The 57,671-nt window shown below is 44.1% G+C and carries 47 protein-coding genes, 4 tRNA genes and 1 pseudogene (2 of these 52 only partly in view); 25 read left to right on the forward strand and 27 right to left on the reverse strand.

Going from position 1 to position 57,671, the window contains the following annotated elements; genetic code table 11:
- Together PN836_RS01055 and PN836_RS01060 are read left to right on the forward strand one after the other, a co-directional pair.
- A protein-coding gene (locus PN836_RS01055; RefSeq protein ID WP_395342531.1) for a CIA30 family protein crosses the window boundary here: on the forward strand, window positions 1-644 show its 3' portion. It extends 22 nt beyond the left edge of the window; only the last 644 of its 666 coding nucleotides appear in the window; its start codon lies beyond the left edge, outside the window; the stop codon is at window positions 642-644.
- 1 nt (window position 645) lies between these two features.
- On the forward strand, window positions 646-1,857 hold the full coding sequence (locus PN836_RS01060; protein ID WP_395342532.1) for an acyltransferase family protein: 1,212 nt from the start codon (window positions 646-648) through the stop codon (window positions 1,855-1,857).
- A gap of 50 nt (window positions 1,858-1,907) precedes the next feature.
- On the opposite strand, the gene PN836_RS01065 is transcribed toward PN836_RS01060, so the two are convergent.
- A complete protein-coding gene (locus PN836_RS01065; RefSeq protein ID WP_395342534.1) occupies window positions 1,908-2,486 on the reverse strand; it encodes a DUF3224 domain-containing protein in 579 nt (192 codons plus the stop codon).
- 114 nt (window positions 2,487-2,600) lie between these two features.
- Here PN836_RS01065 and PN836_RS01070 point away from each other — a divergent pair, with 114 nt between their 5' ends.
- The 7 genes from PN836_RS01070 to PN836_RS01100 all read left to right on the forward strand — a co-directional run bounded on the left by PN836_RS01070 (window position 2,601) and on the right by PN836_RS01100 (window position 11,172).
- Entirely contained in the window at window positions 2,601-2,834 is a 234-nt protein-coding gene (locus PN836_RS01070) for a hypothetical protein (protein WP_395345400.1), read from the forward strand.
- 213 nt (window positions 2,835-3,047) lie between these two features.
- Complete coding sequence (locus PN836_RS01075; RefSeq protein ID WP_395342537.1) at window positions 3,048-4,316, forward strand: serine hydrolase domain-containing protein; 1,269 nt, start codon at window positions 3,048-3,050, stop codon at window positions 4,314-4,316.
- 176 nt (window positions 4,317-4,492) lie between these two features.
- Complete coding sequence (locus tag PN836_RS01080; RefSeq protein WP_395342539.1) at window positions 4,493-5,899, forward strand: DUF1800 domain-containing protein; 1,407 nt, start codon at window positions 4,493-4,495, stop codon at window positions 5,897-5,899.
- Between the two features lie 4 nt (window positions 5,900-5,903).
- Window positions 5,904-7,103 (forward strand): DUF1501 domain-containing protein, encoded by a 1,200-nt coding sequence (locus PN836_RS01085; RefSeq protein WP_395342541.1) that lies wholly within the window; start codon window positions 5,904-5,906, stop codon window positions 7,101-7,103.
- A gap of 130 nt (window positions 7,104-7,233) precedes the next feature.
- The gene (locus PN836_RS01090; RefSeq protein ID WP_395342544.1) at window positions 7,234-8,112 is read left to right on the forward strand and encodes a helix-turn-helix transcriptional regulator; all 879 of its coding nucleotides are present in this window, start codon (window positions 7,234-7,236) and stop codon (window positions 8,110-8,112) included.
- Between the two features lie 139 nt (window positions 8,113-8,251).
- Entirely contained in the window at window positions 8,252-9,232 is a 981-nt protein-coding gene (locus PN836_RS01095; RefSeq protein WP_395342547.1) for an alpha/beta hydrolase, read from the forward strand.
- 503 nt (window positions 9,233-9,735) lie between these two features.
- Window positions 9,736-11,172: a DUF4397 domain-containing protein gene (locus PN836_RS01100; protein WP_395342550.1), complete on the forward strand. Its 1,437-nt coding sequence runs from the start codon at window positions 9,736-9,738 to the stop codon at window positions 11,170-11,172.
- Window positions 11,173-11,201: 29 nt separating this feature from the next.
- Here PN836_RS01100 and PN836_RS01105 read toward each other — a convergent pair whose 3' ends face one another.
- Window positions 11,202-11,663 carry a hypothetical protein gene (locus PN836_RS01105; protein ID WP_395342552.1) on the reverse strand — a complete coding sequence of 154 codons (462 nt, stop codon included), beginning with the start codon at window positions 11,661-11,663 and terminating at the stop codon, window positions 11,202-11,204.
- 164 nt (window positions 11,664-11,827) lie between these two features.
- Here PN836_RS01105 and ltrA point away from each other — a divergent pair, with 164 nt between their 5' ends.
- From ltrA to ahr, 4 genes are all read left to right on the forward strand, one after another.
- The gene (ltrA, locus tag PN836_RS01110) at window positions 11,828-13,096 is read left to right on the forward strand and encodes a group II intron reverse transcriptase/maturase (protein WP_395342555.1); all 1,269 of its coding nucleotides are present in this window, start codon (window positions 11,828-11,830) and stop codon (window positions 13,094-13,096) included.
- A 161-nt stretch (window positions 13,097-13,257) separates the two neighbouring features.
- Window positions 13,258-14,022 (forward strand): MipA/OmpV family protein, encoded by a 765-nt coding sequence (locus PN836_RS01115; protein ID WP_395342558.1) that lies wholly within the window; start codon window positions 13,258-13,260, stop codon window positions 14,020-14,022.
- A gap of 132 nt (window positions 14,023-14,154) precedes the next feature.
- Window positions 14,155-14,637, forward strand: a complete 483-nt coding sequence (locus tag PN836_RS01120) for a c-type cytochrome (protein WP_395342559.1) — start codon at window positions 14,155-14,157, stop codon at window positions 14,635-14,637.
- 16 nt (window positions 14,638-14,653) lie between these two features.
- Window positions 14,654-15,673 (forward strand): NADPH-dependent aldehyde reductase Ahr, encoded by a 1,020-nt coding sequence (gene ahr, locus PN836_RS01125; protein ID WP_395342561.1) that lies wholly within the window; start codon window positions 14,654-14,656, stop codon window positions 15,671-15,673.
- 35 nt (window positions 15,674-15,708) lie between these two features.
- Here the strand turns inward: ahr and PN836_RS01130 are convergent, their stop codons facing one another.
- Window positions 15,709-16,452, reverse strand: a complete 744-nt coding sequence (locus PN836_RS01130) for a cytochrome b/b6 domain-containing protein (protein WP_395342562.1) — start codon at window positions 16,450-16,452, stop codon at window positions 15,709-15,711.
- A gap of 134 nt (window positions 16,453-16,586) precedes the next feature.
- Here PN836_RS01130 and dapB point away from each other — a divergent pair, with 134 nt between their 5' ends.
- From dapB to greA, 4 genes are all read left to right on the forward strand, one after another.
- Complete coding sequence (gene dapB, locus PN836_RS01135) at window positions 16,587-17,390, forward strand: 4-hydroxy-tetrahydrodipicolinate reductase (protein WP_395345403.1); 804 nt, start codon at window positions 16,587-16,589, stop codon at window positions 17,388-17,390.
- Window positions 17,391-17,801: 411 nt separating this feature from the next.
- Entirely contained in the window at window positions 17,802-18,989 is a 1,188-nt protein-coding gene (gene carA, locus PN836_RS01140) for a glutamine-hydrolyzing carbamoyl-phosphate synthase small subunit (protein WP_395342564.1), read from the forward strand.
- A 9-nt stretch (window positions 18,990-18,998) separates the two neighbouring features.
- Complete coding sequence (gene carB / locus PN836_RS01145) at window positions 18,999-22,229, forward strand: carbamoyl-phosphate synthase large subunit (protein ID WP_395342567.1); 3,231 nt, start codon at window positions 18,999-19,001, stop codon at window positions 22,227-22,229.
- A gap of 140 nt (window positions 22,230-22,369) precedes the next feature.
- Window positions 22,370-22,846, forward strand: coding sequence for a transcription elongation factor GreA (gene greA, locus PN836_RS01150; protein WP_395342569.1), 477 nt, complete (start codon window positions 22,370-22,372; stop codon window positions 22,844-22,846).
- Between the two features lie 36 nt (window positions 22,847-22,882).
- On the opposite strand, the gene PN836_RS01155 is transcribed toward greA, so the two are convergent.
- From PN836_RS01155 to miaB, 7 genes are all read right to left on the reverse strand, one after another.
- Window positions 22,883-23,428, reverse strand: coding sequence for a prepilin-type N-terminal cleavage/methylation domain-containing protein (locus tag PN836_RS01155; RefSeq protein ID WP_395342572.1), 546 nt, complete (start codon window positions 23,426-23,428; stop codon window positions 22,883-22,885).
- A 119-nt stretch (window positions 23,429-23,547) separates the two neighbouring features.
- Window positions 23,548-25,218: a SulP family inorganic anion transporter gene (locus tag PN836_RS01160; protein WP_395342575.1), complete on the reverse strand. Its 1,671-nt coding sequence runs from the start codon at window positions 25,216-25,218 to the stop codon at window positions 23,548-23,550.
- A 7-nt stretch (window positions 25,219-25,225) separates the two neighbouring features.
- Window positions 25,226-26,707, reverse strand: a complete 1,482-nt coding sequence (gene lnt, locus PN836_RS01165; RefSeq protein ID WP_395342577.1) for an apolipoprotein N-acyltransferase — start codon at window positions 26,705-26,707, stop codon at window positions 25,226-25,228.
- Window positions 26,708-26,757: 50 nt separating this feature from the next.
- Complete coding sequence (corC, locus tag PN836_RS01170) at window positions 26,758-27,618, reverse strand: CNNM family magnesium/cobalt transport protein CorC (protein WP_395342579.1); 861 nt, start codon at window positions 27,616-27,618, stop codon at window positions 26,758-26,760.
- Between the two features lie 178 nt (window positions 27,619-27,796).
- Window positions 27,797-28,330: an rRNA maturation RNase YbeY gene (ybeY, locus tag PN836_RS01175; protein ID WP_395342582.1), complete on the reverse strand. Its 534-nt coding sequence runs from the start codon at window positions 28,328-28,330 to the stop codon at window positions 27,797-27,799.
- Window positions 28,331-28,339: 9 nt separating this feature from the next.
- Window positions 28,340-29,386 (reverse strand): PhoH family protein, encoded by a 1,047-nt coding sequence (locus tag PN836_RS01180; protein WP_395342583.1) that lies wholly within the window; start codon window positions 29,384-29,386, stop codon window positions 28,340-28,342.
- A 33-nt stretch (window positions 29,387-29,419) separates the two neighbouring features.
- The gene (gene miaB, locus PN836_RS01185; RefSeq protein ID WP_395342585.1) at window positions 29,420-30,847 is read right to left on the reverse strand and encodes a tRNA (N6-isopentenyl adenosine(37)-C2)-methylthiotransferase MiaB; all 1,428 of its coding nucleotides are present in this window, start codon (window positions 30,845-30,847) and stop codon (window positions 29,420-29,422) included.
- A 331-nt stretch (window positions 30,848-31,178) separates the two neighbouring features.
- On the opposite strand from miaB, the gene PN836_RS01190 reads away from it, so the two are divergent.
- The 3 genes from PN836_RS01190 (at window position 31,179) to PN836_RS01200 (ending at window position 34,647) form a co-directional block, all read left to right on the forward strand.
- Complete coding sequence (locus tag PN836_RS01190) at window positions 31,179-33,107, forward strand: diguanylate cyclase (RefSeq protein ID WP_395342587.1); 1,929 nt, start codon at window positions 31,179-31,181, stop codon at window positions 33,105-33,107.
- 75 nt (window positions 33,108-33,182) lie between these two features.
- Complete coding sequence (locus PN836_RS01195; RefSeq protein WP_395342588.1) at window positions 33,183-34,400, forward strand: FAD-dependent oxidoreductase; 1,218 nt, start codon at window positions 33,183-33,185, stop codon at window positions 34,398-34,400.
- 73 nt (window positions 34,401-34,473) lie between these two features.
- Window positions 34,474-34,647 (forward strand): hypothetical protein, encoded by a 174-nt coding sequence (locus tag PN836_RS01200; RefSeq protein ID WP_395342591.1) that lies wholly within the window; start codon window positions 34,474-34,476, stop codon window positions 34,645-34,647.
- A 105-nt stretch (window positions 34,648-34,752) separates the two neighbouring features.
- Here PN836_RS01200 and PN836_RS01205 read toward each other — a convergent pair whose 3' ends face one another.
- Entirely contained in the window at window positions 34,753-36,213 is a 1,461-nt protein-coding gene (locus tag PN836_RS01205) for an alanine/glycine:cation symporter family protein (RefSeq protein ID WP_395342593.1), read from the reverse strand.
- Window positions 36,214-36,387: 174 nt separating this feature from the next.
- Here PN836_RS01205 and PN836_RS01210 point away from each other — a divergent pair, with 174 nt between their 5' ends.
- The gene (locus PN836_RS01210; RefSeq protein ID WP_395342595.1) at window positions 36,388-37,779 is read left to right on the forward strand and encodes a Gfo/Idh/MocA family protein; all 1,392 of its coding nucleotides are present in this window, start codon (window positions 36,388-36,390) and stop codon (window positions 37,777-37,779) included.
- A gap of 71 nt (window positions 37,780-37,850) precedes the next feature.
- Here the strand turns inward: PN836_RS01210 and PN836_RS01215 are convergent, their stop codons facing one another.
- The 8 genes from PN836_RS01215 to PN836_RS01250 form a co-directional block, all read right to left on the reverse strand.
- Entirely contained in the window at window positions 37,851-38,681 is an 831-nt protein-coding gene (locus PN836_RS01215) for a mechanosensitive ion channel family protein (protein WP_395342598.1), read from the reverse strand.
- A 193-nt stretch (window positions 38,682-38,874) separates the two neighbouring features.
- Window positions 38,875-38,950, reverse strand: a tRNA-Gln gene (locus tag PN836_RS01220).
- 38 nt (window positions 38,951-38,988) lie between these two features.
- A tRNA-Gln gene (locus PN836_RS01225) sits at window positions 38,989-39,064 on the reverse strand.
- A gap of 18 nt (window positions 39,065-39,082) precedes the next feature.
- Window positions 39,083-39,167: transfer RNA gene (locus PN836_RS01230), tRNA-Leu, on the reverse strand.
- A 34-nt stretch (window positions 39,168-39,201) separates the two neighbouring features.
- Window positions 39,202-39,278 (reverse strand) — tRNA-Met (locus tag PN836_RS01235).
- A 152-nt stretch (window positions 39,279-39,430) separates the two neighbouring features.
- On the reverse strand, window positions 39,431-40,432 hold the full coding sequence (locus PN836_RS01240; protein WP_395342599.1) for a hypothetical protein: 1,002 nt from the start codon (window positions 40,430-40,432) through the stop codon (window positions 39,431-39,433).
- A 266-nt stretch (window positions 40,433-40,698) separates the two neighbouring features.
- A complete protein-coding gene (locus PN836_RS01245; RefSeq protein ID WP_395342602.1) occupies window positions 40,699-42,933 on the reverse strand; it encodes a tetratricopeptide repeat protein in 2,235 nt (744 codons plus the stop codon).
- A gap of 355 nt (window positions 42,934-43,288) precedes the next feature.
- Window positions 43,289-44,140: a hypothetical protein gene (locus tag PN836_RS01250; RefSeq protein ID WP_395342603.1), complete on the reverse strand. Its 852-nt coding sequence runs from the start codon at window positions 44,138-44,140 to the stop codon at window positions 43,289-43,291.
- 254 nt (window positions 44,141-44,394) lie between these two features.
- Here PN836_RS01250 and PN836_RS01255 point away from each other — a divergent pair, with 254 nt between their 5' ends.
- Entirely contained in the window at window positions 44,395-44,604 is a 210-nt protein-coding gene (locus tag PN836_RS01255; RefSeq protein WP_395342605.1) for a hypothetical protein, read from the forward strand.
- 62 nt (window positions 44,605-44,666) lie between these two features.
- On the opposite strand, the pseudogene ychF (PN836_RS01260) reads toward PN836_RS01255, so the two are convergent.
- A pseudogene (gene ychF / locus PN836_RS01260) lies at window positions 44,667-45,623 on the reverse strand (redox-regulated ATPase YchF); the annotation flags it as partial.
- 120 nt (window positions 45,624-45,743) lie between these two features.
- Between ychF (PN836_RS01260) and PN836_RS01265 the strand changes: the two are divergent.
- Complete coding sequence (locus PN836_RS01265) at window positions 45,744-49,304, forward strand: PKD domain-containing protein (protein WP_395342607.1); 3,561 nt, start codon at window positions 45,744-45,746, stop codon at window positions 49,302-49,304.
- A 62-nt stretch (window positions 49,305-49,366) separates the two neighbouring features.
- Here PN836_RS01265 and ychF (PN836_RS01270) read toward each other — a convergent pair whose 3' ends face one another.
- The 3 genes from ychF (PN836_RS01270) to PN836_RS01280 form a co-directional block, all read right to left on the reverse strand.
- The gene (gene ychF, locus PN836_RS01270) at window positions 49,367-50,458 is read right to left on the reverse strand and encodes a redox-regulated ATPase YchF (protein WP_395342609.1); all 1,092 of its coding nucleotides are present in this window, start codon (window positions 50,456-50,458) and stop codon (window positions 49,367-49,369) included.
- A gap of 79 nt (window positions 50,459-50,537) precedes the next feature.
- Window positions 50,538-51,131, reverse strand: a complete 594-nt coding sequence (pth, locus tag PN836_RS01275; RefSeq protein ID WP_395342611.1) for an aminoacyl-tRNA hydrolase — start codon at window positions 51,129-51,131, stop codon at window positions 50,538-50,540.
- 3 nt (window positions 51,132-51,134) lie between these two features.
- Window positions 51,135-51,785, reverse strand: coding sequence for a 50S ribosomal protein L25/general stress protein Ctc (locus tag PN836_RS01280; protein ID WP_395342613.1), 651 nt, complete (start codon window positions 51,783-51,785; stop codon window positions 51,135-51,137).
- A gap of 259 nt (window positions 51,786-52,044) precedes the next feature.
- On the opposite strand from PN836_RS01280, the gene PN836_RS01285 reads away from it, so the two are divergent.
- Window positions 52,045-53,487: a helicase HerA-like domain-containing protein gene (locus PN836_RS01285; RefSeq protein WP_395342615.1), complete on the forward strand. Its 1,443-nt coding sequence runs from the start codon at window positions 52,045-52,047 to the stop codon at window positions 53,485-53,487.
- Window positions 53,488-53,740: 253 nt separating this feature from the next.
- Here PN836_RS01285 and PN836_RS01290 read toward each other — a convergent pair whose 3' ends face one another.
- From PN836_RS01290 to lolB, 4 genes are all read right to left on the reverse strand, one after another.
- Window positions 53,741-54,160, reverse strand: a complete 420-nt coding sequence (locus PN836_RS01290; protein ID WP_395342617.1) for a ribose-phosphate pyrophosphokinase — start codon at window positions 54,158-54,160, stop codon at window positions 53,741-53,743.
- Window positions 54,161-54,261: 101 nt separating this feature from the next.
- A complete protein-coding gene (locus PN836_RS01295) occupies window positions 54,262-55,209 on the reverse strand; it encodes a ribose-phosphate pyrophosphokinase (RefSeq protein ID WP_395342619.1) in 948 nt (315 codons plus the stop codon).
- A gap of 71 nt (window positions 55,210-55,280) precedes the next feature.
- Window positions 55,281-56,177: a 4-(cytidine 5'-diphospho)-2-C-methyl-D-erythritol kinase gene (gene ispE, locus PN836_RS01300; RefSeq protein WP_395342624.1), complete on the reverse strand. Its 897-nt coding sequence runs from the start codon at window positions 56,175-56,177 to the stop codon at window positions 55,281-55,283.
- On the reverse strand, window positions 56,174-56,860 hold the full coding sequence (gene lolB / locus PN836_RS01305) for a lipoprotein insertase outer membrane protein LolB (protein ID WP_395342627.1): 687 nt from the start codon (window positions 56,858-56,860) through the stop codon (window positions 56,174-56,176). The genes ispE and lolB overlap by 4 nt, the downstream gene beginning before the upstream one ends.
- Before the next feature lie 81 nt (window positions 56,861-56,941).
- Between lolB and hemA the strand changes: the two genes are divergently transcribed.
- Window positions 56,942-57,671: the 5' portion of a glutamyl-tRNA reductase gene (gene hemA, locus PN836_RS01310; RefSeq protein WP_395342630.1), read on the forward strand. It continues 584 nt past the right edge of the window; the window shows 730 of its 1,314 coding nt (coding positions 1-730); its start codon is at window positions 56,942-56,944; the stop codon falls past the right edge of the window.

The raw sequence follows: 57,671 nt of genomic DNA on the forward strand, positions 1-57,671 counted from the left end.
ACCCGGCACTTATCCAAAACACAATGCGTTTTGGAGAGAAAACAATGGTCGTATCAAAATCAGCAAAACCTGTCATTAAACGAGTAATGTTAGTCTTAGTCGTTTTTGCCTTTTCGGCAGAATGTGTCGCTGCATCGATGGATACTGTAGTGGATGACTTCAGTCATGCAGATAATAGCAGCCTATCGATTCCAAGACACTTTTATACTGATGCTGCAACTGGCGGAAAAACGAGCGTCGAGTACCTAGCTTCAGACGGCATTATGACTATAAATGGTCAGATTAGTCCACCAAGAGGCCAGCCCGGATGGGCAAGCATGGTGCTTTTATTAGATGAAAATGGGAAAGCCAAAGACCTAAGTGCTTTTGAGGGAATACACTTGCGTCTTAAAGTGGTCGAAGGAATGATTTCTATTACTGCCAATAGCGTAGAGATTACAAACTTCGACTATCACGCTGCAATCGTTGTGGCGCGCGCAGACGGTGAATTCCATGATGTGACGATTCCTTTCTCATCGATGAAGCGCATGTGGTCAGAACAAATTCCTTTAAACACCTCAACGGTCAATAGCCTTAGCATTGTCGCAGCCGGTGGACAGGCAATGCCTTTTGAGTATGTCTTGGATGAAATAAGGTTTTATTGACATGCCATCGAACGCAGTGAGCGCTCATGAAAACATTGAGAGATTGCACTATTTAGATGCTGTGCGCGCCTTTGCTTTGTTGCTCGGCATTGTTTTTCATGCCAGTATTTCATTTTTGCCCGTGTTTATTGGCTGGGCAGTAATGGATATTTCAACCAGCGACATAGTTGGCGTATTTATGCTGATGAGTCACTCGTTTAGGATGCCACTATTTTTCCTTATTTCAGGTTTTTTTAGCCATCTGGTATTTCATCGCATCGGCGCCACGCGCTACATACAATCCCGCCTGATTAGACTTGCAGTTCCCTTTGTTGTGGGATGGTTTTTTCTCAAGCCACTGTTGATATCTGCATGGATAATGGGTCATGACAGCATGCGCGGGGATGTTAGTTTAAGCCATGCTCTGTTTGGCTCGCTAGCAAGCTTTACGGCAATGCCAGAGGGACTGTTTACCGGCACACATCTTTGGTTTTTGTACTATTTGCTCATGATATCCGGCATTGTTGTTTTAGTAAGCCTAATGCTGGGGCAAAGCTCAACGTTCTCCAAACGCATAAAAAGGGCGATGGATAGGGCCGTTCAATTGACCGTCCAATCTAGGTGTATTGTTTTGTTTTTAGCCATTCCTACGGCAGTATGTTTGTGGTTTATGAATCACTGGGGACTAGATACGCCTGATAAATCCTTAATCCCTCATCTTCCCACTTTGTCGATTTACGGCATGTGTTTCGCGCTTGGCTGGCTTTTGCGCCGCCAAAAAAAGGTGTTTGAACAATTTGTGTGTTTCACCAAGCGTAATTTTATTGTATGTATAATCGCCGCAGTATCATTGGTGTATTTATCGAACTTTGAACCTCAGTATTCCCATCCTCAGTATGACGTTTTAAAGCTAGGCTTCATTTTCAGCTACGCGCTTATGATGTGGTCATTGATTATTGCGTCTATCGCAGCATTCAAGCATGTTTTCGCAAAACCCAATAAAATTATTCGATATCTTGCGGATGCGTCTTATTGGATATATTTAATTCACTTGCCAATTGTCATATGGCTACAGATAGCGTTTGCCGAGCTACCACTTCACTGGTTGGTTAAGCTGACTTCAATCGTCATCATCAGTATTGGATTGTCGCTCATTCTCTACGCCGTATTTGTTCGTTTTACTTGGCTTGGTGCAACCTTAAATGGCAGTCGAAAGCCGCGCCTTGCGTCGTAAGTGAATTGAGTATTTATGGACATGCCTTGTTGGCGTATTTTAAGCTCGACCTAATCTTCAAAAGTGTAATCGGCCATGCCGCCTTCTTTTGATTTGAAATGTCCCGTTGCGCCTTTTTTGATGCCTTGATGGTTGCTATGTTCAACACGAAACGCACTGCTTGCGACTCCATTTTCAAATTTACCACTATGATTTAAAACAAGCGTCGTGACTGAGTCTCCCTCGGTGCAGCTTAGCACTTCAAAACCAGTAAATGCGGCATTACCGTTGGCTGTATAAAACATTTGATAGCACACTTCACTGCTTCCCATAAGGCTCCCTGTGTAGTTTTGCTTTACCTCAGCTATCGTTATCTTGGTATCATCTGCCAGCTTAAGTTTTTCGGATTCATCCCATGCTATGATTTGAAAAGTTCCGTTCATTTTTGAATCTCCCACTAGAGCGCCATTTTGATTTGAATAGAGAGTATCACTTGCAAAGCAGTCAGTATTGTAAAAACACGACAAAAAGCGACAATGCAAACGCGAACCTAGGTGCTTCAGGGCTTTTAGAAAATCACGAACCCCTAGCGGGTGTGCTTCATCCAAATCAAAGTGCACAGCAATATAGTCTTCGTCGTTACTTCCCAAATGCTTACTCGTCCTTAAAGGACGTGGTAGAGCAATATTGGTTTATGAGCTGGCATTTGGGGTGCAAATGAAAAGCACCAGCAGACTAATTTACCCGATGCAAATTTTCATCTGCTGTTTGACACCAATGGTAGCGATACTGCAAAACTGATCGGCCCTGTAAGCAAATGCTATATATATTCAATGCAAGGCAGAGGAGAGTTGCTTGGTATAAAACTTAAGCTAGGGGCACTCGCTTGGGTGCTTGATGATCCGCTAAAGAATTATGCTGATACAGAACACGAAATGACTCACTTGAATGGTGTTGACCTAGCGAAGCAATCAGGCTGTTGGAACAGCGAGAAATAAGTTTATCTGAACTGGCAGCCCAATTGGGGTATAGCGATCAGTCTCACCTAACTCAGGATTTTCAAACCATTCTCTGATTGTCGCCGGGTGAATATGGTAGAAAGAGTATGCCAATAGTGAACACGTAAAAAATGAAAAAGCACAAAATGAATAAGCGCAATTGGACCGCATTTATGGCTATACTTTAAATATCTCCATCAAATAGGAATAATTTTGAGAATCCATCTTCTAGCAGTATTAGTTTTTGTCGCCACCGCCTGCAGCGCTGCGCCGCCCAATAGTGTCTCACATCCCGAGTCAAGTGCAGTGAAACAAGGCTTTTCAAAAGAACGTTTGAGCCGAATTAATAGCGTTATGCAAGCATACGTGGACCAAAAAAAGCTCGCTGGCACAGTTACTTTAGTCGCGCGAAATAATGAAATAGTGCATCAATCGGCTATTGGTTTGCGCGACATTGATAGCAAATTGGCCATGACCACCGACAGCATATTTAGAATTTACTCTATGACTAAACCGGTGACTGCCGTGGCCGCTCTCACATTATGGGAGCAGGGTAAGTTTCATATGAATGATCCGATTGAAAAGTACTTGCCAGAGCTTTCAGGCTTAAAGGTATATGTGAGTGGCTCGGGCGATGACATGGTGTTAGAGGATGCCAACAGACCCATTAGAATTATCGATTTATTCATGCATACCGCCGGGTTTTCTTATGGTTTTACAGATAGCGAAGTTGACAAGCTGTATCGTGCGTCTCAAGCAGGACTTCTGGGCAGTGACGCGGAGCGCAGCACTGTTTTAAAAGAAATCGCAAAGCTTCCTCTCAACCACCAACCGGGCACAAAATGGCACTATGGCGTTAACACCGACATTATTGGTTTTTTAGTTGAAGCGCTGACAGATAAAAAGTTGGGTGAATACATGCAGGAAGTCATTTTTGACCCGCTTGAGATGAGCGATACTGGTTTTTACGTAAAAGCAGAAAGTGCAGCGCGATTTGCAAAGCTTTACACGGCTGATGAATCGGGGATCACAGTTGAAATGGCCAACGAGCCACTGGGCGATTTCTTAAACGACCCCGCAGTTCACAATGGCGGAGGCGGTTTGACCTCTACCATAGGGGATTTTTATAAGTTCACGCAAATGCTGTTAAACGGCGGCCAATACAAAGGAAAGCGCGTGCTCGGTAGAAAGACCGTCGAGTATTTCCGTACTAATCACATGCCAGATAGGCTATTGCCCTTTGCAGATAACTCTCCTGGCGAAGGCTATGGACTCGCAGTGTCAGTGACAATTGATCAGAACGATCTATTATTTATGGGGTCTACTGGAGACTACGGGTGGGGTGGCGCCGCTTCGACTTATTTTAGAATTGACCCAAAAGAAAATCTTATTTTGATTTCGATGACGCAGTTTATGCCCTATGGTTATCATGGCTATATGGATGATTACAGAAATTTGGTTTATCAGGCGCTGGTGGATTAATTTACCTGTGTTATGGCAGCCGTTGATTGACTGCTATAATTGGAAGTACTCGCATAGTTAATGTAAAGGCTACGTAAAGCTTATTGTGCTTTTATGCTAGCCTTTATAATGTTTAGATTCAAAATTGTCTTGCGAGCTAAATATCTTGCAAGGTATTTAGCGAGCGAGGCTTTTATATGTCGAGTGAAATGATGTCTAGTGGAATGCCCAATGAATTTGCATTCATCGCGACCAACAGGTTTGGGTATGGCGCTGATAAACGAGCGCAAGACTTCCTGCAAGCATCAAGCAGCCGCTCAGATGCGCAAACTTGGCTTACCAAGCAGTTGGGCGCATATAAATTACCCACTATTAAATGGGACAGCGCGAAGGCGCTGCGCGCGCATTACGAGCTAAAAAATGAGCGCAAAAAAAGGGGAAGTGATGCGGATAACCAAACAGACTTTGTTCAAAGTCGGCGTGCTTACGTAAAGCAAGCCAGACGTATGGCGGAAGTAACCGCCTTGCATAACATCAATCATAAGCAGGTGATTCAATCTCGCTTACTGGACTTTTTTTCTAACCACTTTAGCGTATCGCGAGTTAACTTTCCGATGCGCGTACTTTCGCCAACACTAGAAATTGAAGCCATTGCGCCTAATTTGCATCGTACTTTTTCTGACATGCTCTTAGCGACCATTCAACATCCAGCAATGCTGATTTACCTGAACAATGAATTCTCAATTGGGCCTAACAGCAAACTGGGCGTGCGGCGAAAAGGTAAAAAGGCGCGCAATGGTCTCAATGAGAATTTAGCTCGTGAGATTCTGGAGCTGCACACAGTGGGTGTAGATGCTGGATACTCACAAGATGATGTGACCGAATTGGCCAAAGCGATTACAGGGTGGAGTATTGGGGCGCTAAGATACTCAGAAGAGCCTGAGTTTTTATTTCGATCAAATGCGCATGAGCCGGGTTCTCGGGCCATTATGGGAGCGGTGTACAATAATAAACGCGGTGAAGCAACTGGGCGAACCATACTCAAGCATCTGGCTAACCATGAATCGACTGCTCGTCATGTAAGTGCCAAATTGGTCAGGCATTTTATTGCTGATGATGCACCCAGTGATATTGTTGATGCAATGGTGCAAGCATGGTTAGATACAAACGGGCATATCCCAAGTGTGGTGTCGCAAATGATTTTGCATAAAAAAAGCTGGAGTAACACGCCACAAAAATTTAAGACGCCTAGAGAGTTCATTATTTCCAGCATGCGAGCGTTCAATACTAAACGCATTAGCCCGAGTCTTTTTGAATCGCTTGAAATTATGGGGCAGGGCTTTTTTAATTCAGGTTCCCCCGCTGGTTATGCAGATACGCAAAGTGCTTGGTTGAGCGCTAGCGCTTTGAATGCTCGCATTGAGTGGGCGAGCCACTTTGCAGCTTTAATGGCCAAACGCAAAAGCACCGAGCCAGTCGCAATTGCTCAAAAAAGTCTAGGTCCTTTTTTACAAAACAACACACTAAATGCCATTAAACGCGCGGAGAGCAAGCAAATGGCTATCTCAATATTTTTGCTCAGTCCCGAGTTTCAACGGAGATAAGACAATGACTAAAGAAGCAAAACCCTATGGTATGTCTCGTCGCAGCTTTCTTCACAAAAGTGCTTATCTTCTCGGCGGTGCGAGCGCTTGCGTGTGGTTGAGCACTCAGCCGGTAAGCGCGAGTGTATTATCGAAGACTACCACGAAAGGTTCGCCTAGCAGTAAAAAGCTTGTTTGGGTGTTTTTAAGAGGTGCAATGGATAGTCTCCATGCGGTGATCCCGCGAAACGATCCTCATTTACACTCGCTTAGGCCGCATTTGTTGGAAAGTGTCAATACAAGCGCCTTGCCCTTGAATAAGCGTTTTTCTTTGCATCCTGATTTGCACCACATGCATGACTTGTATAAGCGAAAACAAATGTCAGCAATCATCGCGGTTGCAAGCGGCTATCGCGCGCGTTCACATTTTGAAGCGCAAGACCAAATGGAATCTGGCCTAAATGCAACTGATCATGATAACGGTTGGCTAGCGAGAGCGCTTAGGCAGCATCAAAGCAGTGGGGTTGCCCTTGCGCGCAGCGTGCCAATTGCCATGCGCGGTTCAAATTCGCAAGTGGAGACTTGGTATCCTTCAGCTTTTCCAGAAGCAAGTGACGACTTGTTAAGCCAACTGAGTGATTTATACCAAAGCGATGCGTCTTTGGGCAGCACCTTAACTAAGGTGATTACGCAGAAATCGGCTCCCAGCATGCAAATGAAAGAAACCAGACGCCCCAACTTTACCTATCTCACTCAACGTTGTGGGGAGTTGCTATCTAATGACAATGCCAGTTGCGCCATGTTGGAACTGAACGGTTGGGATACTCATAACAATCAATCTGGCAGACTATCTCGCTTATTCCAACAGCTCGATGATGGCCTTGCGAATTTGCAAAGCAGCCTTGGTGAAAAATGGAAGGATACCTTGATTATTGTAAGCACTGAGTTTGGACGCACGGTTGCGGCAAATGGCACATTGGGAACGGATCACGGAACGGCGTCAAACATGTTTGTTTTAGGCGGGGCGCTATCTGGTTCAAAAGGACTATTGAAAGGAGGGAAAGTTCTGGGAAAATGGCCAGGGCTAGCGCCTGATCAGCTTTATCAAGGCCGCGATTTAATGCCAACAAGCGATGTTAGGCATTGGATTGCTGGCGGACTTTCTTCCCACTGGGGCTTATCAGCTGCTCAAATTAGGGGAGTATTCCCAGACTTATACGCCTGATTTTATTCATGCGAGTAAAAGGATCAGCATATATACAGTTTCTAATGGTGTGCTTGAAAGCAAGTGTTGGTTAAATCGCATATGCGCTTTATTCGTATACATTTTTTTGCGTGTTTATGGTGGTCGCTTAATGCCTAATCGATATCAAGATATTTATCCAGAGCCGCCTTTACTCGAAGGGGGGGCAACTGACAAGCTATCGGCACTTAGTCTCTTGCAGTTAGAGTACTTTGAGGCACAGCCGGGTGAAATGTCCCAACAAGTGTTTGCACAACATCATATATTGATTAACTTAAAGCCTGAACCGCATAAAGTTGAAAACTGGCGTGATAATGAGCATCGTGAATTCATTTTCCATAAAGACGAAATCGTAGTAACACCTGCTGGGATTGCTTCGGGATGGAAATGGCATGCGCCGTCTAAGGTTATCGTGATTACGCTTGAGCCTTTCCCACTAGAGCAATTCGCCAAGGATTCTTTGAATATTGAACTCACAGAAGAACAACTTCAGAATATTCCACAGTTTGTTGATCACGATATAACGCAAGCCGCCATTATGTTAAAAGACGCTTTAAGCAGCAAAATAGGCTCTCAGGTACTGTTTGAAAGCTTCGCTAGGGTATTTTTGACTAAGCTGATCCAATCCTACGGCCTAGAGCGAGATGAAGACTATGCGTTTACCCGAAGTTTTACATCTGAGCACTATAAAACAGTCATTGACTTTATTGCTGACAACTATGGCTCTAACATCTTAATAGAAGACTTAGCTTCTCAAACCTTCTTGTCGACTTATCATTTCGCACGATTGTTCAAGCAAACTATCGGTAAATCACCGCATCAATTTCTAATGCGCTATCGGATAGAGCGAGCGAAAGAAAAACTCAAGCAGCCAAATCCTGTTTTATTTGATGTGGCATTGTCGTGCGGATTTGCGGATCAGGCACATTTCTCACGCGTGTTTAAGCAGTCTGAGGGAGTAACGCCCAAGCAATACGTCAAATCAATTTAGCTTTGCAATAAAGCAAGATTATTCAAAAAGTTCGCAAAGTCGTGCAATCATCTCCTTTGTTATTTTCATAATATTTCATCATCAAAACAAGCAAAGCCTTTTTAAATTAATGATGAAATTGGAGAAAATGATGAACTTAATGACCGCATCAATTAAAAAAACAACGCTTTCTATTGGTTTAATTGCGACCGCTGCCTCCCTTGTTCCATTGAAAGGAACTCATGCGGCTACCAAACATCATGTTACTTTTGAAAGCGGTGGCGAAACGCTCGTAGGACATTTGTACATGCCTAAAAGTCATAATGAAAATACGCCTACTTTCGTGATTCTAGGTCCAATGACCTTCCAAAAAGAACAGGCACCAACTGAATACGCCACTCGACTGGCTGAGCAAGGCTTTGCAGCACTTGCGTTTGATACACGTTATCGAGGCGAAAGTGGTGGAGAGCCTCGCGCGCTTGAGAACACCTTTCACAAAGTAGAAGACTTAAAAAATGCAGTATCCTTCATCAAAGGCTTAGCAGGTTTTAATGCAGACAGTATTTATGCCTTAGGCATCTGTCAGGGCAGTTCTGCCGTTGTTAATGCTGTTGCACAAGATGACAATATAAAAGGAGGTATTACTTTGGCGGGTCACTATCGAGATAGGGAAGGTGATATTGCATGGTTAACAAAAGAAGGCTTCGAAACTCGTCTTGCTAAAGGTCAAGCCGCTTTGGATCTGTATGAGCGCACTGGCGAGGTTGAATATGTCGCAGGTGTTGATGAAACGGACATGAATGTGGGCATGCCTGGAAAATTCGTATGGGATTGGTATCACGTATGGGAAGAAAAAGGCTTGTGGGAAAACCGCTACGCGGTGATGAGCGATGCGGCCTTACTAAGTTTTGAATCAATCAGCGCAGCTGCCGAAATCAATAAGCCGTATCTTATGATACACAGCGATAACAGTTTTCTGCCAGATGCTGCGCGTCGACATTTCAACGCAATGCCCTCCAAACAAAAGACCTTGCTGTGGGAGGGAGAGACGCCTCACTTAGCTTATTATGATCAGCCTGAAATACTAGACAGGACGACTTTAACCATAGCGAATTGGGTCGATAGGATAGAAGCAAATTAATAGCGATTGACAGCTAAAAGACAAACGAACACGCCGTTAAACGATAAAAATCCAAACGGCGTTTTCGTTATCATTGAATCCTAATAGGCACCAGTTTCAATAATGGACAGGAAATTTTGAAGACATGTCAAATCATTAAAATCGGTTTTGTATCGTTTAGTTATCTGCGAACGACATAATAAAAATAATCGTTGTAAAGAGCGATTATTAACTATTTTTAACCTTATTGAATGCTGCATGCAATTAATATTAATCGACTGATTTTAATAATTATTTTTTGTTATTTTCCGGTCTAAAAATAATTGTTTTTCATTGATTTTTGAGTACTTCTAATCCAAACCTGTACTTACAGAGTTTTAAACCGAAACATCGCATTAAAAACAACATGCGCTAATTGGATAGTTTTACACTCTGGGTAGTCGCCGAGCGGGTTTTTCAATTCTTGTTTTACGTGGATTGTTGAAGGCACACCCATAAACTTCACTGCTAACAATCGGACACATATGATGACTTTTTCTAATAAACAGTATTTGCGTCGCTCTGCGCTGTTAAGTTGTACGCGTAATTTACTCCTCGCAGCATTTAGTATAATTGCTTTAAGTGCTTGCATCGGAAGCGACTCGGACGACCCGGAACCCTTTACTCCACCCGAACCGCCTAACATCAACGCACAAATCAGAATTATCCATGCCTCACCCGATGCACCAGCCGTTGACGTGCTCGCGAATGGCAACAGTGTGGGCGGTCTGGCAGATTTGGACTATCAAACGGCAACTGGCTTGGCATTCATCCGAACTGGCTCTTTCGAGTTTACCGTGGAAGCCCAATTACCTGGCGGTGCTTCTGCGTCTGTGATAACGCTGCCCGCAACCTTAGAGAATGACGTGCAGTACAATGTGTTGGCAATAGGTGAGGTCGCTAACATTGCAGGCTTAGTGGTAGCGAACCCCGAGACAGCGGTAGGAGATGGAAATATTCGAGCGCAGGTGGTTCATGGGGCACCTAACGCACCAACCGTTGATATATATGTAACAGCGCCCGACGCTGATATAGCTGTATCTCAGCCGCTTGCAACCTTAGCGTTTGGGGAATTTACAGGGCAGGTTGAAGTACCTGCAGGAAGCTATCGTATAAGAGTTGCCGCGGCTGGAACAACGACAGTTGTGTTTGATTCTGGGACGATTGAAATAGCTGCGGGTGTCGATTTGTTTATCACGGCAACTGAAAACGTATTGGGTGGTGAAGCGCCAATTAATTTGACAGTTGCGGATGGTCTTGGTTCGGGAGTTATTGTTGACGTAAATTCTCAAGCACAAGTGCGGGCAATACATGGTATTGCGGATGCTCCCGCAGTGGATGTGTTTGCTGATATAGAAGGTGATAATGACTTACTTTTGTTTGACGCAGCCCCCTTTAAGGGAGTAACCGACTACATCTCAGTACCCGCTGGCGATTATTTGCTTGATGTGAAAGCTGATGCAGACAATGGCATTGTGGCTATTGATGATGCCGCCGTAAGCCTCATGGCAAATGTTCGCTACACCGCGTTAGCAAATAACTCGCTAGCAAATGCAGACCTGGACCTTGTTGTTGACGACGGTAGACCTCTGGCAACCGCTGCTCAGGTAAGGGTTTTTCATGCATCTCAGGCGACAGGCCCTGTTGATATCTACGTAACGTCTGATGGTGAAATAGACGGCGTTGATCCTGCATTCGCAGGCGTCGCCTACAGTATGGATGCGCTTGCAGAAACAGGATACGTTCAGCTTGCCGCTGGTGATTACGTGCTAACAGTGACACCTACAGGCACGAAAACGGAAGCGATTGAAACAGGCGTTTTGACATTGGAGGCTGCCAAAATATATACGGCGTTCGCGGTTGACGGCGATATGATTGGTGATGCTCCACAGCTGATATTGGCAGACGATTTTGTCGAGTAGCTAACAATCGCTTCTGTGTTGATGGACATTTAGTCCAAAAGCCCAAGCATCCCTTGGGCTTTTTTATGGTGCGCCAAGTATGGCGCGTAGCGCCTTAATGGTGCTGTTCTGATACGCATGGTGGCGATCAGATGACTTGGTGGTGAAAGTCCACTATTAGCCCGACAAGGGGAATAATTAGCTGAACGGCAAGGGTGTTCATCGTGAGGTGAAATCTGAAGAAAGCCGAAAGCAAAGCACTGGCCTGACGAACAGGAATCGTATATGAGGCGGTCGCAGTGGGTGAGAAGGCCATTATCTTCAAAGCCCAATACTTGTCCAGAAACTGCGGACGTAGATACGGCGGGCATAAGTGTGAAGGTCACGCGCATTACCTTGGGAGGTCTGTTTATCTGCCACTGGCTATTAATATCGAGAGGTATTGAGATGGGTAAACAGAAGTCAGCCGAGGCCATAGTAGGTTGATTGCCGTCAACTGAAGGGCTGAACATGTTAAATGGTTTGAGAGCCAAGTGCTCGATGAGGGTAGAAGGAGCAGAAACAGCTACTGAGATATAGCTGATTATCGCCAAGGGGTGCAGACAGTATCTGCAAGAGTAGGTGAATAAGGCTTCAAGCCACGCGGCGCACAAGGATTTACTCTCATGAGGAGACGATGACCTTACTCGAAAAGATACTATCAAGACCTAATATGCAAGGTGCTTATCAGCGAGTTATGCGCAATAAAGGGGCGGCAGGAGTTGACGGTATGAGTGTAGATGCGCTTAAAGCGTATCTGCAAACACGCTGGCAAGACCACAAAGCCGATTTATTGGCAGGGCGTTATTGTCCACAAGCGGTGCTTAAGGTGAGTATTCCTAAAGCAGGCGGTGGGCAACGCGAATTAGGCATCCCAACGGTGTTGGACAGATTGATTCAGCAAGCGATACATCAGGTATTAAGTCCTATATTTGAGGAGCAGTTCTCAGAGAATAGTTATGGATTTAGGCCGCATCGCGATGCAGGGCAAGCTGTTCAACAAGCGCGAGCCTATATCGAGGAAGGTTATAGATGGGTGGTCGATATCGACTTGGAGAAGTTCTTCGACAATGTTAATCACGACATATTGATGTCGAGAATAGCGCGCCATGTCAAGGATAAAGCGGTGCTTAAACTCATTCGTGCTTATCTGAGGGCAGGTGTGTCACAGAATGACAAAACCAGTCAACGGGTGATGGGGACACCTCAAGGTGGACCATTATCGCCGTTACTGTCGAACATCATATTGACCGACTTAGATAGAGAGCTTGAGCGCCGAGGGCATAAGTTCTGTCGCTATGCTGATGACTGTAATATCTACGTCAAAAGCGAGCGTGCAGGACATCGTGTATTGAAAAGCGTGACGAGTTTCTTAGAGAGCACCTTAAAATTAAAGGTGAACAAAGAGAAAAGTGATGTGGGTCGACCGTGGCAACGAAAGTTCTTGGGGTATAGTGTCTGTCATCGCAAGCAAAATGTTCGATTGCGAATAGCGCCTGCGGTGCAAATGCGTTTTAAAAAGGACGTAAAACATACACTGCGCAGTGCAAGAGGATGGTCAATTCACCGTACGGTGGAAAAACTGAACCTGAAACTGCGAGGCTGGATAACTTACTTCCGACATATAGACGTCAAAAAGGTACTTCTTGACTTGGATGGCTGGCTTCGCCGACATCTACGCAAGATTTTATGGCGTCAATGGAAACGTGTTCACACACGCATTAAGAGACTAATCGGATTGGGTATTGATGAAGCGAGGGCGGCGACAAGCGCGACGAATGGCAGAGGACCTTGGTTCAACTCAGGGGCTTCTCACATGAATCAAGCACTACCTAAAAAGTTCTTCGACAGCCTAGGTTTAATATCATTAATGGACTATTATCATCGTCTCAAGTATTTAACATGAACCGCCGTGATACGGAACCGTACGTCCGGTGGTGTGAGAGGACGGAGAGTGTAAACTCTCCTCCTACTCAATTGCAATTTCTTTTGGTTAAAGCTCTGTAATGAAACATCTTTTTTGATTTTTTACCTGTAATAAGCACTAACGGTATCAATAAAGGCCTAATGATGTCAGTAAAACACGATCTAAAATTAGCTTGTATGTTTACAGTGGGATTAACGCTTGCGGTAGCTCCTGCTTCAGCGCAATGGTCTGCAGGTGTTGCGGCCATCGGCAGCGCAACGCCATATGAAGGCTTAAGCACAGAATCAATAGTCATCCCCATTGTCGCCTATGAGGGCGAACGTTTAATATGGCGAGGCCCATCTTTAAGATACAAATTAACAGGAGTGAAGCGAGGCGAGCCAAGCTTGCAAATTAGCGTGGAATTGGCGCCAAATGAACTTGAGGCCGACCAATCCGCTGAGTTAGTTGGCATTGAGGAGCGTGATATTTCGTTTCTAGCTGGTCTGAGATACGTCCACCCAAGCAAAATAGGTGAATTTTCGGCTGTCTTTCAAACAGACATTACCGGCAAACACAATGGCCAACGTGGTGCACTGAATTTCCAACGTCCTCTGTTAAGAGATAAACAAGGCGCTTGGGTGCTAACAGGTGGAATTCAAGTTGAATACTTAAGTGACAACTATGCCGATTATTATTTTGGGGTAAGTGCTGTTGAAGAGGCGGCGTCTAGCTTCAGTCAGTATCGAGTCGATGACGTATGGCAGGGCGGTATCACATTAGGCGGCTTTTATCGATTCAATGACAAATGGCAACTCACGGCTCAAACCCGCTTAATATCACTTGCCAACGAGGTAAAAGATAGCCCGATTGTGGCTGACAGTGCAACCTTTGATGGTTTTATTGGTGTGACCTACCAATTTTAATAATCTAAACAGACGGTTAATGCATATTCTATACATGAAGTTTGCAAATTAGCGACTTTCTAATACGTTTAGTAGTAAGGCAAAGTAAAACACTTCGTTTATTGACATCACACCAACTATTCGGGAACACCTATGAAAAAACTACTCTCATCATTTGCATTAGCATCAATCGCATTGTCAACAGTGACATTCAGTACGCTCTCTACGGCTACTGAAGTAAAAACAGAAAAGCAGGCAAAAGCAGCAGTACAGTTTCGTCAGGCCTTGCTACAACTCGTGCGCAGTAATATGGGCCCCTTGGGCGCAATGGCCAAGGGTAACATTCCATACGATGCTCAAGTCATGATAAAAAATGGACAGCGCATGGAACAGTTAGGTTTAATGATGGAAGATTATTTTACGCCTAATACAACAGCATTTGATGTTGAAACCGGTGCGCTGGACAATATCTGGTCTAACCAAGCCGACTTTAATCAGAAGGCGCAGAATATGGTAGAAGCTGCCGCGAATGTGCAATCAGTTGCTCAAGCTGGCGCGACTGACGATTATAGAAAAGCAATAGGAGCATTAGGAGCGACATGCAAAGCATGTCATGACGACTATAAAAAAGACTAATTGCTGGAGTAAAACTATGACATCTATTACCACAAAAGCGTATGCGGCAAATGAAGCTGGCGGAACCTTAAGCCTCGGCGAATATGACTTACCTCCTCTTGGTGAAAATGAGGTTCGTATTAAAGTTGCCTTTTGTGGTATTTGCCACTCTGATTTGTCGATGATTTATAACGAATGGGGGATTTCCCAGTACCCATTAGTAGCAGGCCATGAAGTGGCGGGTGAGATTGTCGAAGTGGGTAAGCAGGTAGCCGATTCCCGCTTAGGTGAAGTGGTTGGATTGGGTTGGCACGCTGACTATTGTCAAGCTTGCTATAGCTGCAACTCGGGCGATCATAACTTGTGCAGTAAAGCGCAACCAACAATAGCGGGGCGTCATGGTGGATTTGCTGAATATGTTCAAGCAAGTGAAAAGTCGGTTGTGCGCTTACCTCAAGGTGTAGATTTAAAATCAGCAGGCCCTTTATTTTGCGGTGGAATAACGGTGTTCAATCCGCTTGTAGAGTTTGACATTAAACCCACTGACAAGGTTGCAGTAATTGGCATTGGTGGTTTAGGTCATCTTGGTTTGCAGTTCTTGAATGCATGGGGCTGTGAAGTTACCGCATTTACTTCGAGTGAAAGTAAAGCAGATGAAGCGAAGCAAATGGGGGCGCATCACGTCATTAACTCACGTGACGAAAGTGAACTAGAACAAGCAGAGTCTAGCTTTGATTTCATCATTTCTACTGTGAATGTAAAACTTGATTGGAATTTATACTTGAGTACGCTCAAACCAAAAGGGCGGTTACACTTTGTTGGCGCCTCTTTAGAGCCGTTAGATATCGGTGTGTTTAATTTACTCAGCGGTCAAAAGTCGGTTTCGGGCTCTCCTGTAGGAAGCCCGGCAACTATTGTCACTATGTTAGATTTTGCGGCGCAACATAACATCAAGCCCATGGTAGAAATGTTTGATATGAGCCAAATCAACGATGCTTTAGCACATCTTAAAAGGGGTGATGCGAGATATCGCATTGTTTTGCAGGCTGATTTTTAAGGCAGCGCATTTTAACTATCCAGAGTTCGGGTTAACTAATAGTCATAAAGTCCCATTTCAGGCTCAGGGGCGAATACGTTTACCAAGCAATACACAAATACTGCGACGACAGCCACAACTATTAAAAAACGCCACCAGTGCGTAACAACATTAAGGTCTGCTGGCGTATCGCTCGTTTGTGAATGCGATACTGGCTTTTTACCATGCAACATAGCAGGCACTAGTCGCTGTTTCTTTTTGAAACTATAAAAAGCGATAGCAGACAAATGCAACACAATCAATCCCCACATAAGGCTTATGGCGTTGTGATGTAGCCAATTCATTGCGTCATCTAAGGCGCCATCGAACGCTCCGTGATACGGGCCATCTAAAAAAATATCATCCGTCATAAACAAACCGCTTACGGCCTGCGTCAACATCACCGCAAGAATCGCTAGCACTGAGTAAGCGCCAAGGGGATTATGTCCTAAATACTGCTGTAGCTTTGGTCTTCCCATTAAATATTGAAGAGCAGTGGACGGTGAGTAGATAAAACTTGAAAACCTAGCATGATAGCTACCCACAAATCCCCAGATTATGCGAAACAGAATAAGTCCTAAAGCGACATATCCGCCATAAAAATGCAACTGCATTGCATCATCGAGAATATCGCCTGTCACAAACTGAAATACGAACACACCTAGCAATGACCAATGAAATAAACGAGTAGGGATGTCCCACACTTTTGCATGCGTTTGAGTTGTGTTGGCCTTCAGTGCTGGTGATGCTTCTTGAGTCATGTGTGAACCTTACTCTTTGTATCTCTATATTGATTGATACATAAATGATAGCGCATTGCGCTTATTTAGCGCTTCAATTTTTGCTACAGTGCGGGTCATTCAATTTCAATAAAATATGACTTCTTAGAAAAATGATGACAAAAATAGGCATTTTGGGCGCAAATGGCCGTATGGGACGTGTGTTAATTGAGGCAATCTATCAACATCAATCGCTAGAGTTGAGCTTAGCAAGCGTGCGCGATGGCTCGTCTTTTGTCGGTATTGATGTGGGCCAGCTGGCGGGTATAGCGAATCAAAATTTAGCACTTACTTCTATAAGTGAATGCGAGTTTGGGCAAACAGATGTGCTGATAGATTTTACGTTAGCGACAGCATTAGACGCTAACCTGGAGAAGGCGTGCGAACAAGCTATACCTATTGTAATTGGCACAACGGGCCTTTCTGAATCACAACTCTCACGTTTAGATGAAGCTGCCAAACACATTCCGATAGTGTTTGCAGCGAACTACAGTGTAGGGGTTAACCTCATGCTGAACTTAGTAAAACAGGCCGCTTTAGTAATGGGAGAGCAGTCGGATATAGAAATTCTTGAAGCTCATCACCGTTTCAAGCAAGACTCGCCGTCTGGCACTGCTATGGCGATTGGAAAAAGTATTGCTGATACGCTCAATAGAGACTTAGCTCAGTGTGCAGTTTATGGCAGAGAGGGCTTCAGTGAGACCCGCGATAGGCAAACTATTGGATTTGCAACAGTAAGAGCAGGCGATATTGTTGGTGAGCATACAGCCTTGTTTGCAAGCTTGGGCGAACGCCTTGAAATTACGCACAAAGCGTCTAGTAGAATGACCTTTGCAAATGGTGCGCTTGAGGCTGCAAATTGGTTGGTTGGTAAGCCGAAGGGACTGTACAGCATGCAAGATGTTTTAGGCTTAGCGTAAATTTATGCTGTCATTAAAGTAAAAGGAAAGTGAGTACTTCCCCAAGTAAACATATGATTATGAAGCTTAATGGTAAAATATGTAATAAGTGCGCTGTTTTCCATAATCATCACCAGATTAAAAAGCAATAGACGCTTATAAGGTTATTGTATATAATGCGCGGAATTTGCCAGAGATTAACGCGCTTTCTTAAACAGTAAGCGGTAAAAAATTTTTGGTATTGCTCTGTATGGCTCTATTTTAAAAGCGTAAAGTCTAATACAGACAAACCTTTATAAGGTTTTTGGCAGAGACATCGTGCTCAGTGAATGACAGAGAATCGCTTTTTTGTCACTAAATCGGGTGCAAATGCAGAAAAACGCTAAATTTGATGCGTTTTTCTTAGTTATCTCTATGTTTTAGGAGGTTGACTTGTCTGTTTCTGCCCTGCTTGTATTAGCTGACGGCTCAGTATTTAAAGGCACATCAATTGGCGCACAAGGCCATAGCGCCGGTGAGGTTGTTTTTAACACTTCAATGACCGGCTACCAAGAAATACTGACCGACCCATCTTACGCTGAACAAATCATTACCCTTACTTATCCACATATTGGCAATACCGGAACCAATTCTGAAGATGTGGAATCTGATCAGATTTGGGCGAAAGGATTAGTCATTAGAGACCTGCCCTTAGTGGCAAGTAATTTCAGAAATACTCAAACCTTAAGTGATTACCTTAAATCTCAGAACATTGTTGGCATTGCTGATATCGACACGCGCCGCTTAACGCGGGTGCTGCGAGAAAAAGGCGCCCAGAATGGTTGCATTATGACATTGGAAAGTCCTATGCGCGGTGTTGATGCGCATGTAGGCTCGGCAATTGAACAGGCACTTAAACATGCTAAAGCTTTTCCAGGCCTTAAGGGTATGGATTTGGCAAAAGTGGTCTCTTGTGACTCGGCATATTCATTCAATGACAGTGTATGGTCACTGGAAGGTGGTTACGAGGAAGATATCAAAGACTTACCTCATCATGTGGTTGCCTACGATTTTGGCGCGAAGAAAAATATTTTGCGCATGCTTGTGGCGCGTGGATGCCGCTTGACGGTTGTACCCGCACAAACGAGCGCAGAAGAAGTTCTTGCCTTGAAACCTGATGGCATATTTTTATCCAATGGCCCAGGTGACCCGGAGCCTTGCGACTATGCCATTGAAGCGACTAAACGTTTTTTGGCGGAAAAACTCCCCTTATTTGGAATATGCCTTGGACATCAAATCCTTGCTATCGCAAGCGGAGCAAGCACTGAAAAAATGCTTTTTGGGCATCATGGTGCGAACCATCCCGTTCAGGATACAAACAGCGGCGGTGTCATGATAACCTCGCAAAATCATGGTTTTGCGGTTGACGCGAATACCTTGCCCGAAAATGTAAACGTGACGCACGTTTCTTTATTCGATAAATCGCTTCAAGGGATCGCGCTGCGAAATGCGCCCGCTTTTAGTTTTCAAGGTCACCCAGAGGCCAGTCCGGGACCACAGGATGCCTCACCATTGTTTGATCATTTCATTGACTTGATTTTGCAGTACAAAAAACGTCAACACCAACACCAACAACAATAGGAAGGGATAATGCCAAAACGTAATGATATCAAAAGCATTTTGATTCTTGGCGCAGGTCCTATTGTGATAGGGCAGGCCTGCGAATTTGATTACTCGGGCGCTCAAGCCTGTAAAGCCCTTCGTGAAGAGGGTTATCGAGTCATTCTTGTAAACTCAAACCCAGCCACCATCATGACCGACCCTGAAATGGCAGATGCAACGTATATTGAACCCATTCAGTGGGAGGTGGTGCGTAATATTATCGCTAAAGAAAAACCCGATGTAATTTTGCCCACTATGGGCGGACAAACAGCGCTAAATTGTGCTTTAGACCTCAATAAACATGGTGTACTAGAAGAATTTAATGTAGAACTTATTGGCGCAACCGCCGACGCTATCGATAAAGCAGAAGATCGCGAGCGTTTTGATAAAGCAATGAAGTCTATTGGCCTTGAATGCCCCCGTGCAGAAATTGCGCATAACATGGAGCAAGCGCATGATGTGCTTACCCGCATTGGCTTCCCTTGCATTATTCGCCCCAGTTTCACAATGGGTGGAAGTGGCGGCGGCATCGCTTATAACATTGACGAATTCAACGAAATTTGCACGCGTGGTTTGGACTTATCTCCCACATCAGAATTGTTAATCGATGAATCTCTGATTGGTTGGAAAGAATATGAAATGGAAGTGGTGCGTGACAAGGCAGACAACTGCATTATTGTATGTACCATTGAAAATTTTGACCCGATGGGTGTTCACACAGGCGATTCCATTACCGTAGCCCCAGCTCAAACCTTAACCGACAAAGAATTTCAAATCATGCGTAATGCTGCAATGGCGGTATTGCGAGAAATTGGCGTGGAAACTGGCGGCTCCAATGTTCAATTTGGCGTGGACCCTGACACCGGGCGAATGGTCATTATTGAGATGAACCCAAGGGTGTCTCGCTCCTCTGCACTGGCATCAAAAGCAACGGGTTTCCCAATTGCGAAAATTGCTGCCAAGCTGGCCGTCGGTTTTACCTTAGATGAATTAGCCAATGACATCACAGGCGGTAAAACGCCCGCATCTTTTGAGCCATCTATAGACTACGTTGTTACCAAGATACCGCGTTTTAACTTTGAAAAATTTGCAGGCGCTAACGACCGCTTAACGACTCAAATGAAGTCTGTGGGTGAAGTGATGGCAATTGGTCGTAATCAGCAAGAATCCTTACAGAAAGCCCTGCGTGGACTTGAGGTGGGTGTTTCAGGCTTAGATCCCATTTTAGATTTAGAAGACGCAGACGCCAAGAACATGCTGGTATATCAACTTCGTGAGCCGGGCGCTGAGCGTATATGGTACATTGGTGATGCTTTTCGAATGGGCATGTCAGTCGATGAGGTCTTTGTTTTAACCAACATCGATAGATGGTATTTGGTGCAAATTGAAGAGCTTATCGATTTAGAGCATCAAGTGAAACGCCTGGGTCTTACGGGTATTGATAACGAATTCATGCGTAAGCTAAAACGTAAAGGCTTTTCAGATGAACGTATTGCGGCCTTAACGCAAGTGGCGCAAAGTGATGTTCGCGATATGCGCATCAAGTTCAATATTCTGCCAGTTTACAAACGCGTTGATACTTGCGCTGCAGAGTTTTCTACGTCCACTGCCTATATGTACTCAAGTTATGACGAAGAGTGTGAGGCAATGCCTTCCACACGCGATAAAATCATGGTGCTTGGTGGCGGTCCAAACCGCATTGGGCAGGGCATAGAATTCGATTACTGTTGTGTACACGCCGCCCTTGCTATGCGAGACGATGGTTTTGAAACCATTATGGTGAACTGTAATCCAGAAACGGTATCGACTGATTACGATACATCTGACCGTTTGTATTTCGAGCCAGTTACCCTAGAGGACGTGCTAGAGATTGTTCGTGTAGAACAACCCAAAGGCGTGATTGTGCAATACGGCGGTCAAACGCCGCTTAAACTCGCCAGAGACTTAAAAGCCAACGGCGTCAACATTATTGGTACATCGCCCGATGCGATTGACCGCGCGGAAGATCGTGAGCGGTTCCAGCATATGGTGAACAAACTTGGCTTAAAACAACCCGCAAATGCTACCGTAAGCAACATGCAAGAAGCCCTTGATAGCGCCGAAACTATTGGATTTCCGTTGGTGGTGCGCCCCTCTTATGTTTTGGGTGGACGAGCAATGGAAATCGTTTACGACATGAAAGATTTACAGCGATATTTAAATGAGGCGGTAAAAGTTTCAAATGATAGCCCGGTGCTGTTGGACCGCTTCTTAGATGACGCCATAGAAGTTGATATTGACGCAATTTGTGACGGGGAGCAGGTATTAATTGGTGGCATAATGGAGCATATCGAGCAAGCTGGTGTGCATTCAGGTGACTCAGCGTGCAGTCTACCGCCGCATTCGCTATCCAAAGACATTCAAGATGTGATGCGTGAGCAAGTGAAACAGATGGCATTAGAGCTTGATGTTCGCGGCCTGATGAATACGCAGTTCGCTATTAAGGATAACGAGGTCTATTTGATTGAAGTGAATCCTCGCGCCGCTCGCACCGTTCCTTTTGTTTCAAAAGCAACAGGCATGCCCTTAGCTAAAGTGGCCGCTCGTGTAATGGCTGGCACGACGTTAAAAGAGCAGGGCGTAGAAGCAGAAATCATCCCTCCATTCTTTTCAGTTAAAGAGGTTGTACTTCCCTTCGCTAAATTCCAAGGTGTTGATCCTTTACTGGGGCCAGAGATGCGTTCAACTGGTGAGGTGATGGGCGTGGGATTAGATTTCGAAGAAGCATATGCTAAAGCTAATTTAGCCGCATCTGCACCTATTCCTAGCGCAGGTAAAGTGCTCATTTCGGTCAGAAACAATGACAAGTTGAGACTGGCGAACTTAGTCAAGGATATGGTTGAGCATGGCTTTACGATTGAAGCGACCAGTGGCACTGCTGAGGCGATCAAAGACGCGGGTATTGAATGCACTGTAGTCAATAAGGTGAGTGAAGGCCGCCCTAACATTGTGGATGCGATTAAAAACGGTGAGTATTGTTATATTGTTAATACCACAGAGGGCAGGGCTGCAATAAACGATTCGGTGTATATCAGGCGCGAGGCATTATTAAACAAAATTGCCTATACCACCACCATGAATGCAGCTTTTGCTACAATGAAAGCTAGCGAAGCAGATGCAAAGGAAAACGTGGCTTCAGTACAAGAGCTACATCGAAAAGTAGAATCTAGCATCCAATAACGCTTTGCGAGATTTTGCTTTCTCTTTTGATGAACCGATAATCAATTTACACTATACTAAAAAATACGAATCACCAAAAACGAATGCAGATTGCATTCGTTTTTTTATCTATATTTTCCATAAATAATAAGAGAGAGGCTATGAATAGCTATCCAATGACAACCGAGGGCGCAAAAACCTTGCGTGAGGAACTTGACCACTTAAAATCTGTCCAGCGCCCGCAAATTATTAATGCTATTGCAGAAGCTCGTGAGCATGGCGACCTCAAAGAAAACGCCGAGTATCATGCTGCAAGAGAGCAACAGAGTTTCTGTGAGGGACGTATTCAAGATATTGAAGGAAAGCTTTCGAACGCGCAAATTATTGACGTCACAAAGCTCACCAACAACGGTAAAGTCATATTTGGCGCTACGGTTACTATTCTGAACACTGATTCAGAAGAAGAAATTACGTACCGGATCGTAGGTGATGACGAAGCCGATATAAAGAAGAATCTGATTTCGGTTAACTCGCCAATTGCGCGAGGTCTTATTGGCAAAGAGCTTGACGATATCGTTTCGATTGCTACGCCAAAAGGGGCAATTGAAGTTGAAATTATTGAAGTGGAATACAAATAGGCCGAATAAGTCTATCGCGCCGCGATGATTAAGGTCTTAGCATTCAGAGTTTTGAATAGTATACCTTGGCGGTGTCGATTCATCTGTGGCCATTTCGTACTGTAGATAGCATAATGGCTCTACGCCATCTGCCGCTGGGTTCTCACCAATCGAAATGTGATAGAACTGAATGTGGTCGTCGTCAATGTCAAAACGCCAATCGGCGTTAGCGCAATCGGTGTCACTTGCTTGATGATGGCAAATAGTGAAATCGATTGCCCGTTCAAGTTGTGCGGCACCGGTCCTTGGAGCGCTGCCATCGTACGCTAAGTAACCATATTCTACCGCTACAGTATCACCGCTTTGCAGCACGACTAGCGCGCTTTCCTCGCGTTCAAGGCCCTGAATAAGTGCTTTGCCATACACTATTTGATTGCTTGAAACGATCGCACCTTTTAGTGCTTCCAATGACGCTGCTTTTGAGTCACTTGAAATATCAATGAAGCGTGGCGCAGCCGTCACGGAAAGAACGCCAATAATGATAATTACAATGATTAGCTCAACGAGCGTAAAGCCCTCTTGCTCACTATTGAGCGAACGCATTTTGCACCTATACTTTTCAACATGAACCTGTAAGTTTATCTCACTAAATGAAGGCTAAGGTATAAAAAAACATACTTGATTATATGTGCGTCATAGCCGATTCAGGCGGGTATGTTGAACTAAGCCTGTGTTGCCTCAGCTTTATCGATACTAATACGTATATTTGCCAATTCAAGTGCTCGCGTTCGATTGTCAACAAAATCAGCGTCGTTTAGCAAGTCTTCAAATCCCATTCGCATCAGTTTCGTTTTAGACTCTTCTTTATTTACTAGCATCAGGATATGCATGTCTAAAAGTTGGGCGTCTTTAACCAAGTTTTCGATGGTTAACGCGATAGTATCGTCAAAAAATGATACATCACTCAAATCGATAATCACTACCGCATGCTCCCCAAGAGACTTAAGTTCTCGTGAGAGTGCTTTTGAAACACCAAAAATCATGGTGCCGCTCAGGTAGAAATATAAAATTTCACCATTGGCTTCATTGAGTAAGCTTCTTTGCTTAGGCGTAAGAGGCAGTCGACCATCAACATCACTAATGGCTTTAATATTTTTGGCTTGCGATGCAGAGAGCTTTTCAATGGTGATGATATTGGCAATAAATACACCTATACCTACTGCCACAACTAAATCGACAAAGACAGTCAACAGTAGCACTGCATACATAATGATGCTGGTTTGTTTGGAGACTTTATGGGCACGTTTGATAAAACTCCAGTCAAGAATATCGATGCCGACCTTTATCGCAATGCCTGCTAGTACTGCAATTGGAATTGCCGATATGAGCTCTGATGCACCAAAAATCGCCACTATCAACACGCCAACGCGCACCAATCCCGATAGGGCGGTGCGAGCGCCTGTTTGAATGTTTACTACGGTTCCCATGGTGGCACCTGCTCCAGGCAAGCCGCCAAATAGACCAGAGAACAAGTTACCCATTCCCTGCCCAATCAACTCTTTGTCTGACTTGTGTTCACTTCGGGTCAGGTTATCGGCGATTACCGATGTCAGCATGGAATCGATACAGCCCAGCATGCCAAGCACAATGCCATCGAGCACCATGGTTTGAATCTGCTCTGGTGTAAATGTGGGCATGACCATGCCGGGAAGAGAAACATTGATTTCGCCGATGCGGCTGATATTGGCATCATTGAACACAAGCACACTGATGATGGATATCAGCAACAGTGCAATTAATTGCGGAGGTATCCACTGTTTGATTCGCCGAGGCGTCAGAAAAATTAAGGCTAAGGTGGCTAACGCCATACCCGCTTCAAGGAAGTGTATGTTTGCAAGCGCGTCAGGCAGTGCAAATATGGCACCTGTCACGCCTCCTGCGGGACTTTCTGAGCCAAGAGCCGGTGCAAGTTGCATAATAATTAAAATACAGCCTATGCCTGACATAAAGCCGCTGATAACTGAGTAGGGCATCAAGGTGATATATTTGCCTAAATGTAGCAGGCCAAAAACAATCTGAGTTAGGCCCGCAATCATCACGACCGTAAAGGCCATCGCTAGACCTTTGTCAGGATATTGAGCGACCATTGACGTGACTACGGCGGCCATGATTACTGTCATAGGGCCTGTAGGCTCTGATATTAACGTAGGCGTACCGCCAAACATGGCCGCAAAAAATCCGATTATGATCGCGCCGTATAGCCCGGCTTCTGCACCCGCGCCTGAAGCAACACCAAAGGCCAATGCAAGCGGCAAAGATACGATTGCTGCGGTCAGACCGCCAAGAATGTCACCCTTTAAATGAGTAGTATTAATTAGGTTAAAAAGCTGCAAGTTGAACTCATTGTTGATGTCGTTTCAAGAAAAGCGCTAGTAACATACTCAGCGCGCTGATGACCAAAATCGCTATATTGCCATGCTTGGCATAAAAAGTATTACTTGTGACAATGGGAACATCTACGCGAAGCACATCATCTTTAAACTGCGGTAATTTGCCCAGCAAATTTCCATTGTGGTCGTAAGCTGCGGTAACACCCGTATTGGTCGCGCGTATCACTGGCAAGCCGAATTCCATCGCTCTTACTTTTGCGATTTCTAAATGTTGGTGTGGACCATGAGAATCCCCAAACCATGCATCGTTACTGACGGTGACAATGGCCGACGTATCTGCAAAAATGTTGGCTCTAACTTGATTGGGAAAGGCAATTTCAAAGCAAATTGCTGGTGCAAACTTAAGCCCTTTGGCTCTGAGGTTTTCTTGTACGTAATCGCCGCGTGAAAACGAGGACATGGGTAAATCAAAAATAGGTGCCAGAGGACGTAGCAAGTTCTCAAAGGGAACAAATTCCCCGATAGGCAGTAAATGATGCTTTGAAAAGCGATTGTTATGCATGTATTGATACGGCATGCTATTGGCGTCACTTGTATCCAAGCCCAGTGCAATAAGATTATTGTAGGCGTATTGGTTTTGTATGTTGACGTCAACCACACCGGTTATCAGTGCGCTTTCAGTTTCTGTGGCGATATCGTCTAACAGACTTAAATAATCGCCAGCGAGTATTTCCAAGCGCGGTACTGCCGCCTCCGGCCATAAAATAATGTCTGCATCCCATGCCTGTTCCGTCAGCCTGAGATATTTTTCCATCGTAGGTCGGTCTTGCTCAGGTCGCCAACGAATGGACTGCTCGATATTGCCTTGAACAAGCGCAACAGAAAAGGTTTTTCTTGGGGTGCTGTTTGCAAGCTCATCCTTTTCTGCGCTTGGACTAAACAAGAATATGCTCGTGCTTGTAACCAACGCAACAGTCGTGAAACTGATGATTGTTGCCTGATTTCTTTTAATCAGCACATTTGCAGTTACTGCAGCAAGAAACAGCATGACTGCTGACACGCCAATTTCGCCGATATACGAATAAAACATGGCGAATGGCCCATCGGCTTGGCTATAACCAATCGATAGCCAAGGGAATCCTGTTAAAAAGTGTGCACGGATCCATTCAGTGACCAGCCACAACAGTGGCACTGCAAGGGGCCATAAGCGAAAGGCAAAATAACGTTTAAGAATGAAGGCGAACAGAGCAGGATAAAGTGCTAAGTAACCGCAAAGTAGCAACATAAGTAGGATAGAAAATACAATGTGAACACCGCCAAAAGTGGCAATACTCACATGCACCCATGATATCCCTGCACCGAAAAAACCAAGGCCAAAAAGCCAAGCGTTAAAAAAGGGTTTTTCATTTCGAATAATTGTTACGCATAACCATGCGGGTAGCAGAAAAAACGGGAGCCACCAATATGAGAAGGGCGCATAAGCAAAGGTCATTGCAGCGCCCAAAAGTATGTTACAGGAATACCAAATGAGCGCTTTCAGTCCTAATTCTCCAGTTCGGGAAGGAAGACTTTCAGCTGTAACAAGCGGCGTTTATCGGAGTTTGTGACTTCAAAATGGATATTGTCGATTTCGACCTTCTCGCCAGTATTCGGCATATGTCCAAATGCGCGCAGTACAACGCCGCCGATGGTATCGGATTCTTCTTCGTTGAACTTACTCTCGAAGAATTCATTAAAGTCCTCTACAGAGGTCAGCGCTTTTACTGAATATGTGCACTTGTTGAGCGGGCGAATGTTGTCATTGTCATCTTCAATCTCATCAAATTCGTCTTCTATTTCACCAACGATAAGCTCAAGAATGTCTTCGATGGTAACCAAACCAGATACACCACCGTACTCATCTACTACAATCGCCATATGATAGCGCTGCTGACGAAACTCTTTTAGTAATACATCAACACGCTTACTTTCCGGAACAATGATAGCTTCTCTAAGGTTATCTTTTAGAGCAAAGGTTTTCTCGTCGTTAAATGCGTAGGCGAGAAGATCTTTAGCCAGCAGTATGCCTTCAATGTGATCTTTGTCTTCACTGATCACTGGGAAACGGCTGTGAGCAGAGTCCAGCATTAAGGGTAGAAACTCATCGACACCTTGTTCTACATCAATGGTGATCATTTGCGCTCGCGGGATCATGATTTCTCTCACGCGCATTTCGCTCACGCCCATCACACCTTCAATCATTTCTTTAGTCTGAGGGTCAATAAGCTCACGCTCTTGCGCGTCAGAGATTAAATCAGATAGTTCTTCTTTGTTTTTCGGTTCGCCTTTAAAGGTATGCAGCAAATTTGCTATCCAGCCTTTTTGCGACGAACCGTTGGTAGATGGGGGGGTGTCTTCGCTCATTGCCTATTCAGTCTTCGCTTGTTCATTTTGATATTGTACGCTCTTATTAGCATGCCATTATGCTTTGATACTCGCCCAAGACTATAAATGTAAGCCGCTTTAGCGAGATAATCAATGCTTCATGTAAAGCATCCTGCATTATTAAGATCCTTCTTAATTCACACGCAAGATTAGTGCCTTATTTCGTTTCATTTATTATATATGGATCTTGAAAGCCCAAGTCTCCCAATATTGCTACTTCAAGTGCTTCCATCTCTTGCGCATCTTTTTCGTGTATATGGTCATACCCCAACAAATGCAATAGGCCGTGAATACACATATGCGACCAGTGAGCCTCTACGGACTTGCCTTGTTCTTTTGCCTCCCTCTTAACAACAGGGGCGCAAATCGCTAAATCGCCTATATGATCAGTCTCCACGTAATCGGGTACATCGTTTACAAAAGAGAGCACATTAGTAGATTTGGATTTACCGCGGTATGTGGAGTTGAGGTATGCAGACTCCGTATCATCGATTACTCTAATGCCAAGCTCAATGCTTGAGGTCAAAGCCATATGTTTGTGCGCCGCTATTAACCAAGTTTCAATGGCCTTGTTAGATGGGATATCGTCCGGTTCTAAGTTAGCAATCGGTTCAGAGAGCTCATAATGCAGTACAAGAGCTGAACCGGACTTTGTAAGCATCAATTCAAGCGCAACATAGTTAGCTGACACGCAGACGATTTATTTTGCGGCATCATCGTCCTTGCGGGCTTGCTCACGGGCATGCTTCTCTTCTTGCTTTATTTTCTCTTGTTCTGAGTCGTAGTCTTCATAAGCTTGTACGATGCGAGCAACCACAGGGTGGCGCACAACATCGTTAGCAGTAAAGAAATTAAAAGAGATATCGTTCACTTGACCAAGCACATCTATTGCGTGGCGAAGTCCAGATTTTACGCCTCGTGGCAAATCGACTTGGGTGATATCTCCGGTAATCACTGCTTTAGAATTGAAGCCAATGCGCGTCAAGAACATTTTCATCTGTTCCGTTGTCGTATTTTGTGATTCGTCTAAGATGATGAAGGCGTCATTGAGCGTTCGCCCGCGCATATAGGCAAGCGGCGCCACCTCTATCACATTGCGTTCAATGAGCTTTTCGACTTTTTCAAAACCCAGCATTTCAAACAAGGCGTCATAAAGAGGTCGCAGATATGGGTCGACTTTTTGCGATAGGTCACCCGGTAAAAACCCCAGTTTTTCACCTGCTTCTACGGCTGGTCGCGTCAGCAATATACGTCTAATTTCTTGGCGCTCAAGGGCATCTACTGCGCACGCAACGGCAAGATAAGTTTTGCCCGTTCCAGCAGGACCAATGCCAAAGGTAATATCGTGATTTAATACATTTGCGACGTAGTTTGACTGATTTGGATTACGAGGTTTAATGACACCTCGTTTGGTCTTAATGTGCACTTCTTTGCCATAATCTCCAGCTTCTGCGCGCTCAAGACATTTGGCTTCCTGAATGGCTAGATGAACCTGATTAGGCTCCAACATGGGAATACTGCCTTTTACAGGCTGAGTTTCAATATACAGCAGTTTTAAAAGCTCACTTGCTCCATTGGCCTGCAGCGGGTCGCCTTGCACATTAAATTGATTATTTCGATAACTTATTTCCACCCCCAAACGGCGTTCAATTTGCTTAATGTTGTCGTCAAATGGCCCACATAAGCTTGATAGGCGTTTACTGTCGTCGGGCTCAAGCACAATTTGGTTGCTTACAAGATTACTCAATACGATTTCCTATGTTTTCTTCGGTCGATGTATTTATACAGGCATAACGTGAATCACGCCTAGCTCATCAGGTTTTGGTTGTTTTGCTAAAATGCTATGAGGGGAGACGGCAACACGAAGTCCCATATCTGCTTCTCTTAAGACAATCTCTCCTCGCAGTGAGTTGGTAAATACCTCAGTAATTTCCGCATCAACAAACTCACCAATCATGTCAGGCGAACCCTTAAAATTAACAACACGATTATTCTCAGTGCGACCAGTGAGTTCACTGGCATCTTTTTTCGATTCACCCTCTACTAAAATACGTTGAATACTGCCTAGCATATTCCGAGCTATTTGCTGGGAGTTTTGATTTATTCTTTGTTGAAGAATATGCAGTCGCTGTTTCTTCTCGGCTTCGCTTACGTCGTCGACAATATCAGCAGCCGGTGTGCCGGGGCGAACGCTATAGATAAAGCTGAAACTCATATCGAAGCCAACATGCTCAATAAGCGACATGGTGGCTTCGAAGTCTGCTTGTGTTTCACCCGGAAAGCCAATGATAAAATCTGAACTCATCGATAAATTCGGACGCACTTTCTTCAACTTTCGAATCGTGCTTTTATATTCAATCGCCGTATGTCCTCGTTTCATCATGGTAAGAATTCGGTCAGAACCGCTTTGAACAGGAAGATGAAGATGATCGACCAGCTCTGGGATATGTTTGTACGCTTCGACAATATCATCTGTAAATTCAACCGGGTGTGAAGTAGTGTAGCGAATACGATCGATGCCATCGATGCTTGCCACTAACTCTAGAAGCTCTGCAAATCGACAAATTGCGCCGTCGTGCTGCTCACCCCGATACGCGTTGACGTTTTGTCCAAGAAGATTAACCTCACGAACACCTTGCGCGGCAAGTTGCGCAACTTCAAGCAATACATCATCAACCGGGCGGCTTACTTCTTCGCCGCGCGTATAGGGGACAACGCAGAAGCTACAATACTTTGAGCAACCTTCCATGATTGACACAAAGGCCGTTGGGCCCTCGGCTCTTGGTTCAGGTAAGCGGTCGAATTTTTCAATTTCTGGAAAACTCACATCGACCACCGAGCGATCGCCGCCTTTAATTTGTTGAATCATCTCGGGCAATCTGTGCAGGGTTTGCGGACCGAACACAATGTCAACATAAGGTGCACGTTTGCGTATTTCCTCACCCTCTTGCGAGGCCACACAGCCGCCCACACCGATAATCATTTCGGGCTTGTCTTTTTTCAAATGTTTCCAGCGCCCAAGCTGATGAAATACTTTTTCCTGTGCCTTTTCCCTGATAGAGCAGGTATTCAACAAAATAAGATCGGCTTCTTCAGGCTCTTGTGCTTTTGTATAACCATGGGTGGAATCGAGTAAGTCTGCCATTTTGTCTGAGTCATACTCGTTCATTTGGCAGCCCCAGGTTTTAATAAACAACTTCTTTGTCATATCTGTGCTCGGTTGTGTTAGCTATCTGGACTTGAGTCGCGCTTCTTTTTTCTAAAGACACGCTTAAACGGCCTTCATGCCGAATGTGATCAACCAAATCTGCTAAGTCGCGAGCGCTTGCCTTAACTAACAAAACAACTCGCAATAAATCATCGCCTAATAATTCGTGGATTTTATCGTGTTTTAGATCCTTACGCAAAGAAACATAGGGACAGTAAATTACGTTGTCTTTTTTGTAAGTCCCGCGCCGCTTGGGTTTTAGTTCAAATGACCGATAACCTTAAATAACGTGAAATCACGTTCAGCTATAAAAGGTGAATAAGAACAACAAATGCATGATTTGACTACGGCCGATACGATCTGGCTACTATTCTGTAGCTCGTTGCTTTTGCTGATGCAAGCCGGCTTCACCTGCTTAGAATCTGGGCTTATCAGAAGTAAAAACAGCGCAAACGTCGTGATGAAAAATCTGATTGATTTAACCCTTGCCTTTTTGGTGTACGGTTTTATCGGTTTTGGTCTCATGTACTATAGCGTGAACGGCTATATTGGCAGTTTTCATCCTGTTTTTGGTGCGCATGATAATAATCTAATTGTTTTTTTCATTTTTCAGGCCATGTTTTGCGCAACGGCGATCACAATCGTATCTGGTGCTGTGGCAGAGCGTATGACCTTTATCGGATACGCGCTACTAGCTGTTTTCGTGAGCGCAGTCATTTATCCAATCGTAGGCCAGTGGGTTTGGGGCGGTGCAATCAGTTTTTACGAGTCGCCCTTGAATATTGCTGCGCAACCAATGGAAGCTGAAAAAAGCACGGTTTTAGGATGGCTTGCAAAACTTGGATTCTATGATTACGCAGGCGCTACAGTTGTGCATTCCGTTGGCGGATGGGTGGCGCTCGCTACGCTGCTTATTATTGGACCCCGATTAGGTCGATACGATAAGAATGTAAAGCCTTTTGAGCAATCCTCACTGACTATGGTAGCTGTGGGTTCTTTCTTTATTTGGATTGGCTGGATAGGCTTTAACGGCGGTAGCTTATTTCGCTTCGATGCAAGTGTACCCAAAATTTTATTGAACACTCTGCTAGGCGGAGCAGCAGGTATGTGTTCTGCCTTAGTCTACACCTACTACACACATAGAAAAGCCTTGGTCATTCCAATGGTGAACGGCGGTTTGATTGGGCTTATCTCAGTCACCGGCGCGACCAACCACATTTTACCTTATGAGGCTATTTTGCTTGGCGCACTTGCCGGACCACTAATCATGCCGATGAACAAAATGCTTAATTACTGTAAAATTGACGACGCCGTTGGTGCGATCCCGGTGCATCTGGCCGGAGGCGTGTTTGCCACCATTGCGGCTGGTTTTTTCATACCGATCTCTGAGGATACGAACCGCTTTGAGGCGATTTTAATTCAATGCTTTGGTGTAATTTGTGTTGGCATTTTTACATTCAGCACAAGCTATATCGGCTTAGTCTGTATTAACCGTTTCTACCCACTTCGTGTGAGTGCCGAAGATGAGCAGCTTGGCCTTAACATGACTGAGCATAATTCTGCATCAACGGGCTTTGATATCGTGTCTCAATTAAATGAACGTCTCGAGGGTGGCGACTATTTTAGGAAAGTGCAGGTTAACGCCGAAAGCGACACTTTTGAAATGGCCAAACACTACAACAAAATGGTCGATAAGCTTCAAACTTTGAACTTACAAAAAGAGGAGGCCCTGCAGTGGGCTGTGTACCATGCCAATCATGATTCTCTTACAGGTTTGTTTAACCGATATGCACTTAACCGCCAACTTGAAATGCTTGATGCCGGGCAGATTGTTAATCCACCGTGCACGCTCGTGGCCTTAGTTGATATCGATCATTTTAAAAAAATTAACGATGCCTATGGACACGATATAGGCGACAAAGCATTAGTGTTTGTTGCAAATCATCTCAGCCAGACATTAGCGAAAGACATGTTTTTGGCCAGAGCAGGAGGAGAGGAGTTTTGCATCATTTTGCGTTCTACTTCTATTAACGAAAGCAGAGAGCTACTTGATAAGCTTCGCGAACATATTGCTCAACAGGCGCTTATCATCGACGATTTAAATATTTCGATGACCGTATCTGTGGGTGCGGCTTGCTTTAATCATGATGTCAATGCATCTCAGTGCATGAAGCGAGCCGATATGGCGCTCTACGCAGCTAAGGAAAGTGGACGTAACCAAACGGTCATGTTTGATGATACACTTAAGCCACCTCAGTAATTTCGCTAAAAAAATGCGCTCGAAAAAGCAAACGTGTTTTAGTAAAGCACAACGGGGCAAAGCGCAAAGGACCGCATGATAACAGAAAATTCTCAGTTTGATGTATGCATAATAGGGGCTGGCATGGTGGGTGCTGCTTGCGCATGCTTATTGGCTAGGCAGGGTGCACAAGTAGCCTTAATTGAACCCTATCTACCGAGTACATTTGATCCTTCCCAGGCGCCCGATTTGAGGGTGTCAGCGTTAAATCGCCACAGTTTAGACTTACTGGATAGCGTTGGCGCGCTAAAGCTAATTATGGCCATGCGCTATCGTTCATATTCTTATTTAGAGGTGTGGGAATCCGACTTTTCTAAAACACGCTTTGACTCGGCCGATATTGGAGAGCAGCAAATAGGAATATTTGCTGAAAACCGGATTATTCAACTAGCGCTACTAGAGGTGCTCAAGCGAGACTTTTCAGATTACGTTACTTTGCATCGAGCTAAGGCAAGCTCCATTGATATTGTGTCGGGCGAAGTAAGCTTGCAAGACATAGAAAATGAGTCTTCGGACGGTTCATCCCGTAAACATCATTTAAAGGCACAAATTATTATCGGTGCAGATGGCGCGAACTCTCAAGTTCGTCGCATCGCTGATATTGGTCAAACTGGGTGGGAGTATGCACAACAAGCTAATCTTTTTGCGGTTAACATGCATGATAAAATCGCTGATGAAACTTGGCAGCAGTTCACGCCGCAAGGGCCTGTTGCCCTGTTGCCCATGCATGAGAGCTTTGCATCTTTAGTTTGGTATGCTGACGCGCAGACTTCATCCGCACTGAAGCATATGGACAATGAGCATCTTAAATCTGCTATTCGAGCAAAGTTCCCTGATAGACTGGGTGACTTTGATTTGATTGATAAAGCGGGATTTTCGTTAACGCGTATGCATGCAAAGCATTATCATAAACATCGCGCGGTATTGATTGGGGATTCTGCTCATACCATTAACCCGTTGGCAGGTCAGGGCGTAAATCTCGGCTTTAAAGATGTTGCAGCCTTGTGCAAGGTGCTAGACGAAAGCTCAGCAGAGGATATTCACAACTCACATAAACTAAGCGCATTATTTGATAATTACGAAAAAGGCAGGCGCCCTCAAAATCTATTGATGATGTCATCAATGGACGCACTGTATAAGACCTTTGGTAACGACGTTCCTGGACTGAAGGCTATTCGTAACCTTGCGCTTTTAGCGGCTCAGCGAGCGGGACCCGCAAAAAATATTGCACTTAAGTATGCAATGGGTATCTAAGCCAATAGTGAAATGAATCAGCGTCAATGTTCAGTTGATATTTGTCGCGTAATTTAGCATAGGAATAAAGTGAATGAATGTATTCGTTATACTCGGCGTATTGTTTATTGCCTTACTTGTTATTGTTCCCCTAGTAGAAAAATCAGGTTTGCGGGTATCGAATGAGACTGCGGGGAAGATGTCGAGAATCATTTTCCCCTTAATCATTATTGCACTTGTCATACAGCTATTCATGTACATGTTTTAAGTGATAGAAAGTTTCATCGATTCGCGCAGTATATAGTCTTTCAGTCTGCGTCCTTAAATTTCTTTGAATCCCTGTCTGGCAAGTTAAATCAATCTAAATCTAGTATCAAACAGTCGGTGTTTCCGAACCTTTGGTTTTAGATTCCCCTGTCCAGATATCGTTTTCTTCCAAGTTACCCTGAAGCTTACATTTTGCTGCGTCAAAGTTTATCTCTCTTTGTGATCGCTTCTGCATTGCGCGCTGCTTGTGATAGTCCTTTGTGATATTGACGATGGTGGGTGTTAATAGCACAAGCGCAATGACATTTACGACCGTCATCAAACCTAAGGCCATATCAGCCATTGCCCAAACGGTGGGCAACTCAGCCATCGCACCCCAAAAAATCATAGCTAAATAGCCGCTGGTAAAGAGTATTCGACCGGCTTTATTATCAAGCTTAAATATATGCAGATTTGCTTCGCCGTAAGCATAGTTTGCGACGACCGAAGTAAAAGCAAAAAATCCAATTGCGGCTGCTACAAAGTCGGCTCCCACGCCACCTAAATGGCTCTCCATTGCGGCCTGAGTTAAACGAATGCCCTCCATTTCACCAATGGCAGTATCGGTACCCAGTAAAATGATAAAGGCCGTAGCCGTGCACAATACCATGGTGTCTAAAAATACGCCCAACATCTGCACGTAGCCTTGTGAGGCAGGGTGATTTGGGTGGGGACTTGCGCTTGCTGCTGCTTGTGGAACGCTGCCCGAACCGGCTTCATTTGAATAGAGTCCGCGCATAATGCCGTTTTTAACCGCTGCGGCAAACGCGCCTGCGCCAGCTTCTTGTAGTCCAAATGCCGAGCTAAGAATGTCCCACAATACAGAAGGTAAGAATTGGATATTGATTGCAGTGATGGCTAAAGCAACCAACACGTAGGTCACGCCCATAAACGGCACAACCCACTCAGCAAATTTTGCGATGGCGCGTAATCCACCTACAACAATCAGGCCTGCTACGATAACAATGACTGCGCCAGTATATTCGGTCGGTATATTGTAACTATTGTTAAATGCATCGGTAATGGTGTTTGCTTGTACTGCGCTAAATACAAAGCCGTAGCCAAAGAATAAACACAGCGCAAAGAGCACGGCAAACCATGAGTTCTTTAAGCCTTGTTTGATGTAATAGGCGGGGCCACCGCGAAACTGACCATCTCGGTCTTTAATTTTATAGGCCTGGCCAAGCACTGATTCGGCATAGCCGGTAGCCATGCCTAAAAAGGCAATCACCCACATCCAGAATATTGCGCCGGCACCGCCGAGAGAAATCGCAACAGCAACGCCTGCAAGATTCCCTGTTCCAACTCGTGCCGAGAGGCTGGTGCACAGCGCTTGAAATGAGCTAATGCCTTGTGCATCACTTTTATTGCTATTTTTAAGCAAAGAAAACATATGCTTAAAGTCAATTAACTGAATGAATTTCAGGCGAGCCGTAAACCACACGCCGGCAACAAGCAGCATATAGATAAGTACTTGGCCTTGCCCCCAAAGAATATTATTAACAAAACCTACAATGTCGTTGAGCAAAGCTGTCCCTTTTGTGTTTATGTTTTAGCGTGGAGTTATGAGGTGGTTTTTAGAATCGAATAACTATCAGTGACGTAAAATCATAGCCCGAGCAATGATGAAATGCGAGTGCAGTTTTTCACCTAGTCGATTATTATCTTGTATACCGAGAAAAATATACTGGAAACGCGACCAATGAAAGCAAACAAGCCAGCTGCCAGCAAACGACGTTTTTTAAATAGTTTAGCCGCAATAGCAGGCGCATCTATGCTAAGTCCATCGGCAATTGCTAAGTCAAGCAATGAGTCATCCAGCAGTGCAAATAAAGCTTATCGAGTGAGCCTAATTGGTTGTGGCTGGTACGGAAAGAGCGATTTATTCAAACTAATCCAAGTTGCTGATGTGAATGTGGTAGGGATTTGCGACGTAGATAAGCACTTTCTAGAAGAAACGGCAGTGCTAGTTGCACAGCGTCAAAAAAACGCGCAGCGACCAAGTATGTACACCGACTATAAAAAAATGCTCAGCGAGACAAACTCGGATATTGTCATCATTGGCACGCCCGATCATTGGCACGCATTGCAGTGTATCGACGCAATTAAGGCTGGGGCACATGTATTTTTGCAAAAACCCATTAGCGTAGACGTGCTGGAAGGGGAGGCAATTTTAGCAGCCGCAAAATTAACAGATTCAGTTGTTCAAATTGGCATGCAGCGCCGTATGACGCCGCATTTGCTTAACGCTAAAAAAGAAATTGTTGATTCTGGGAAGCTAGGCAACATAAGTCATGTTGAAATGTGGTGCTACTTTCCTATGCGCGCAAATCGAAATCCACCTTTACAAGAGGTGCCAGACTTTTTTGATTATGAGGCCTGGGCTGGTCCTGCGCCCAAGCGCCCCTACGATGGTTTGCCGCACAAGATGTGGTGGCGCGCTTTCATGGAATATAGCAATGGCGTTAGCGGAGATATGTGCGTGCATATGTACGATACGGTGCGTTGGTTGCTAGGGCTTGGTTGGCCCAAACGGGTTTCATCTACCGGCGGCATTTATGTGCAGACTGAAAGCAAAGCCAATACGCCTGACACACAAAACATTGTATTTGAACACGACAATCTTAACTGTATTTGGCAGCATCGCACTTGGGGCGTCCCACCCAATCCCGACTATCCATGGGCCTTTGCGCTTTATGGGGACAAGGGCACCTTAGTTGGCAGCACGATGCAGGCCGATTTCACGCCTGTCGACAAGGACGCGAAAGCGGTGCATTTTGATTTGGTTTATGAAAAAGAAAAATATCCAAAAGATATGCTAGAAGAAGATATCGAGCATAACGCGGCACCTGCAACACGACTTTTGTTGCTCGATTTTATACATGCCATTGAAACCAAGCGATCCCCCGTATCAGATTTAGAGCAAGGGCATATTTCAACGGCAAGCTGTATTTTGGCGAACATGTCAATGAACTTAGGCCGACCTTTAAGCTACGACCCAATTAATAAAATCGTTGTCAATGATGAGGAGGCGACGAGCTTATTGGCTCGTAAATATAGAACGGGCTACATACATCCTTACAAGCCGACATAAAGCGTGTTTACTGAGTATGGCTCGCATATTTAGCACTAGGCTAAATATGCGAGGCGCAACGCTTTGAGAATCTACTTGCTCTCGTTGACCAAAATAACTTTGCGATGAGGGAAGGGAATTTCGATTTTCGCTTCGTCCAGTGCTTTTTTCACTAGCTCAGGTACAGAAAACTTAATATCAAAATAATGCTCGCCTTTACAGAATGGCCTAACAATGAAGTCAACTGACGAATTGTTTAACTCTGAAACTTCCACGAAAGGCGCTGGATCTTTAAGCACATGCGGGTGTTCGGCTAAGACCTTATTAATGACTGCTCTGGCTTTATCAATATCTTCGTCGTATGCAACACCAAACGTCATGTCGACGCCGCGAATTTCATGAAATGAATGGTTAGTAATTTGTTTACCCCAAATTTCCCCATTAGGAATAATGATTTTTTGATTGTCAAAGGTTTGAAGCACGGTAGTGAACAAATCAATTTCTGTCACTTTCCCAAACGTGCCTGCGACTTCGGCAAACTCATCCACTTTGTAGGGACGGAAAATGAGAAGCATAACGCCCGCTGCGAGATTGGACATCGTGCCTTGTAAGGCCAAACCAACCGCTAAGCCTGCTGCACCAATTAACGCAACAATTGAAGTTGTCTCAACACCAAACCGATTGAGTACGGCAATGAATACAAAGGCTAAGATAAGATAGCGAACACAACTGCCGAAAAAACGAAATAAAGTATCGTCTAAGCGCTCATATTTTTTGCCAATGCCATACACAGCTTTGTACGCTTTACCACTGATCCACAACCCAATAATGAGTATGAGGGCGGCAAGCAGAATGTTCGTTGCCCAAGCAATAGCGCCTGGCACGTATGAATTAAGATCTAATGATTGAAAAAACGATTCCATGGTGTGTCCTTGTATTGTTATAAGTCCCTTATGGACCATAGCTCGCACATAATACTGTGCGCAAACGGTGCAACTTCAATGGACCAAATTATCTGGGATGTTTTACTCGGTTGGACGGCGAGTATGTACCATCTAAATCGAGTATATTCATCGACTATGATTAGTTCAAGATAAATGCAGTGTGCAGAGAAAATGGCTGGGGTAGCAGGACTCGAACCTACGAATGGCGGGATCAAAACCCGCTGCCTTACCAACTTGGCTATACCCCAGTAGGGAAGTGTTCATTTTCGTGAAAGATCTTAGGAAATGGCTGGGGTAGCAGGACTCGAACCTACGAATGGCGGGATCAAAACCCGCTGCCTTACCAACTTGGCTATACCCCAGTCGTTCCAAAACAAGTCTGGTGCGGAAGGAGAGACTTGAACTCTCACGCCGTGAAGCACTGGAACCTAAATCCAGCGTGTCTACCAATTCCACCACTTCCGCATTTAACCGTTTTTTTCACAACTCTAAAACTAATTGGTGGCTACGGCGGGACTCGAACCTGCGACCCCATCATTATGAGTGATGTGCTCTAACCAGCTGAGCTACGTAGCCATAATTACTCAATTTCAGAGTGGCGCGTATTATGCGCAAGCGAGATAGGGTCGTCAACCGTTTTTTGCTCTTTTACGGGCACTTGCTCATAAACTATTCGAGCGCTTTGTAAACTTAAGCAATTTACTATTATTTGTGCCCTAAACTGAACGCTATTGCTGCTTTGGCAGTATGCCTTCGCCCACGCTTAATTGTGATAGCTGCTGATTAATTTTATCGCCTAATTTGCCATTGTAAATACGCGGAACTCGACTTGAGTCAGTTTCATAATTGTTGCTGCTGAATACGGAATCAAAGACTTCGGAGTTATTGTGTGACGATTGCTCACGCATGCGCGTTTTAGCAGATAGTGCAGAAATTTTTTCTATGCCGTTCGCGCGCGAGAAGCGTGCGTAAGACTTGAAGCTAAAGTGTTCTTCGACATGTCGATTGCTTAGGCTTATCAACATATCCATCAAGGAATACAAAATGAGATCCTGTTTAAGCGATTCGCAAACAAGACATAGTGTCTGCGGCTTAAGCTCGTGAAGACGAGTCGACTTGTCAGGTAGGACTTGTAGCGCCAAAACGTGATGCTGCTCACCAACTTCAATCATATCTTTCAGTTCAAACCGACAGTGGTCATAGCGAATTGAATTAAAAAGATGATCAACGTCTATTCTACTAAGCTCCGCATCGCTTGGCTTTTGAGTTTGTGTGTGCGAAGACATGGCCATCAAGGGCAGATCGTGATGACAACTAAATGGCGTTGTAATGCTGTTTTTGTGATGCCATTTAAACAACTCTCTTACTTCGTGTTCGCGCGCTTTGAGCATGGCTAAAAACGCTGTTTGAATGATTTCGGAAGAGGGCAGGTTCGGCTCTACGCGCCATCGGCGACCATATACTATCTTTTTATGAGCCTGTTTATGCGCACTAACATAATTGTCTAGTCCAACAATGCCCACCTGCAGAAAGATCCCAGCATGGTCTTGATCCGCAAACAGAATGTAATTTGGATCATAGTCGATGTCTGAAATAATATCCGATACAGACTCTAGCGTATGTTGATAGCTCAAATAGTGCTGTGGGATGCAATTGGTGCCGTCATCGAGCTGGATTTCAGGTGCGTTAGCCATTGGCATTTCACCGGGAAGCAAAGCTAATTTAGTCATCGCAAAAAATGCTCACTTATATTCATCAGATCTTAAAAAAGATAAGGCCGCTTTTGATATAGAACGGGCGAAAGTTTATTAACTTTCAAAGATGTATGAACTACGGCGTCCATCTTAAAACGGATGTATTCACCCTTAAAAAAACGGATATGACCCACGACAGGTGTGTAGTTGAGGACAGCAAAGGTTAAAGCAATCCCCACCAATCAAAAGAATGCGTGCTCAATTTTTGAATACAATACGCTTGTCGTCATTACAGGCTTTTTCTACTGTGTTAAAAGATCTAAATGTTTACGTTCGCTTTTAAAAAATAAACGATGCTTTTCTACCAAATCGTCAAATTCAGCTTTGCCATGAAAATCTGCAAAAATAGGATCATAAGGTAAAGAGTACGAATAAAATGACCAGCGACTATCAATGGCTAGCTTCAGTCTTCTCAAAGCCTCTTGGTGTTTATCTAACAGGATTAAGAAATAAACATCATCGATACCGGAGCTAAAACCGCCCCCCATAAATTGACGACTCTTATCAATATGTTCCACCCCATGGCTGAGTAGAGTGTTTGCGCGTGTTGTCTCACCTTTTTGCTTCCACGCTTGAGCAATAAGCCGTATTGCCCAAAGGTCCCAATCACTCACTGTAGGCGTTTCAGCAAACAGGTGCGAGAAATAAGGTTTTAGTAAGTCCAGTACTTCCTGTGGTCTTTCTTTATATTGCAAAACATCAGCTAACTGCAATCGATAGTATGGAGAGTTTGGATAAATGGCTATTTGCTCACTAATTATTTGATATACTTTTTCAAATTCCTTCATGTGAAGCCATTTATTCGCTTCATAATAGTCAGGAAAGGTCGTCAATAGTTCTCTAGAGCATTCATGCGCGGACTGTTCATCCCAAATTTGATAATAGCCAAGACAGACCAGCCAATGTCGATTTGGATTATTTGGGTCTAACTCTCTTTCTTTTATTGCATACATCACCGATTGCGCAGGCTCACCTTTTTGCAAATACCATCGACTGAGCAAGCTATGATTATTGACGGCACTTGGATATTTCTCAATGTTCTTCTTAATCACTTGGATTGCTTCTTCGAGGCGCCCAAGAGTCCATAAAATAGTGGCTAGGGAATAAGAGATTTGGCTTGAGTTTGGATCTAAGGCGTAGGCTCTCCTGGCTTGTCTTAACGCATCTTCAGTACGGCCTTCTTTGTTAAGCAAGTCAGCATAGTCGGCAAAGGCTTTTGAGTTGTTAGGGTTTAATTCAATGGCACGCTCAAAGCTCTCAATCGCCTTTTTATTGTCTGCATTAAATACATCCATTAGCCCTTGAAGATTGTGAGCTTCTGAAGAAAAAGGGTCCAAATTAATGGCTTTTGACAGTAGCGCTTTTGCTTCATTAATTAGGGCCGACTTTTCTGTATTGGGGTAGGCATGAGCGTAAGTATTAGTCGTAAACTGTTGATGGAGTATGCGGGCCATATGAACGTACGGCAAGGCATAATCTGGCTCGTTTTCTATTGCTTGCTTAAATAAATCAAGGGCTCGCTCTCGACTAGCATCGGTCATTTTGTTTGCATAACTAATCCCTCTGAGCAGCAGCTCGTAGGTTTCAAATTGAGGTTGATAAGATTGTCCTCCCTTTAATACCGTCCCTTTCATCGAAACAACAAGTGCATTCGCGATTTCATCTTGAATGGAAAAAATATTGCTTAGATTTCTAGTAATGTTGCTGGTCCATATTTCACTTTCTGTGTCTACTTGCACTAAGCGCGTAATGACTCTGAGCTTATCGTTTGAAGGTTGAATACTGCCTTCAACAACAAATTCTACGTCTAGCTCTCGGGCAATTTGTGCGATACTTTTATTGCTGTTTTGATAAGAAAATGAAGATGTACTTGCAGTGACTTCTATACCATCTACTCTACCGATAATGTGAATGATTGTATCGCTTACCCCTTTTGCTAAATAATCGTAATTATTATCTTTTGATAAATCGCTAAATGGCAAAACAGCGACTCGAGGTATGCCTTTTTTTTCTACGCTCGTTTCTTTTTCATTAAGTGCCAACATAAAAAACGCAAGTAGCGAAAGTGGGAGCAAAAATAGAAATGCTAAGTAGCGCTTTTGAGCAAGAGAAAAGCTTTTTGCTCCATTTTTATCGTTTGCGCTCTTTCTTTGGCGTTTGACCACCACTGAAACATCACCAAAGTTAGTGATATACCCCCTGCGAGGGACGGTTTGAATGTAGGCTTGTTTATTCTCGGGGGACAAGGTCTGGCGAAGAATTGAGATGGAACGATTGATTGGATCGTCAGAAACAATTCTGTTCTCCCAAACATGTTCGATAAGCTCATCGCGTCTGACTACTCGGTTTTGGTTAACGAGCAAATATGACAAAAGCTTCGCGACGATAGGCTCCAAACGCTTTATATGTTCGGATGAGACTAGTTCACCGCTCTCTTGATCAAACTCCCATCGAGCAAACTTTACAATATCAGTCACACTTATTCCTGCTTCATAAACATTCTTCGTGATTGCCCTCTCGCCTGATCATAGAACGTTAGAGATGTGATAAGCGAATTATGTAAACAAATGCTTATCTCACACTCAGCCAATATAAACAAAATTTCTATGTTTGGGTAGTCATCGACATACGTCTTAATGTTTACCAACGGATAAACAGTAACGAGTCAAAACAACGTCAGATAAGTTGCAAAAATACGCGCCAGAATAGGATCATGACTAGCATCTTCGCTCAATTAATGAAGAAAGAAAACATATGCCATAACAAGAGAAGCCATGCAGGAATAGTGGCGAAAAAGCAGCACTTCTATGCTGCTTTATCACTAAAAAATACCTAACTCCTTTTAATTCTAGTTGCTATCAGCAAAGCAATCATTGCTGAAAATACGTAGGTGACAGACGGAGTCGATACTCTCGAGACTTCAAGCAATTGATTAGTAATATCAAAGCCCCCCAAATTTGGTATGCCATTTTCATCTAAGAAAACCGTATGCAATACGCCGCACGCAGCTCCTGTTAGGCAGGGCGTTCCGCCAGATTGATTGTTTAAGATACCTGAGGTCAAGGTCGAGCCATTTGGCAATCCATCAATGATTTCGAACACATCATCACCTGCTGGGATTTCGTCAAAGAATAAAAAGTTATCTGGTGGTGCTGGCAAAAAGCTACCTAGTCCAAATACGCCAAATCCGTCGAAGGGCGCGAGCAAAATACCTTCAAAAAACTCATCTCCTAATACGCCACCTTCTGCGATGTTGTAATTTAAAATGAAAAATAGGTCGATGGGAGCGAATCCGAAAAAAGTATCTCTGATATCAGTTAAGTCGTGGAATAAGGAAATTTCAGTTACTTGGCCGCCATCACCACCAAACTCTTGGCCATCAAAAGAGCCTGAAAAAGAGATGCTTGCACTACTCACCTCATTTAGTCCTGCTTCAAAATTTGATCCTGCAAAGTCTAAATTGTTAGGATCTGAGAAGATAAATGAGCTTAAATATCCGTCGCCATTTAAGTCCTCTCCAGTAAAACTTCCTACTACCTCGCCGCCATTGCTAAAGCCCCCCAATGTGAAGTTATAGGTAACCGGTGCTGAGTGGACTGCAGCAGCAACGATGAGTGAGAAGGCGAGTACAATATTTTTGCATAGTAATATACTGATACTGTCCGTTGAAAACAGATTCTTCATGATGTATTTCTCCATTAATTATTAGTATTTGGCTTGAAAGCCAAGCATAAAAATATGTTGATAGCGCCAACTTCTCCTTATGAACTTGTAATATAAAGCTAATGAATAGCTTATGAGCTTCAGCATGATTCTTATGTCTATGAATTTATTGGTTTTTATCTCTAGTGAGAGCGCTTGTTTAAGTCGGAAGAATTTTGATAGTCACGCGTCGTGAGATGCTCTTTAGGCATCGAAAAGTAGACAGTTAGAAGGGAATGTTGCGAAAACAATTACTGAATAAATCTGGATTGAACGCTTTGACGGATAGTCTAAACGACACAATGGAGCCTAAGTCTGGCGATATTGTTTGGCAATCTCGAAAGCTAGCAAGTCGCGAGCGAACAGCCGATATAAGCTGTGTCACCATTGATGATGCACAAGCTATTATGCTTAGTACGCCCTCGTACTTGTATCTTGCTAAGTGAGATAAACAGCGAGGACATCAGTTATAGACGTTTACTCGCGCTGTATTGGCGCAGGCTTCGATCTATACGTTAAATCTAAAATGAATCACATCGCCATCTTTCACGATGTATTCCTTACCCTCAAGACGCCATTTACCGGCGTCTTTTGCGCCTTGTTCGCCATTTCCAGCAATAAAGTCGTCAAAGCCAACCACTTCAGCACGTATGAAACCTTTTTCGAAGTCTGTGTGGATTTTGCCAGCGGCTTGCGGTGCGGTTGAACCTTCGGGATATGTCCATGCTCGCACTTCCTTCACACCCGCAGTAAAGTAGGTTTTTAGGGTAAGTAGACTGTAACCAGCCCGGATAACCCGGTTTAGGCCTGGCTCATCAAGTCCTAGCTCTTCGAGGAAATCGGCTTTATCTTCGTCATCCAGTTCGGCAATGTCGGATTCTATGGCTGCGCATACGCTGACTACCACTGCATCTTCTTGTTTAGCAATCTCGCGTACTTTGTCCAGGTAGGGATTATTCTCAAAACCATCTTCATTTACATTGGCGATGTACATGGTGGGTTTGAGCGTAAGGTAATTCATATAGCTGATTGCTTTATGTTCTTCGGGGGTAAGTTCAACAGCCCTCAATAGTCCACCTTCATTTAAATGTGGCAGAAGTTTTTCAAGTACTTTCAGTTCGAACTTTGCGTCAGCGTCGCCACCTTTTGCCCGTTTACCCACTCGAATCATGGCTTTTTCAGTTGTTTCTAAATCAGCCAAAGCAAGTTCGGTATTGATAACGTCAATATCTTCTTGCGGGTCGACTTTGCCAGCCACGTGCACAATGTTTTCATCATCAAAGCAGCGCACAACGTGTCCAATTGCGTCTGTTTCGCGAATATTGGCTAAAAATTTATTGCCCAAGCCTTCGCCTTTGGAGGCGCCAGCAACTAAGCCTGCAATATCCACAAACTCCATGGTAGTGGCAATGACTTTTTGAGGTTTTACAATGCTAGCGAGCTGATCAAGCCTATTGTCGGAGACTAGTAAGATTCTTGTATATTGGTACTTTTGTTCACCTAAAAGGTAAATTAGCACACGATACTGTTGCTATTAAACGCTATTTACTAGTAACCTTCGCAACAGTTATTTATAGGGTTGTTTATGTTGTCTAAAAATTCAAATATCGGCTTAGTAAAGGTCGCGATCATTTATTGTGTTGTATCTCTAATTTCTGCATGCGGCGGCGGTTCAGATGGGGGGGCTTCACCCAATCCCTCGCCATCAGCGCCAGTTACACCTAATCAACCTCCAATTCCTCCTGAGAATGACGTTGCAGATAATTATTCTGGCCTAAGGGCCGCAGTGGAAATAAATTCATCCAACGCTAAGGAAATCATTTTCCACACTACACTAATTAATGATGTCATTAATGTGTTGATGTTCGCGGATGAGTTTGAATCGCTACGTTTCGATTCTGCATTAATTGATTATGGCCAACCGGGAATAGGTGATTGCGATGAAGGCGAAAACACCATAGAGCTAATAGACGATGCCAATGCCGACGTAATATTTAAAAGTTGTGTTTCAGGGCCCTACACCATTAACGGTGCTGGAAAACTAGCGATCAGTGAGCTAAGTGAAAACGGAGACTTGATAAGCGGCGTGCTTGAGTTCGAGGCATTAAACATCTCGAGCAGTGTTCATGATTTAGAACTTGTTTTGAAAGGGCAAATAGATATTTCGGTCGGTGATGTCGTCTCAGGTAATTTCAACGCCGTAATAGAGATTGATGAACAGTCTACGCAGTATTGGCTGAACAACATCCTTGTAAAACATTCGGACGTTGGGAATACCGATTATTCAATTGCTGGTCGCTTATATCAAGGCAGCTTAGGTTATTTCGATATTACCACAACTGGTCTTGGTAACATGACGATTCGAGGGCAAGTGATCGAGCCACTTAAATTGAAAGTTGTTAGTGATAAGTCTCTTTGGATAGAAAAGTCTGACTCTGGCAATTTAGTTGTAGCGCTGACTGACAATGATGAAAGCGTGCCTCGATACCAGTCATTTATTCCGTTTGAGCATCTTGTGTCATCAGATATTAATGCCAACACGAATTCGCCAGTTGCTGTGATTTCTGATATTCCAGCGTCTTTTGACCAAAATATTGTACTTAGCTTGGATGGAACTCAAACCACTGATAAGGACTTTGACGTCCTAAGTTTTTCTTGGGACGTAGTAGCAAGTTCCGACGAAGGGGAATTTGCAATATCGTTTGAAAACACCGCGATCGCTGATATTACATTTCTTAACACAGGCACTTATCGCATTACTCTAAGCGTATCTGATGGAACAAACATGCAAACTAGCTCGACCGAGATCTACATTCGGAAAAACAAACCAGAGGTAGTATTTAGTTCAAATAGTATTGAACTTATCACCGGAGAGCAGTTTGAAGGCACCTTTGGGGTAAGCAATGATGACATCGATGGTCCATTTGAGTATGCGCTTGAATACGGCCCAGCTTCAATGAATCTATTGAGTGGCGCTCGACTTGAGTGGGATGGACGATTCCCTCAATACGGTGGTGATACAACGGTGCACTTTGGAGTTAGTGTAAGTAACAGTGACCACAAAGTTGTTAGTCGCAAGACTATAGAAGTTAAGAGTGAAAGTAACCAACCAAACGTTTTCTATGGCGGGGGCGATATACACGATCAGGTCTGGCTCGATGTAAACGAGGACGGTGCCTTAGATATGATTTTGCATAAACGTTACAATTTTGAGGCTTGGGATCTCAGTAAATCGACACCTGAGCTCTTGTTCAATTACATGGGAGAAGGTGCTTCTATATATTGGTTTGCATACAATGTAGAGCGCTCCAATTTTTTGATATACAACGAGAATAATGAATATATAGAGTATAGTCCGTCAACTGGTGAAAGCCGTTTGCTTTTTGTTTCCGATTTGCCATCTTTGGGTAGCTATGCACATGTAACAGACATTGATAATGATGGTACGCAAGAAATAATAGATGTAGAGCGTGTCCGTGATTTAGAGACTGGCAATATTGAAGCTAGCTTTGAAGAGATTGAGTTTAGCGCTCGCGGAATTAATGCTGGTGATATGAATGGCGATGGATTTAACGAATTGTTGATAGGTTTAAATGCCTTATCAACTGATGAGTTTGAACTAATTGCTAGCATCCCCAGTGTTGATGGTAGTGCCACTGAAACACTTTTGTATGATGTCGACGATGACGGACGAGACGAAGCAGTTGTGTTGTCGCAAGCGATCGAAATATACGACCTTGTCGATAATATCTTTGTATTGAAACAACGCGTTTTATCAGATACGAATGTCGGTTCAAGTGTAAGCCTTGCATTTTCTTCCGATTATTCTGAACTATACGTTGCGTCAAATTATGGTTTGAAAATAAGCAAATTTATCCGAAACGAAAGCGGTATGTATATCGCAGAAGGCGAGATGTTAATAGATGATCCTCTTTTAATCACAAACAGATTCGACGGTAGACCATTTACGCCATGTAGTCTTGAATCATTTATGGAACAAAGCACGGCAAATAAGCTTGCAATTAAATGCTCAGAAAGTTTTGTTGTCGAGGGTGGTAACTATTTCCTGAATCGTGATGTTGTAGGCGTCCTTAGTTTTAACACTGGAACGAGTTCGCTTCCTAGAACATTTCCATTTCACGAAGAGAACTTTCTGTCCATTCAGTCAAACGCTGATGACTCTTTCACCATTGGTGGGTTTAGAGGGAAGACTCAGGTTTCTATAGATTCAATTCCTAGAGTCGAAACTTCGGTCCCAGGACGTAGGCTTAGAAACAGCTTTTTGAACTATCAATTTTTCTCAATTATTTCCGATGAATTTTTTGGATTAGGTATTGATTTTGGAGCGTCGAGAAGCAATGACACCGTTTACGCTTACGATTTAATTGGAAACGAATTTGCATCTAGTGAACCACTACCATCTGATTTGAGATTTTTGGATGCTAATCTTGATGTGTCCGGCGAATCAATAATTTCAGTAATAGATCAACCAAAGGGCATAGTCTTTTTGCAATTCCCATCACTTGACCTAGTGGCGAAAGTGGAGCTTAGTTCGCTAAGTCTAGGAGCAGATCCGAAATTGATACAAACCGTTATAGACAATAACGACATGCTTATCGTTTGGGGGGAGGATGGATTAGCTTTTATAAAGTTAGAAGGTAGTGTTCCTTCGCTTTATCAAGAATATAGATATCCCGATGGAATGAGTGTAAACGATTCTGCCGATTTGCGGCTGATAGCACGGATGAAATCAGATGAAAACAAGCTTCTGCTTTTCGAATCAAGAAATAGGACTTTAACGAAGTCGGAGTTTGATTTAAACAGCCTAACATTCTCTGAGCAAATAGTGGTTCTAGAATCGAGAGTTCCAATTGACTATTATTCGAAGGCTTGTATGAACACATTAGATAATGACTCGGACATCATCTATCTTCATACTCATGCTCTAGATAACGATATTTCCGAATCAACTGGATTTAATTTACCAAAAGTTATTACAGCACTAGAGCCTAAGTCTGGCGATATTGTTTGGCAATCTCGAAAGCTAGCAAGTCGCGAGCGAACAGCCGATATAAGCTGTGTCACCATTGATGATGCACAAGCTATTATGCTTAGTACGCCCTCGTACTTGTATCTTGCTAAGTGAGATAAACAGCGAGGACATCAGTTATAGACGTTTACTCGCGCTGTATTGGCGCAGGCTTCGATCTATACGTTAAATCTAAAATGAATCACATCGCCATCTTTCACGATGTATTCCTTACCCTCAAGACGCCATTTACCGGCGTCTTTTGCGCCTTGTTCGCCATTTCCAGCAATAAAGTCGTCAAAGCCAACCACTTCAGCACGTATGAAACCTTTTTCGAAGTCTGTGTGGATTTTGCCAGCGGCTTGCGGTGCGGTTGAACCTTCGGGATATGTCCATGCTCGCACTTCCTTCACACCCGCAGTAAAGTAGGTTTTTAGGGTAAGTAGACTGTAACCAGCCCGGATAACCCGGTTTAGGCCTGGCTCATCAAGTCCTAGCTCTTCGAGGAAATCGGCTTTATCTTCGTCATCCAGTTCGGCAATGTCGGATTCTATGGCTGCGCATACGCTGACTACCACTGCATCTTCTTGTTTAGCAATCTCGCGTACTTTGTCCAGGTAGGGATTATTCTCAAAACCATCTTCATTTACATTGGCGATGTACATGGTGGGTTTGAGCGTAAGGTAATTCATATAGCTGATTGCTTTATGTTCTTCGGGGGTAAGTTCAACAGCCCTCAATAGTCCACCTTCATTTAAATGTGGCAGAAGTTTTTCAAGTACTTTCAGTTCGAACTTTGCGTCAGCGTCGCCACCTTTTGCCCGTTTACCCACTCGAATCATGGCTTTTTCAGTTGTTTCTAAATCAGCCAAAGCAAGTTCGGTATTGATAACGTCAATATCTTCTTGCGGGTCGACTTTGCCAGCCACGTGCACAATGTTTTCATCATCAAAGCAGCGCACAACGTGTCCAATTGCGTCTGTTTCGCGAATATTGGCTAAAAATTTATTGCCCAAGCCTTCGCCTTTGGAGGCGCCAGCAACTAAGCCTGCAATATCCACAAACTCCATGGTAGTGGCAATGACTTTTTGAGGTTTTACAATGCTAGCGAGCTGATCAAGTCGAGTATCGGGGACCGGAACCACGCCCGTATTAGGCTCAATGGTGCAAAATGGAAAATTAGCCGCTTCAATGCCTGCTTTAGTCAATGCATTAAACAGGGTTGATTTGCCCACATTTGGTAAACCGACTATGCCACATTTGAAACCCATAATTATTAACCCTGTTGTGTTTGCATGCGCTAAGCTGCAGAATTCGGCAGCCGCCATGTATTTAGTGATTGTTTACGTTTTATTTTTTTGGTGTAGCCGTAAATGAATGAAGCCTATGCTGAGCGCTGGTTAGGCCATCTTTAAGCAATATAGGAACACAGCGTACCGCTTCGTCTATCACTTCATCTATCTGGGCTTGTTCATCTGGCTTTGCACGGCCAAGCACATGGCCTGTTACTTGGCCTTTGTGACCTGGGTGTCCTATGCCGATGCGTAATCTTAAAAAGTCTTTCTGATTAGCGAGGCAGCGAACAATGTCGCGGATACCATTTTGACTTGAGCTACCGCCAACTTTAAATTTTGCTATGCCAGGCTCAAAATCTAATTCATCAAAGGCGACCATCAGTTCATCGGGCAATATTTTATAAAACGTGCACATTGCGCCAACAGACTGGCCACTCTTATTCATAAAGGTGGTAGGGATAAGCAAGCGCACATCCTTGCCTTCTATTAATCCACGTCCAGTAAAACCAAAAAACTTAGCTTCGTATTTCATGGGTATATTGAAATATGAAGCTAAGTTTTCTACAAATGTCGCGCCAGCATTGTGGCGCGTATTGTGATATTCGGGGCCTGGATTACCCAAGCCCACGATTAAGCGAATATCAGGCAACTATTATTCCTCAGTTGCCTCTTCACCCGCATTGTCACCACCATCTTCAGCAGCATCATCACTCGGTGCAGCTTTTGACGCCTTAATGGTAACAACCGCTTGGTCGTGTTCTTCGCCTTTGCTAAGCTCAACTGACTCAACGCCTTTAGGAAGCGTGATGTCAGAAATATGAAGCGTCTGGCCCATTTCAACGGCAGCCATGTCCACTTCAATATACTCAGGTAGGTTCTTCGGTAAACATGTCACTTCAAGTTCTTGCATAGCGTGATCAGCATAACCACCGTCATTTTTAATGCCAGGCGCTTTATCTTCGTTGATGAAGTGAAGCGGTACATTCGTATGAAGTTTCTCGCCCGCAATAACGCGTTGGAAATCAATGTGCATGATTTTTGGCTTGAAAGGGTGACGCTGCATGTCTTTTACTAAGGCTTCTACGTTTTTACCGTCAATGTTGATGGTAAGAACATGTGAATAAAAAGCCTCGAAGTCTTGCGCTTGAATAACTTTGTTGTGATCCAGTGTAAGTGATACAGGATCATCGCTTCCACCATAAAGGATAGCAGGCACTTTACCTTCGTGACGTAGGCGGCGGCTCGCACCTTTCCCTAGGTCAGTTCGGACGCTTGCATCCAAATTAAAAATTGCATCAGACATAATTGTCTCCGTTATAGATTTAGGTTGCGCAATTTTGCGACCAAATTGCGCTCGAATGACCGTTCAAAAAAGGCTTCGCCAAGATCTATTAAGACCTAAAACTAGCGGCGCCTATTCAAACGGCGGCGAATTTTAGCATTGTGAGCTTGGCTGTACAACGGAAACTTTCATAAGCTTGCCTTTGTTTGTAACTTAGGCTTATATTCATCAACACGCCCGAGTGTTTAGTACGCATTTTGTCATCAATGGAATGGAATATATGTCATCAATTATTTTAGGCGGTAATGGTCAAGCGCAAATCAGTTTGGATTTAAAAATGGCCAATCGGCATGGACTAATTGCCGGCGCCACAGGAACTGGCAAAACAGTCAGTCTACAAACTCTCTCAGAACAATTCTCAACAGCAGGTGTCCCGGTATTCATGGTTGATGCGAAAGGCGACTTATCTGGTTTAGCGTGCGAAGGTGCGCCTCATCCTAAAATTACTGAGCGTCTGAATTACATCGGCAATCCCTCTCATGGCTTTGCTTCAAACCCAGTGGTGTTTTGGGATGTTTTTGGCAAGTCTGGTCAGCCTATTCGCACGACAGTGAGCGAAATAGGTCCTTTACTATTAGCAAATCTTTTAGAACTTAACGATACCCAAACAGGCGTATTATATGCGACCTTTAAAATCGCGGATGAACGTGGCTTGTTGCTTCTCGATTTAGATGATTTGGTATCGATGTTAAATCATGTGGGTGATAACGCCAAAGCACTGAAAGCGAAGTATGGAAATATTTCAGCCTCAAGTGTAGGCGCCATTCAGCGCCGCTTGATGGTTTTGGACGAGCAAGGTTTTGGTGACTTTTTGGGGGAGCCTGCATTAGAAATACCTGACCTCATGCAGTTAGATATGTCGGGCAAAGGTTTCATGAATATTTTTGATGTTAGTCGACTCATTCATAAGTCTCCAAAACTGTATGCCACTGTATTGCTATGGTTGCTCTCTGAGGTGTTTGAAACACTCCCAGAAGCCGGTGATTTAGATAAACCGAAGTTCGTCATGTTTTTTGATGAAGCGCATTTATTGTTCGATGGCGTGTCAAAAAGTTTGGTAGACAAAATAGAACAGGTTGTGCGTTTGATTCGCTCAAAATCGGTGGGTGTGTATTTTATTAGTCAAAGCCCTTTGGATATTCCTGAGGACATTGCTGGGCAGCTTGGACTCAAAATTCAACACGCTTTGCGGGCCTTTACGCCAAAAGACAAGAAAATGATTTCCTCTGTTGCAGAAAGCTTTCGGCCTAATTCAAGCTTTAACACTGAGGATGTGATCACAAGCTTAGGAATGGGTGAAGCCTTAGTTTCCACACTAAATCAGAACGGTTCGCCAACAGAGGTTGAACGGACTTTGATGAGCCCGCCCATGTCTAGAATTGGTGCAGCAAGCGAATCTGAGCGTCAAACTCAGATGTCGCGTTCGCCGACTAAAACTAAATACACAAACAAGGTTAATAGAGAGTCAGCACATGAAATGCTGGTAGCGCGTGCAAATGCAGAACAAGCAAAAAGCAAAACGAGTCATTCCTCGGCTAAGCAAAAATCGCGCTCGCGGCAGTCGGTTGGTGAATCGTTTATGAAAAGCATTAGTCGCGCAATAGGTAGTCAGATTGGTCGGCAATTGGTGCGTGGCGTGTTAGGTTCATTATTTAAACGATAAGGTCAACAATCGCTAGATGTTTTTAATTCCAACGCGCCCTAAAGTAGATTAGCTAACCTCAACTCGGGATAAGCGATAGTGCAAGTGCATGTTTTAACTATGTATTTATTAAATTATCACCAAGTAGTGATAAAAACGTGAAGTACAAGGCGCAAAAGTGACGTAATAGTCATTCTATTGCTCGCTTTTGCAACGAAGTAATTCGCGTTTTTAGCGCTACTTGGCGCTGTCGCTTATCCCGAGTTGAGGTTAGCTACATCTCATTAGGAAGAGAAACGACCTTTGACGCATCAATCACTTCGATGGACGCTACCTTAAAAACCTGACCGAACTGAGTGGTGGTCATCATGTCATGCATGATAGACCCCGTCACTTTTACCACCAAGCCGTGTTTGCGATGTTCTCGCGCAAGTTTATGTAGCGTATATTTATCGCCGTTTTCGGCGACAAAACCAAAAAAACCGCCTTCAAAATCTTGCCATAAAATGCTGCCTTGCATGGTGCTCATAGTGCTAGCTTCTTTCACTTTGTTTTTTGATACATCGTTTTGAGCCTGCTCGACTGAACTAGCAGGGTCATGCAGATTATTTGAAATCGTGGTGGAATCCTGAGCACATGCAGTTAAAAATGGCACGGTTGCAAGCACGCAGAAGAGCGATTTGATCACTTTCACTTCAGTTCTCTTTTAAGCAGTAGCTGCTGATATGACGTTAACTGAGCGCTTTAGTTCAGCGCGCACTATTCAGTGCGCTGTCGTTTCAAATGCTATCTGTTTTAGTATTCAAACATTGCTGAAATGGACTCATCATTGCTGATGCGTCGTATGGTCTCTGCAAGCATTTCAGAAAGCGTTAGCTGTTTCACCTTTTTTACTTTGCGCATTTCATCGCTCAGTGGGATGCTATCGGTGATAATAATTTCATCAATGACCGACTCTTCTAGGTTCTTCGCGGCGCCGCCTGAGAATATCGCATGGGTTGCATAGGCGTAAACACGATTCGCACCGTGCCCTTTTAATGCTTCAGCGGCTTTTGCTAGTGTGCCGCCGGTATCTATCATGTCATCGACAATAATGCAGTCTCGTCCTCTGACATCACCAATGATGTTCATTACCTGAGCGACATTTGCTTTTGGTCGGCGTTTATCGATGATTGCTAAATCAGTGTCATTTAGCAATTTTGCTGTGGCGCGAGCTCTTACCACGCCGCCAATATCCGGTGACACGACAACGGGCTCTTTAAAATCTCTTTGAAACATATCATCGAGCAGGATAGGCGTGCCAAAAGCATTATCCACCGGAACATCAAAAAAGCCTTGTATTTGTTCCGCGTGAAGGTCAACGGTCAGCACTCGGTCGACGCCTACATTAGACAGAAAGTCTGCTACCACTTTAGCGGTAATTGGAACCCTCGCACTGCGCACACGTCTGTCTTGGCGTGCGTAACCAAAATAAGGAATAACGGCTGTGATACGACCAGCAGATGCACGTCTGAAGGCGTCAATCATCACAATCAACTCCATCAGATTGTCATTGGTGGGCGCACACGTAGACTGCAAAATAAAAACGTCCGAGCCTCGGACGTTTTCATGGATTTCGACGCAAATCTCTCCGTCACTAAAAACGCCGACGCTGGCGTTTCCAAGTTTCGTGTAAAGGCGGTCAGCGACTTTTTGAGCGAGCTCAGGAACGGCATTTCCTGTAAATAGCTTCATATCGGGCACAAGATATTCCTCGGTGCAAATGTTGGGCAACGGTGTCAGTGGCAATGCAGGAATAGGAGAGAAAAGTGGTGCTAAGGTTTAAGCTTCGCGAGCGTTTCATGAACAGGAGAGCGATTAACGCCTTTTGCAACAAATCCATTCACGCCTTTTGGCAGCTTAGATAACACCTCGTTTGCTTGCTGAGCGCTTGCAAATACCGCAAAAACACTCGCACCTGTTCCAGTCATTCTCGACGGTGCGTAGTTTAGCAACCACTGTAATAAATTTGCAACTTGATAATGCAGTGAACACACTAATTTTTCGCAATCGTTTTTCGTGCTATCAAAATGAGGCTTATTTAACATTTGCGTTGGGTTGAACTGCGCGATATCAATTTTGGCTGTATCTCTAGGTAAATCGGGATGTGTAAATATCGCTTCGGTGCTGATGTGAACATTGGGAGTGGCTACTAGATAATGCGAGTTAGGCAAGTCTACGGGCTGAAGCTTTTCACCTATGCCGCTGGCGAGCGCACTCGAGCCATTGACAAATACGGGTACATCAGCCCCAAGTTTTAATGCAAGTGTCGACAGCTCATTCATATCTAACTCACAACGCCAAAGGGTATTAAGCGCTAACAGGGTCGTCGCTGCATTTGATGAACCGCCGCCTATGCCCCCACCGGTTGGCAGCACTTTTTTGAGATAGATGTCTATGCCTGAATAAGCGCTGGGGTCTTTGCTGCGATAAGGCATCAGCATACACGCTGCCTGATAAATCAGATTATCTGATTCAGCTACGCCATCAATATTGTCTTTGAGACATATTTTACCACTGTGATTGGGCCTGAACCCTAATTCATCACCGTAATTAAGCAGTTGAAAGAGTGTTTGGAGTTTGTGGTACCCGTTCTCAAAGCGTCCGCATACATGCAAAAACAAGTTAAGCTTTGCTGGGCTGGGTAACCATAAAACATCGTTTTGCGTCATTCAGACCAACTATCAATGCGCAGAATTAAACGAGTTTGCGTGTTAGCTTGATTCATTTCGATGGCGCTTGGCAGGGTATACTTGTTTTGCCCTATACTGAACTGGGCATATCTTTTGTAGTGAACGGTCCAGGCTAAACAATCATTGCGATAACTTGAACAATTTCCAGCGCCAGCGTCAGTAAGTTGTGTTGTGAATTGCTTTAGCAAACCGTTGTCATAGCGCTCTTGTATGAGGTCTTCGTCGGTGCCGTCAAGATTTCCCTTCATCCATTGAGATAAAGACTCCACGGGTATGCGCCAGCCAGTAACATCGCTGACTAATCGTGACGCAGATGTGTCTTGCCACGTTTGTCCATCTGCTTCTAAGGTCGCCATTGATTTGTTCGAGCGTAAATTAGCGATTGAACTGCCAACAATGGTGGTTAGAGCCATATTGAGAGACTGCTCATTTTGCTGCCACGCGACATTCGCGCTTTTGCGCTCTTGAGGCGTGATGACGGCTAATTTGCCGCGCAGCGACCACTTGCTTAATGCTTGCAGTGATGATTGATTAACTTGCGCTTGATGCGTGACATCGGCGTGTTTTGTTGCGCATCCACTAATGAAAACAAGCAAAAAGATAAGAGTGTAAAGCCAAATGTTCTTAAGATGGGGATGTAAAGCTTTGTTTGTGTGAGTCAAGCGCGCGTTATCCTTTTAATTACTAGGGTATTTTACTACAATGCGCTGTCTTTTAGTAAGTGCAAGAATGAACTTAATTTAATGCCGTTTTTTACCATTGGTTTGAACCATGACACCGCGCCGCTCGCTCTGCGCGAGAAAGTGGCGTTCACGCCTGATAAGACGGTAGAGTCCTTAGTAAAGTTCAAAGCCGATATGTTAGCGCGTACAAAAGAATCAGATCATACTAACAACACTAACCACGAACTCGTCATTCTCTCTACATGCAACCGCACCGAACTTTATTTAAACACCGAACATTTAAGTGTTGAACACGCCGTAAAGTGGTTAGCTCAAACTCATGCCTTAGAGCCTGAGGAAATCTCCCAGCATATATACCATCACGCCAATGCGGCTGCCATTGAGCATTTAATGAGCGTTGCGACTGGGCTTGACTCACTGATTTTGGGTGAACCTCAAATATTAGGACAGGTGAAACAATCCTTTATGGAGGCCAAGCGAGCTGGCACGGTCAATTCAGACTTTGAAAAACTCTTTCAAACTACCTTTGCCGTTGCAAAGCAAGTGCGCACGCAAACCGATATAGGTGCAAGTGCAGTGTCGGTAGCCTATGCAGCCGTGCAATTGACCAAACAAATATTCTCGTCAATTTCAAAAAGCAAAGTATTACTGGTGGGCGCTGGTGAAACCATTGAGCTTGTCGCCAAGCATTTGAAAGAAGCAGATCCACAATCTATTACGGTGGCTAATAGAACCTTGAGTAATGCACAAGCGCTCGCTAATCCATTAGGTGGTGATGCGATAACCATTA

This window comes from Ningiella algicola (assembly GCF_028401415.2).
Lineage (GTDB): Bacteria > Pseudomonadota > Gammaproteobacteria > Enterobacterales > Alteromonadaceae > Glaciecola.

Excerpts from the sequence above, each read along its gene's own strand:
- PN836_RS01060 (WP_395342532.1), top strand. The coding sequence starts at position 646 with ATGCCATCGAACGCAGTGAGCGCTCATGAAAACATTGAGAGATTGCAC.
- PN836_RS01080 (WP_395342539.1), top strand. The coding sequence starts at position 4,493 with ATGTCGAGTGAAATGATGTCTAGTGGAATGCCCAATGAATTTGCATTC.
- PN836_RS01085 (WP_395342541.1), top strand. The coding sequence starts at position 5,904 with ATGACTAAAGAAGCAAAACCCTATGGTATGTCTCGTCGCAGCTTTCTT.
- PN836_RS01090 (WP_395342544.1), top strand. The coding sequence starts at position 7,234 with ATGCCTAATCGATATCAAGATATTTATCCAGAGCCGCCTTTACTCGAA.
- PN836_RS01095 (WP_395342547.1), top strand. The coding sequence starts at position 8,252 with ATGACCGCATCAATTAAAAAAACAACGCTTTCTATTGGTTTAATTGCG.
- PN836_RS01100 (WP_395342550.1), top strand. The coding sequence starts at position 9,736 with ATGATGACTTTTTCTAATAAACAGTATTTGCGTCGCTCTGCGCTGTTA.
- PN836_RS01105 (WP_395342552.1), bottom strand. The coding sequence starts at position 11,663 with ATGTTCAGCCCTTCAGTTGACGGCAATCAACCTACTATGGCCTCGGCT.
- ltrA (WP_395342555.1), top strand. The coding sequence starts at position 11,828 with ATGACCTTACTCGAAAAGATACTATCAAGACCTAATATGCAAGGTGCT.
- PN836_RS01115 (WP_395342558.1), top strand. The coding sequence starts at position 13,258 with ATGATGTCAGTAAAACACGATCTAAAATTAGCTTGTATGTTTACAGTG.
- PN836_RS01120 (WP_395342559.1), top strand. The coding sequence starts at position 14,155 with ATGAAAAAACTACTCTCATCATTTGCATTAGCATCAATCGCATTGTCA.
- ahr (WP_395342561.1), top strand. The coding sequence starts at position 14,654 with ATGACATCTATTACCACAAAAGCGTATGCGGCAAATGAAGCTGGCGGA.
- PN836_RS01130 (WP_395342562.1), bottom strand. The coding sequence starts at position 16,452 with ATGACTCAAGAAGCATCACCAGCACTGAAGGCCAACACAACTCAAACG.
- dapB (WP_395345403.1), top strand. The coding sequence starts at position 16,587 with ATGACAAAAATAGGCATTTTGGGCGCAAATGGCCGTATGGGACGTGTG.
- carB (WP_395342567.1), top strand. The coding sequence starts at position 18,999 with ATGCCAAAACGTAATGATATCAAAAGCATTTTGATTCTTGGCGCAGGT.
- greA (WP_395342569.1), top strand. The coding sequence starts at position 22,370 with ATGAATAGCTATCCAATGACAACCGAGGGCGCAAAAACCTTGCGTGAG.
- PN836_RS01155 (WP_395342572.1), bottom strand. The coding sequence starts at position 23,428 with ATGCGTTCGCTCAATAGTGAGCAAGAGGGCTTTACGCTCGTTGAGCTA.
- lnt (WP_395342577.1), bottom strand. The coding sequence starts at position 26,707 with ATGACCTTTGCTTATGCGCCCTTCTCATATTGGTGGCTCCCGTTTTTT.
- corC (WP_395342579.1), bottom strand. The coding sequence starts at position 27,618 with ATGAGCGAAGACACCCCCCCATCTACCAACGGTTCGTCGCAAAAAGGC.
- miaB (WP_395342585.1), bottom strand. The coding sequence starts at position 30,847 with ATGACAAAGAAGTTGTTTATTAAAACCTGGGGCTGCCAAATGAACGAG.
- PN836_RS01190 (WP_395342587.1), top strand. The coding sequence starts at position 31,179 with ATGCATGATTTGACTACGGCCGATACGATCTGGCTACTATTCTGTAGC.
- PN836_RS01195 (WP_395342588.1), top strand. The coding sequence starts at position 33,183 with ATGATAACAGAAAATTCTCAGTTTGATGTATGCATAATAGGGGCTGGC.
- PN836_RS01200 (WP_395342591.1), top strand. The coding sequence starts at position 34,474 with ATGAATGTATTCGTTATACTCGGCGTATTGTTTATTGCCTTACTTGTT.
- PN836_RS01210 (WP_395342595.1), top strand. The coding sequence starts at position 36,388 with ATGAAAGCAAACAAGCCAGCTGCCAGCAAACGACGTTTTTTAAATAGT.
- PN836_RS01215 (WP_395342598.1), bottom strand. The coding sequence starts at position 38,681 with ATGGAATCGTTTTTTCAATCATTAGATCTTAATTCATACGTGCCAGGC.
- PN836_RS01240 (WP_395342599.1), bottom strand. The coding sequence starts at position 40,432 with ATGACTAAATTAGCTTTGCTTCCCGGTGAAATGCCAATGGCTAACGCA.
- PN836_RS01250 (WP_395342603.1), bottom strand. The coding sequence starts at position 44,140 with ATGAAGAATCTGTTTTCAACGGACAGTATCAGTATATTACTATGCAAA.
- PN836_RS01255 (WP_395342605.1), top strand. The coding sequence starts at position 44,395 with ATGTTGCGAAAACAATTACTGAATAAATCTGGATTGAACGCTTTGACG.
- PN836_RS01265 (WP_395342607.1), top strand. The coding sequence starts at position 45,744 with ATGTTGTCTAAAAATTCAAATATCGGCTTAGTAAAGGTCGCGATCATT.
- ychF (WP_395342609.1), bottom strand. The coding sequence starts at position 50,458 with ATGGGTTTCAAATGTGGCATAGTCGGTTTACCAAATGTGGGCAAATCA.
- PN836_RS01280 (WP_395342613.1), bottom strand. The coding sequence starts at position 51,785 with ATGTCTGATGCAATTTTTAATTTGGATGCAAGCGTCCGAACTGACCTA.
- PN836_RS01285 (WP_395342615.1), top strand. The coding sequence starts at position 52,045 with ATGTCATCAATTATTTTAGGCGGTAATGGTCAAGCGCAAATCAGTTTG.
- ispE (WP_395342624.1), bottom strand. The coding sequence starts at position 56,177 with ATGACGCAAAACGATGTTTTATGGTTACCCAGCCCAGCAAAGCTTAAC.